This window comes from Microbulbifer sp. THAF38, assembly GCF_009363535.1.
In the GTDB taxonomy this organism is placed as follows: Bacteria; Pseudomonadota; Gammaproteobacteria; order Pseudomonadales; family Cellvibrionaceae; genus Microbulbifer.
The window spans coordinates 4,254,098-4,311,768 of record NZ_CP045369.1; the positions used below are offsets into that span (position 1 = coordinate 4,254,098).

The 57,671-nt window shown below is 52.6% G+C and carries 46 protein-coding genes and 1 other RNA gene (1 of these 47 cut by a window edge); 28 read left to right on the forward strand and 19 right to left on the reverse strand.

The window, feature by feature from the left end; all coding sequences use genetic code 11:
• Window positions 1-261: 261 nt before the first annotated feature.
• The 4 genes from FIU95_RS18420 (at window position 262) to FIU95_RS18435 (ending at window position 5,703) form a co-directional block, all read left to right on the forward strand.
• Window positions 262-2,244 carry a murein L,D-transpeptidase gene (locus FIU95_RS18420; RefSeq protein ID WP_152455334.1) on the forward strand — a complete coding sequence of 661 codons (1,983 nt, stop codon included), beginning with the start codon at window positions 262-264 and terminating at the stop codon, window positions 2,242-2,244.
• 183 nt (window positions 2,245-2,427) lie between these two features.
• The gene (locus FIU95_RS18425) at window positions 2,428-3,666 is read left to right on the forward strand and encodes a murein L,D-transpeptidase (protein ID WP_152455336.1); all 1,239 of its coding nucleotides are present in this window, start codon (window positions 2,428-2,430) and stop codon (window positions 3,664-3,666) included.
• A 27-nt stretch (window positions 3,667-3,693) separates the two neighbouring features.
• A complete protein-coding gene (locus tag FIU95_RS18430) occupies window positions 3,694-4,854 on the forward strand; it encodes a L,D-transpeptidase family protein (RefSeq protein WP_152455338.1) in 1,161 nt (386 codons plus the stop codon).
• Between the two features lie 315 nt (window positions 4,855-5,169).
• Window positions 5,170-5,703 (forward strand): DUF882 domain-containing protein, encoded by a 534-nt coding sequence (locus FIU95_RS18435; protein WP_152455340.1) that lies wholly within the window; start codon window positions 5,170-5,172, stop codon window positions 5,701-5,703.
• Window positions 5,704-5,757: 54 nt separating this feature from the next.
• Here the strand turns inward: FIU95_RS18435 and FIU95_RS18440 are convergent, their stop codons facing one another.
• Both FIU95_RS18440 and FIU95_RS18445 read right to left on the reverse strand, forming a co-directional pair.
• Window positions 5,758-6,915 (reverse strand): imelysin family protein, encoded by a 1,158-nt coding sequence (locus FIU95_RS18440; protein ID WP_152455342.1) that lies wholly within the window; start codon window positions 6,913-6,915, stop codon window positions 5,758-5,760.
• Between the two features lie 82 nt (window positions 6,916-6,997).
• Window positions 6,998-7,663, reverse strand: a complete 666-nt coding sequence (locus FIU95_RS18445) for an HAD family phosphatase (protein WP_152455344.1) — start codon at window positions 7,661-7,663, stop codon at window positions 6,998-7,000.
• Between the two features lie 339 nt (window positions 7,664-8,002).
• On the opposite strand from FIU95_RS18445, the gene FIU95_RS18450 reads away from it, so the two are divergent.
• Complete coding sequence (locus FIU95_RS18450) at window positions 8,003-8,509, forward strand: RNA pyrophosphohydrolase (RefSeq protein WP_172975506.1); 507 nt, start codon at window positions 8,003-8,005, stop codon at window positions 8,507-8,509.
• 89 nt (window positions 8,510-8,598) lie between these two features.
• Window positions 8,599-10,863, forward strand: a complete 2,265-nt coding sequence (ptsP, locus tag FIU95_RS18455; protein ID WP_152455348.1) for a phosphoenolpyruvate--protein phosphotransferase — start codon at window positions 8,599-8,601, stop codon at window positions 10,861-10,863.
• A 66-nt stretch (window positions 10,864-10,929) separates the two neighbouring features.
• Here ptsP and gcvH read toward each other — a convergent pair whose 3' ends face one another.
• From gcvH to FIU95_RS18500, 9 genes are all read right to left on the reverse strand, one after another.
• Complete coding sequence (gene gcvH / locus FIU95_RS18460) at window positions 10,930-11,316, reverse strand: glycine cleavage system protein GcvH (RefSeq protein ID WP_152455352.1); 387 nt, start codon at window positions 11,314-11,316, stop codon at window positions 10,930-10,932.
• Between the two features lie 67 nt (window positions 11,317-11,383).
• Window positions 11,384-12,472: a glycine cleavage system aminomethyltransferase GcvT gene (gene gcvT, locus FIU95_RS18465; protein ID WP_152455354.1), complete on the reverse strand. Its 1,089-nt coding sequence runs from the start codon at window positions 12,470-12,472 to the stop codon at window positions 11,384-11,386.
• 204 nt (window positions 12,473-12,676) lie between these two features.
• The gene (locus tag FIU95_RS18470; protein ID WP_253868733.1) at window positions 12,677-13,810 is read right to left on the reverse strand and encodes a CNNM domain-containing protein; all 1,134 of its coding nucleotides are present in this window, start codon (window positions 13,808-13,810) and stop codon (window positions 12,677-12,679) included.
• Between the two features lie 169 nt (window positions 13,811-13,979).
• A complete protein-coding gene (locus tag FIU95_RS18475) occupies window positions 13,980-14,708 on the reverse strand; it encodes an MBL fold metallo-hydrolase (protein WP_152455356.1) in 729 nt (242 codons plus the stop codon).
• A 63-nt stretch (window positions 14,709-14,771) separates the two neighbouring features.
• On the reverse strand, window positions 14,772-15,737 hold the full coding sequence (locus tag FIU95_RS18480; protein WP_152455358.1) for a rhomboid family intramembrane serine protease: 966 nt from the start codon (window positions 15,735-15,737) through the stop codon (window positions 14,772-14,774).
• A 119-nt stretch (window positions 15,738-15,856) separates the two neighbouring features.
• Window positions 15,857-17,092, reverse strand: coding sequence for a UbiH/UbiF/VisC/COQ6 family ubiquinone biosynthesis hydroxylase (locus FIU95_RS18485; protein ID WP_152455359.1), 1,236 nt, complete (start codon window positions 17,090-17,092; stop codon window positions 15,857-15,859).
• A 101-nt stretch (window positions 17,093-17,193) separates the two neighbouring features.
• On the reverse strand, window positions 17,194-18,435 hold the full coding sequence (gene ubiH, locus FIU95_RS18490; protein WP_152455360.1) for a 2-octaprenyl-6-methoxyphenyl hydroxylase: 1,242 nt from the start codon (window positions 18,433-18,435) through the stop codon (window positions 17,194-17,196).
• Window positions 18,436-18,501: 66 nt separating this feature from the next.
• Complete coding sequence (locus FIU95_RS18495; protein ID WP_152455361.1) at window positions 18,502-19,857, reverse strand: aminopeptidase P N-terminal domain-containing protein; 1,356 nt, start codon at window positions 19,855-19,857, stop codon at window positions 18,502-18,504.
• The gene (locus tag FIU95_RS18500; RefSeq protein ID WP_216646280.1) at window positions 19,857-20,495 is read right to left on the reverse strand and encodes a UPF0149 family protein; all 639 of its coding nucleotides are present in this window, start codon (window positions 20,493-20,495) and stop codon (window positions 19,857-19,859) included. The genes FIU95_RS18495 and FIU95_RS18500 overlap by 1 nt, the downstream gene beginning before the upstream one ends.
• A 122-nt stretch (window positions 20,496-20,617) precedes the next feature.
• Here FIU95_RS18500 and FIU95_RS18505 point away from each other — a divergent pair, with 122 nt between their 5' ends.
• The 4 genes from FIU95_RS18505 (at window position 20,618) to FIU95_RS18520 (ending at window position 22,011) form a co-directional block, all read left to right on the forward strand.
• Window positions 20,618-20,821, forward strand: a complete 204-nt coding sequence (locus tag FIU95_RS18505) for a TIGR02449 family protein (protein WP_152455364.1) — start codon at window positions 20,618-20,620, stop codon at window positions 20,819-20,821.
• On the forward strand, window positions 20,821-21,150 hold the full coding sequence (locus tag FIU95_RS18510; protein ID WP_152455365.1) for a cell division protein ZapA: 330 nt from the start codon (window positions 20,821-20,823) through the stop codon (window positions 21,148-21,150). The genes FIU95_RS18505 and FIU95_RS18510 overlap by 1 nt, the downstream gene beginning before the upstream one ends.
• Window positions 21,151-21,224: 74 nt before the next feature.
• Window positions 21,225-21,405: non-coding RNA, 6S RNA (ssrS, locus tag FIU95_RS18515), on the forward strand.
• Between the two features lie 27 nt (window positions 21,406-21,432).
• Window positions 21,433-22,011 carry a 5-formyltetrahydrofolate cyclo-ligase gene (locus tag FIU95_RS18520; RefSeq protein ID WP_152455366.1) on the forward strand — a complete coding sequence of 193 codons (579 nt, stop codon included), beginning with the start codon at window positions 21,433-21,435 and terminating at the stop codon, window positions 22,009-22,011.
• 145 nt (window positions 22,012-22,156) lie between these two features.
• On the opposite strand, the gene FIU95_RS21250 is transcribed toward FIU95_RS18520, so the two are convergent.
• The gene (locus FIU95_RS21250; RefSeq protein WP_172975284.1) at window positions 22,157-22,294 is read right to left on the reverse strand and encodes a hypothetical protein; all 138 of its coding nucleotides are present in this window, start codon (window positions 22,292-22,294) and stop codon (window positions 22,157-22,159) included.
• A gap of 245 nt (window positions 22,295-22,539) precedes the next feature.
• On the reverse strand, window positions 22,540-24,099 hold the full coding sequence (gene ilvA, locus FIU95_RS18525) for a threonine ammonia-lyase, biosynthetic (protein ID WP_256366429.1): 1,560 nt from the start codon (window positions 24,097-24,099) through the stop codon (window positions 22,540-22,542).
• Window positions 24,100-24,269: 170 nt separating this feature from the next.
• Here ilvA and rpiA point away from each other — a divergent pair, with 170 nt between their 5' ends.
• The 3 genes from rpiA (at window position 24,270) to FIU95_RS18540 (ending at window position 26,176) form a co-directional block, all read left to right on the forward strand.
• Window positions 24,270-24,944 carry a ribose-5-phosphate isomerase RpiA gene (rpiA, locus tag FIU95_RS18530; RefSeq protein ID WP_152455369.1) on the forward strand — a complete coding sequence of 225 codons (675 nt, stop codon included), beginning with the start codon at window positions 24,270-24,272 and terminating at the stop codon, window positions 24,942-24,944.
• A gap of 12 nt (window positions 24,945-24,956) precedes the next feature.
• A complete protein-coding gene (locus tag FIU95_RS18535) occupies window positions 24,957-25,580 on the forward strand; it encodes a hypothetical protein (protein WP_152455370.1) in 624 nt (207 codons plus the stop codon).
• Between the two features lie 215 nt (window positions 25,581-25,795).
• Window positions 25,796-26,176, forward strand: coding sequence for a DUF4168 domain-containing protein (locus tag FIU95_RS18540; RefSeq protein ID WP_152455372.1), 381 nt, complete (start codon window positions 25,796-25,798; stop codon window positions 26,174-26,176).
• 215 nt (window positions 26,177-26,391) lie between these two features.
• Here the strand turns inward: FIU95_RS18540 and FIU95_RS18545 are convergent, their stop codons facing one another.
• Entirely contained in the window at window positions 26,392-26,706 is a 315-nt protein-coding gene (locus tag FIU95_RS18545; protein WP_152455374.1) for a helix-turn-helix domain-containing protein, read from the reverse strand.
• A 437-nt stretch (window positions 26,707-27,143) separates the two neighbouring features.
• Between FIU95_RS18545 and FIU95_RS18550 the strand changes: the two genes are divergently transcribed.
• A complete protein-coding gene (locus FIU95_RS18550) occupies window positions 27,144-28,181 on the forward strand; it encodes an AraC family transcriptional regulator (RefSeq protein WP_253868735.1) in 1,038 nt (345 codons plus the stop codon).
• Between the two features lie 124 nt (window positions 28,182-28,305).
• On the opposite strand, the gene FIU95_RS18555 is transcribed toward FIU95_RS18550, so the two are convergent.
• Window positions 28,306-29,547, reverse strand: coding sequence for an OmpA family protein (locus FIU95_RS18555; protein WP_152455379.1), 1,242 nt, complete (start codon window positions 29,545-29,547; stop codon window positions 28,306-28,308).
• Window positions 29,548-29,924: 377 nt separating this feature from the next.
• Between FIU95_RS18555 and FIU95_RS18560 the strand changes: the two genes are divergently transcribed.
• The 4 genes from FIU95_RS18560 to FIU95_RS18575 all read left to right on the forward strand — a co-directional run bounded on the left by FIU95_RS18560 (window position 29,925) and on the right by FIU95_RS18575 (window position 35,957).
• Window positions 29,925-31,133 carry an acetyl-CoA C-acetyltransferase gene (locus FIU95_RS18560; RefSeq protein ID WP_152455381.1) on the forward strand — a complete coding sequence of 403 codons (1,209 nt, stop codon included), beginning with the start codon at window positions 29,925-29,927 and terminating at the stop codon, window positions 31,131-31,133.
• Window positions 31,134-31,141: 8 nt separating this feature from the next.
• Window positions 31,142-33,298 (forward strand): 3-hydroxyacyl-CoA dehydrogenase NAD-binding domain-containing protein, encoded by a 2,157-nt coding sequence (locus FIU95_RS18565; RefSeq protein WP_152455383.1) that lies wholly within the window; start codon window positions 31,142-31,144, stop codon window positions 33,296-33,298.
• A gap of 141 nt (window positions 33,299-33,439) precedes the next feature.
• On the forward strand, window positions 33,440-34,588 hold the full coding sequence (locus FIU95_RS18570) for an acyl-CoA dehydrogenase family protein (RefSeq protein ID WP_152455385.1): 1,149 nt from the start codon (window positions 33,440-33,442) through the stop codon (window positions 34,586-34,588).
• Between the two features lie 175 nt (window positions 34,589-34,763).
• Entirely contained in the window at window positions 34,764-35,957 is a 1,194-nt protein-coding gene (locus FIU95_RS18575) for a CaiB/BaiF CoA-transferase family protein (protein WP_152455387.1), read from the forward strand.
• A gap of 39 nt (window positions 35,958-35,996) precedes the next feature.
• Here FIU95_RS18575 and FIU95_RS18580 read toward each other — a convergent pair whose 3' ends face one another.
• On the reverse strand, window positions 35,997-36,713 hold the full coding sequence (locus FIU95_RS18580; protein ID WP_172975456.1) for a hypothetical protein: 717 nt from the start codon (window positions 36,711-36,713) through the stop codon (window positions 35,997-35,999).
• Between the two features lie 429 nt (window positions 36,714-37,142).
• Here FIU95_RS18580 and FIU95_RS18585 point away from each other — a divergent pair, with 429 nt between their 5' ends.
• A complete protein-coding gene (locus tag FIU95_RS18585) occupies window positions 37,143-38,678 on the forward strand; it encodes a cryptochrome/photolyase family protein (protein ID WP_152455391.1) in 1,536 nt (511 codons plus the stop codon).
• A gap of 142 nt (window positions 38,679-38,820) precedes the next feature.
• On the opposite strand, the gene FIU95_RS18590 is transcribed toward FIU95_RS18585, so the two are convergent.
• A complete protein-coding gene (locus FIU95_RS18590) occupies window positions 38,821-39,237 on the reverse strand; it encodes a VOC family protein (protein ID WP_152455394.1) in 417 nt (138 codons plus the stop codon).
• A gap of 1,001 nt (window positions 39,238-40,238) precedes the next feature.
• On the opposite strand from FIU95_RS18590, the gene FIU95_RS18595 reads away from it, so the two are divergent.
• The 7 genes from FIU95_RS18595 to FIU95_RS18625 all read left to right on the forward strand — a co-directional run bounded on the left by FIU95_RS18595 (window position 40,239) and on the right by FIU95_RS18625 (window position 49,366).
• Window positions 40,239-41,024 carry an outer membrane protein OmpK gene (locus FIU95_RS18595; RefSeq protein WP_152455396.1) on the forward strand — a complete coding sequence of 262 codons (786 nt, stop codon included), beginning with the start codon at window positions 40,239-40,241 and terminating at the stop codon, window positions 41,022-41,024.
• 1 nt (window position 41,025) lies between these two features.
• On the forward strand, window positions 41,026-42,387 hold the full coding sequence (locus tag FIU95_RS18600; RefSeq protein WP_216646281.1) for an NCS2 family permease: 1,362 nt from the start codon (window positions 41,026-41,028) through the stop codon (window positions 42,385-42,387).
• Between the two features lie 11 nt (window positions 42,388-42,398).
• The gene (locus tag FIU95_RS18605) at window positions 42,399-42,962 is read left to right on the forward strand and encodes a phosphoribosyltransferase (RefSeq protein ID WP_152455399.1); all 564 of its coding nucleotides are present in this window, start codon (window positions 42,399-42,401) and stop codon (window positions 42,960-42,962) included.
• Between the two features lie 389 nt (window positions 42,963-43,351).
• Window positions 43,352-44,692, forward strand: a complete 1,341-nt coding sequence (locus FIU95_RS18610) for an aspartate aminotransferase family protein (RefSeq protein WP_152455402.1) — start codon at window positions 43,352-43,354, stop codon at window positions 44,690-44,692.
• 215 nt (window positions 44,693-44,907) lie between these two features.
• Window positions 44,908-47,598, forward strand: coding sequence for an aminopeptidase N (gene pepN, locus FIU95_RS18615; protein WP_152455405.1), 2,691 nt, complete (start codon window positions 44,908-44,910; stop codon window positions 47,596-47,598).
• A gap of 204 nt (window positions 47,599-47,802) precedes the next feature.
• Window positions 47,803-48,264: a GNAT family N-acetyltransferase gene (locus FIU95_RS18620; RefSeq protein ID WP_172975457.1), complete on the forward strand. Its 462-nt coding sequence runs from the start codon at window positions 47,803-47,805 to the stop codon at window positions 48,262-48,264.
• 31 nt (window positions 48,265-48,295) lie between these two features.
• On the forward strand, window positions 48,296-49,366 hold the full coding sequence (locus FIU95_RS18625) for a kelch repeat-containing protein (protein ID WP_152455407.1): 1,071 nt from the start codon (window positions 48,296-48,298) through the stop codon (window positions 49,364-49,366).
• A 213-nt stretch (window positions 49,367-49,579) separates the two neighbouring features.
• Here FIU95_RS18625 and FIU95_RS18630 read toward each other — a convergent pair whose 3' ends face one another.
• Both FIU95_RS18630 and FIU95_RS18635 read right to left on the reverse strand, forming a co-directional pair.
• On the reverse strand, window positions 49,580-51,724 hold the full coding sequence (locus FIU95_RS18630) for a transporter substrate-binding domain-containing protein (RefSeq protein WP_216646282.1): 2,145 nt from the start codon (window positions 51,722-51,724) through the stop codon (window positions 49,580-49,582).
• 384 nt (window positions 51,725-52,108) lie between these two features.
• Window positions 52,109-53,611, reverse strand: coding sequence for a hypothetical protein (locus FIU95_RS18635; protein ID WP_152455409.1), 1,503 nt, complete (start codon window positions 53,609-53,611; stop codon window positions 52,109-52,111).
• 329 nt (window positions 53,612-53,940) lie between these two features.
• Here FIU95_RS18635 and FIU95_RS18640 point away from each other — a divergent pair, with 329 nt between their 5' ends.
• Window positions 53,941-55,491: an alpha/beta fold hydrolase gene (locus tag FIU95_RS18640; protein ID WP_152455411.1), complete on the forward strand. Its 1,551-nt coding sequence runs from the start codon at window positions 53,941-53,943 to the stop codon at window positions 55,489-55,491.
• Between the two features lie 146 nt (window positions 55,492-55,637).
• Window positions 55,638-57,671: the 5' portion of a M1 family metallopeptidase gene (locus FIU95_RS18645; RefSeq protein WP_152455413.1), read on the forward strand. Its footprint extends 702 nt past the window's final position; only the first 2,034 of its 2,736 coding nucleotides appear in the window; it begins with the start codon at window positions 55,638-55,640; its stop codon lies beyond the right edge, outside the window.

A 57,671-nucleotide genomic window follows, 5' to 3' on the forward strand; every position in this document is an offset into this window, starting at 1 on the left:
GAAAGAAACGCCAAGCAAATTCCGCATTTATTGCCATACTTAGTTTCACAGGCTGAAATTGGTTGAGTTTCGCGCAAGTGTGACGCCAATTGCGGTCTTAAATAAGAGGAAGTCGCGCGGGACGCATGACAAGTGCGAGTCATCGCTAGACACCTAACAGTCTCTGGATGGGCTCGCCACAGGTTCGGAAGGTATGAACGATCTGGCGCCCGGCATTATCCACAAGACAACACCGGGCCCCTGCAGTATCGCTGAGGTACCATGTCTTATTTCAACCCAGAGCAGCGTAAACACAAACCCTTACTGCCCCTGCTGATGCTCGGCAGTCTCTGCGTCTCTATCCTTTATTACGCCTTTTCTGCCAACCAGAAAACGGTGCCGGTATTACCGGAGAGTGCGGTACGCCCACATTTGGTGCACTGGCTGGAGGAAAACCCAGACGCCTGGCCAGCCCAAGACCCCATCTTTAACCCCGCGGCAGTGCGCAGGATTTACCAGCGTACCAACTACCGCCTGCTCTGGTTTGATAACTACAACCTGAGTGACAGCGCCAATGATCTGCTCAAGCAGCTCACTGCCGCCAGCTCCGGCAATCCCAGCAGCATGGTGGATTACCGCTACCACCTGGGCTACTTTGACCGCACCTTACGAGACACCCCCCAGCGCTTAAAGATGGCCGCAGTGCTGGACATCCTGCTGACCGATGCTTTTGTCTCCTATGCACAGGATACCCAGCTCGACCGGATCACCCCTAAAAGTCGACCGCGCCGGGGAATTACGCCGGTGCTGCGCGAGCATCAGGGGTTTCGCATGGTCGCCTATAACAATGTCAGCAATGTGGCCTACGGCAATGCCTCACAGCAGGCATCCAGCGAGCCCAGTGGTCGCAAATACTTCCGCGGCTATGATCGGGCGCGCATGATCGGCGGCAAAGCACGCAACCGTTACTATTCCCGCGATTACAACACCGATAGTGAGCGCAATCTCTCCAGACCCGCGGACAGCCGCAGCCACCGCACTCGCTACAACTCTGCCAGCAACAATAGTGGCAATTCAGGTGCTAGCAGGGGTGGCAGCAGGGTTTACTACAACCAGGGCCGCAACAGCAATCCCCAAGAAAGGGCCACAGTTGCCCGCTCAGAAAATAGCGAGGGACCTTATTTCGAGGAAAATACCCCTTACGGCAGCGATGCCTATGCTCTGAGAAACGAGCTCGAGCGCCTGCGCAGGATCTCCGATAGCGGCCGTTGGCGCCCGATACCTCCAGGACCGGTGATGACGATGGGTGCCCGCCATCCCCATGTGTCCCGTCTGAGAGAACTACTGACTCTCTATGGGGACTATCAGAGTCGCTATAGCTACGGCGGAAGCGATCCCAATCGCTTCGATCGGGGCCTTCACGAAGCGGTGCTGCGCTTTCAAAAACGTCACGGCCTCAAACCCGATGGCATCGTGGGCCGCGGAACCCGTAAGCGGCTCAACCTCTCCCCTACAGCACGGGCAAAAATTATCGAGATGAACATCCAGCGCAGGGAAGAATTACCTGCCAATCTCGGCGATCGCTTTATCCAGGTCAACATCCCCGCGTACCGCCTCCAGTATGTGGAGAACAACCGGGTAAAACTGGCTATGAATGTGGTGGTGGGCAAGAAGAAGCACGCCACTCCAGAAATCACCACCCGTGTCAGCAGGGTGATTTTCAATCCCACCTGGACAGTGCCTCGCAGTATCCTGGTAAATGAGCTCTTGCCTAAGGCGCGCAAGGATCCCTCGGGCATGGAAAAAATGGGTTACCGGGTTGTCGGCGGCAGGGGGGAATACCTACCGCTGACCCCCAGCAATCTGTCAGCCGCCGGCGCGGGCTCTTACTTATTGCGCCAGATGGGCGGTGAGGATAATATTCTGGGGCGCGTGAAATTCGAGGTTCCCAACAAGCACGATGTCTACCTGCATGACACCCGCGCCCGCACCCTCTTTTCTCTGACCGACCGGGATTACAGCCACGGTTGTATCCGCCTGGAAAAACCCCGTCATCTGGCGGAAGCCCTTCTGCGCCCGCAGGGGGACTGGGACCAGTGGCGCATAGACCAGCTCACGGTTGGGGAAAAGACCACCGCGGTCGACTTGCTCCGCCTGGTCAAGGTCTATATCACCTACTGGACCGCCTGGGTGGACGGGCAGGGCCGGCTGAATTTTCGGCCGGATATCTACGGCAAGGATGGATTAAGCGACAATCAATTTTGAGTTCGCTGGGGCGGCCCTCAAGGCCGCCCTTAGTCTCCAATAACCACTCTCTATTAGTCTTTTTCTCTCTGCGCATAGCCGCAAACCATTCCTCGATATTATTAAGGGCCCACCAGTCACAAGTTACCAATGTGAGCAGTGCGATCAATCTCTTTGGTCCGACTTCGCTTACTGGGGTGACTTATGGGTGCTGGCAATCGTTCCTTCTCGCTGAATAAATCAATCCAGGGTGGCACCGTGGCTTTGATGCTGGCCCTAGCGCTGGGCATCGACAGCCCTCCAGTCTCGGCGAACACAAAGACCGACCTGGATCTACCGGTACCGGGAAGGGACCCTTTCTCCCCCTACGGCCGGCAGTACACGCTTCTCAGCGAGGAACTGGCTCGCTATCGGACATTGGCCCAGAACGATCAATGGCAACCGCTAGACGCCGGACAGCCGATTACTCCTGGGAGCCGGGGGCCGCGAGTAGCCCAGTTGCGCAGCCTGCTGATGCTCTACGGCGATTTCCGCCCCAGCGACTTCCCCAATAAAAACACGAAGGAAGCGCACAACGGTGATGTCTACGACAAACCTCTCCAAGAGGCGGTACGCCGCTTTCAGCGCCGCCACGGCCTGAAAGGTGACGCATTGGTGGACGAACGCACCCGCAGCCGGCTCAATACCAACCCGAACAAACTCGTCCGCATACTCTCCGCCAATATCGAACGCTGGGAGAGGCTCCCCAAGGATCTGGGGCCGCGCTATATCGTCGTGAATGTGCCCGAATTTAATCTGCGTCTGATTGAGGACGAGCGCGAGCAATTCCGGATGAAGGTAGTGGTGGGGAAACCCAAGCACAAGACTCCGCAGTTGACCACGCGCATGACACGCCTGGAATTCAACCCCGTGTGGCGGGTCCCCCCCAATATCGCATTGCGCGAGTTACTGCCCAAGGGCAGTTCGGCACTGAGCGCCAAGGGTTACCGTTTAATCAACCACCGCGGTCGGGCCGTCCCCTTTACTCGCGGCAATGTCGCCGCAGTGCGCCGGGGCCAGGTGTCTCTGCAGCAAAAAGGTGGACCTGGAAACGCTCTGGGGCGGGTCAAGTTTGTGATCCCCAACCGCCACGCCATATTCCTACACGACACCAACAGCAAGCACCTGTTCAAGAAGTCCCAGCGCGCCTTCAGCCACGGCTGCATTCGCCTGGAAAAACCCCTGAAATTCGCTCGTATGATGCTCGCTCAACAGAACCGCTGGAACAATGCTCGCATTGACCGCGCCCTCATGAGCGGTCGTACTCACGGTGTCGCGCTAAAAAATCCCCTGCCGGTATACATCGCCTATTGGACCGCCTGGGTGGATGAAAATGGCCAACTGCAGTTTCGCCCGGATATCTACAACCGCGACAACGCCAGCAATGGAGCAAACCGTGGCTGAATATGACCACTCCGCTGGGAGTTCACAATGGCTTGGTATCCTCGTCACCTAGGGCTAATCGCCCTGCTGACAGTGGCCATAACCTCTGCAGCCTCGATAAATAGTGGCCAGACCTCCAGGGAATCCACGGCCCTGAATATCGCCCTTATGGGAGAACAGCTGCGCAGCGAGGCCCTCCACTATCGAACCCTAGCGAAATATTGGCGCCCGGTTCCGCAAGGGGGGCCACTGCAAGCCGGAGATCGAGGCGAGCGAGTACTGCAGCTTCGTAAACTGCTTGAGCTCTACGGGGATTACCGCGGCCAACCCGGTCCGGTTTCCGCGCCGCAAAAGGACCCGATGCGCTTCGATAGCGCACTGCAGTCAGCGCTTGAGCGCTTCCAACGTCGTCACGGCCTCTTTCCGAGTGGTATTGCAGAGGGGGCGACTCTCGCAGCTCTGTCGGTTTCCCCCATCGAGAGAGCTGAGCAAATGGCGAGGAATGCACTGCGTTGGGACAAGCTCCCTCCTCTAGAGGAAGAGCGCTATGTATTGGTAAATGTGCCCGACTACCGCCTGCAGCTGGTGGAAGATGGACGTATCAAACTCGACATGAAAACCGTAGTGGGCAAAAACAGCAGTCGCACACCCAATTTACACACCCGCATCACCAGTGTGGTATTCAACCCCACCTGGACAGTGCCACGCAGTATTCTAATCACAGAGCTGCTCCCCAAAGCGCGACACAACCCGGCCGCCATGCACCGCCGCGGTTATCGGGTTATCCAGTATCGCGGTGGCAAAACCTCTCCTATCACCGATGAGAGCCTGGAGCGGGCTGCCGGTGGTCATGCGACCCTGCGCCAGGTCAGTGGGCCGGACAATACACTCGGCAAAGTGAAATTTGTTATTCCCAACAAGCAGGCCATATTCCTGCACGACACCCAGGCACAGAGCCTTTTTACCGAACACCACAGAGCCTTTAGCCACGGATGTGTGCGCCTACAGCAGCCCGAGGAATTAGCCTATAGCCTCCTTCAAGCCCAGGGCTGGGACAGGACCCGCATCGCCGAGGCCGCAACAGGCGCCGAACCCCTGAGAGTGTCGATTAAGCCCGCCCCAAAACTCTTTATCGTATACATGACAGCCTGGATCGACGCCGAAGGACGCCCCCAATTCCGCCGGGATATCTACCACAAGGATCAATAGCTTCCCCCCCAGGATCCCCCAAAAAGCACTTCAGACACCGTTAAAAACTATTCAGTCGCAAAAAAAATGTTTTTTTACGCTTTATCTATTAATGACAACGCTGTCTCTTGTTTTTAGTCCCCACTTCTCGTGACTAGCGACAGGCGTTTCGAAAGAGCTAGCCGCCAGGGAAAAATGTACCAGCCGAATTTTCAAATATTTCCTAATTAACAGGTCACGATTTGTAACAAATGGTTATTTTTTGTACATTTTCCGCCGTACCCGGATGCGCCCACTCAAGGGCACACCGAAAAGATTTAACGACGAGGCGGAATTATGAAGAATCCATCCAGACGTCGATTCCTGGCAGTGACCTGCGCAACTGCGGCGGCGGTCAGCGCCGGGCCGACTTTCGCGAAAGTAGGTAGCTCCCGCACCCTGAAGATGCGTAACCTGCACACAGGGGAGAAGCTGGAGGCCGCCTACTGGAGCAACGGGAATTACAGCAGTGGTGGCTTGAAAAAGTTCAACAAGCTACTGCGGGACCACCGCGCCAACGAAGTGACTCGTATGGACCCGAAGCTGTTTGATATCGTGTATAAGCTGAAGGAAAAGTTCAATTACAGCGGTACCATCGAGATTATCTCCGGGTACCGATCGCCCAAGACCAATGCGAAATTACGCGCTGCTGGTCGGGGTGTTGCCAAGCGTAGTTATCATACGCGCGGTATGGCCTTGGATATCCGGATGCCCGGTGTCCCTCTGTCAAAACTAAGACAGGCGGCATTGAACCTGAAGGCGGGCGGAGTCGGCTACTATCCGAAGAGCAACTTCGTCCACGTGGACACGGGCCCTGTACGCCGCTGGTAAGACTGCAGATATCTTACGAAAAACCCCGGCTTTTGCCGGGGTTTTTCGTATAAATCAGTCTTCCGTTGCCGGTAGAGAAACCGGCATCACATCCTTTTTCGATACCGGCACCTCTGTGGTACCGGTCATTAAACCCGCCATCCGCTCCAGCAATTTGCGCGCCTTCGCCAATTGCCCCAGCTCCGCCAGCTCGAATGGGTCTTCCATCTTCAAGAGCAGGGCTTCAAAGTCCGAAAAGGTCTCCTCCAGAGCAGTGACCTGATGTCGGTCGAGTAGCACTTCCGCCAAACCGCCACCCCCGGTTGGAATCCAGTTGGACTGCAGGGTTGCCATAATTGCCAGCAGGGCCTGCTTGGAATCCGCCGCGCGACCACTTTCCACGTCGCTCTCGGAACCTTCGGGGAGACGGCGCAAAAGCTGCTCATCGATAACCTGGGTATGCGCCGAGCGAATCTGTTGCAATCGAGCTACCGGTCCTAGGGCCAGGTACTCGCGGGACAGGTTGTTGGCCGAAGTGGGCCAGCGGCGCGCCAGTCCAGCCATATCCTCTTCAATACCCTTGGCGATCAGGCTAGTCAGCTCGCGGCGGCGGTTGGCTGCCAGGGCCTCGGGCTTCTCCCCTTCACTAACCGCGACAAAATCCTCCGCCAATCTCTCGCTGGTGGGCCCCCAGAGCATTACTTCGAGCGCATGAAAACCAGTGCTCGCCTCTTCATGTGCGGTGAGGCGGTGTTGTTTGCGCAGATTTGCCAGAGTCAGTTCAATCGCGGTGTCATTGACGATGCCGCTATCGGAATAACCGGGCACAGTGTCCAGATAACCGGGCTGGGCGGGCCAGCTATCCAGTGCCAGCAGCAGCTTGCGCCCCTGACCGCGCAGGTCTGAGGGAGAAAAAGCCAGCTGAATATAGGGCAGAGTTGCCGCGAACTCTCGGTGCGCATCCAGCCAGGCGAGCCTGGCCTCCTCCAATTGATCTTCATTGGGCTGTGCCAGCAGCGCTTCCACCGCCCGCTGTAGGGTTTCCACTGAAGCATGAGCATGTAACACCTGGGCCTGCCCCGCCTGCCAAATTGCCAGGGAGAGATCCGAGGCCGCCTTTTCATCAACCTGCTGAGTTGCCGGGGCCCGCTGCTCTTCCTTCAGCGGCTGGGGGGCTCTCTGTTCACAGCCATACATGAAAGCCAGTAAGCCCAGCAACAGGGCTGTGGTCATAGTCCGAAGGCAATATCCTTTCACTCAATTCCTCTTTTCATCTGTTACAAGGCCGCAGTTTTCATTTGGCCAAAACCTTCATTCAGCCATGATCGCGCAGGCTGATAATCGGCCAACCTCGCGCTTGGGCCTCGGCGCGTAAGCGGGCATCGGGGTCGACCGCTACCGGGTGTTCGACCTCGGTCAGCAGTGGCAAATCGTTAATGGAGTCGCTGTAAAACCATTTCTCTCTGCCCGCGAACTCGGAGTTTTGCCCCAGCCATTGGCGCAGACGCAACACCTTGCCGGCCTGGTAACAGGGCTCTCCCACAACGCGACCAGTAAAATGGCCCTCATATTCCTCAGGCTCAGTCGCCAGTAGGGTATCCACCCCCAGGCGTGCGGCAATCGGCTCCACCACAAAGCGATTGGTGGCGGTAATAATCATGATGTGGTGGCCCTTGCGGCGGTGTTCCCCAATAAGTTCGTGTGCCGCCGGCAGCCACAACTCGCTGATCACCTCCTGCATAAACTCACTTTGCAAGTTTTCCAGCTGACCACGGGAGATTTGTGACAGGGGCTCCAGGGCGAACTCCAGGTAGGCAAAGATATCCAACTCACCCTTCTGGTAATCCTGATAAAAGCGATCGTTGCTCAAGCGGTAATGTTCGCTATCCACATGCTCTCGCTCCACCAGGAATTCACCCCAGGCGTGATCGCTGTCGCCGCCAATAAGCGTGTTGTCGAGATCAAAAATTGCCAAGTGCATCGCCAACTCCCCCGTAAACTATAGATTCGCAAAGGCTATTTCACCGCCAGGGTAAAGGAACCACCGCTACAGTGGCGGTCGATTTTACCGCGCACTTGCCCACATCACACGGACTGCGTCACTGAATTGCTGTAAACCCACCTCTGTGGAACAATGCGGGACAAGTAAGTGCAGCGCACGGCAGCACACAACAGTATTGAGGACGGTATTTTGGGCGACGGCAAACCGGCACCTGCCGGGCGAAGAAACCGCCGTAGGCCTGCCAAGCAGTCAAATCGCACCGACACCCCCAGCGGCAGCAATCGCAACCGGGGACAGGGTGGCGACAACAGCAGCAATATAGACGCAGAGGGTTTCCGCCCCAATGTCGGTATCATTGTGCTGAATGCCCGCGGTCAGGCACTGTGGGCTAGGCGGGTAGGTGGCAAGGACGCCTGGCAATTTCCCCAGGGTGGTATTAATCCAGGCGAAACTCCTGAACAGGCACTATATAGGGAACTATACGAAGAAATCGGACTTACACGCGATCAGGTCAGCCTTATTGCCTGTACCCGTGGCTGGCTGCGCTACCGCCTGCCACAGCGCCTAATACGCCGGCGCTCTGAACCCCTGTGCATCGGCCAGAAACAAAAGTGGTTTTTACTAAAACTAGAGGCCGAAGAGTCCTGCATCAGCTTTGATAATGGCTATAAGCCCGAGTTTGACCACTGGCGCTGGGTGAGCTATTGGCACCCGCTCAGTAAGGTGGTGACTTTTAAACGCGAGGTTTACCGGCGCGCGTTGGCCGAGCTGGCCCAACAACAAATTCAGCTGGAGAGACGCTGGTTGCGCGATCGGGGCGAATAACCCCTAAGTGCCCGCTGCGCTCCGGTACCACCCGGCTTCAGGCTTTCCTGAGCCAGTAATATTCTCCGTTGACTGGCGAGGAAAGGCCATTGCTCGGATCTTTGCGCAGTATCGTTCAGGAAGTTAACTCCGCCAGGGACCTGCCTGCAGTGCTTGAGATCATTGTGCGGCGCGTGCGAGAAGTGATGCACACTCGCGTCTGCTCCGTATATCTGCGCGACAAGGAAACCGGCAATTACGTCCTGATGGCCACCGACGGCCTGCTTCCCAGCGCCGTGGGGCAAGTATCCCTGGCACCGGGAGAGGGCCTGGTAGGCAACGTAGTAACACGTGAAGAGCCTATCAACCTGGAAAAGGCCGAAGCGCACCCCGCCTTCCAATATTTTCCCTCCACTGGCGAAGAGCGCTTTAGCGCATTTCTCGGCACACCGATTATCCACCACCGCGCGGTGCTCGGTGTCTTGGTCGTCCAGCAGGAGGAGCAGCGCCGCTTTGACGAAGGGGAAGAGGCGTTTTTGGTTACCCTTTCGGCCCAGCTTGCCGGAGTCATTGCCCATGCCGAGGCCACCGGCATGCTGGCCACCATCCGCCGTCAGCGCCAGGAAACCCATTTTTCCGGTATCGCTGCGTCCCCCGGCGTTGCAATCGGCCGCGCCCATATCGTAACCCCTCAGGCCAATTTGGCCACTGTGCCCTACTCCCTGTGCCTCGATATCGAAGAGGAATTAATCCTTTTCCGGCAGGCACTCACTTCCGCCAGGGAAGAGATCCGCGAGGTGGGCGAACGTCTCAAGGACGAACTCAACCGCGAAGAACGCGCGCTCTTCGATGCCTATATCAGCATGCTCGACGACAACTCTCTCGCCGTAGAGGTTTGCGATCGAATCCAGCAGCAGCTGAGCGCACCCAGGGCCTGGGCCGAGGTCATGCTCGAACATGTGCGCCGCTTTGAGGCCATGTCCGATTCCTATTTCCGCGACCGCGCCGCCGATGTGCGCGACTTAGGTGCGCGAGTCCTTATGCACCTACACCAGCAACAAAACAGCGAGCGCGACTACCCGGATAACACCATTTTGGTGGGAGAGGAACTCACTGCCGCGGTGTTGGCCGAGGTGCCGCGAGAGAAACTGATCGGGGCTGTTTCTGTAAAGGGTTCCTCCAACAGCCATATGGCCATCATCGCCCGCGCCATGGGGCTGCCGGCAATCATGGGTGTGCAGGAACTGCCCTATGAGACTATCGACGGCGTCGATATGGTGGTTGACGGCTACCGCGGTGACCTGCATATCCATCCCGGTACTGAACTTAAGCGCCGTTACGATGAGATAGTCGCAGAGGAGGAACAGCTCGCCCACAGTCTGGACCATCTGGCCGAACTGCCTGCTGAGACCGCCGATGGGCACCGTGTGCGGCTGCTGGTCAATACCGGACTGATGGCCGATGTCACTCGCTCTCTCGAGCGCGGTGCCGAAGGCGTCGGCCTATTCCGCACCGAAGTCCCCTTTCTCTTGCGCGACCGTTTTCCCTCCGAAGAGGAACAGCGGGAAATCTACCGGGAACAACTGGAAGCCTTCGCCCCCATGCCAGTCACCATGCGCACCCTCGATGTGGGCGGCGACAAGGCACTGGCGTACTTTCCCATTGAGGAGACCAACCCTTTCCTGGGCTGGCGCGGAATTCGCGTAACCCTGGACCACCCGGAAATCTTCCTGGCACAGGTGCGCGCCATGATGAAGGCCAGCCAGGGGCTCGACAACTTGCGCATCATGCTGCCCATGATCAGCGGACTCAATGAACTCGAAGCCGCACGCAAACTGATTGAGCGGGCCTACCGGGAACTCCTGGAGGAAGATTATGAAATTGAGATGCCACCGCTCGGGGTCATGGTGGAGGTACCCTCGGCCATCTACCAAATTCGCGAACTGGCCGAGCGGGCCGACTTTATCTCGGTGGGCAGCAACGACCTGACCCAGTACCTGCTGGCCGTTGACCGCAACAACAGCCGCGTCGCCAATATCTATCACGCTTTGCATCCTGCAGTGTTGCGCGCCCTACAGGAGATTGTCAGCACCGCGCATGCGGAAGGCACCAGAGTCGGCATCTGTGGAGAACTGGCCGGAGAACCAGGCGGCGCCCTACTGTTGGTGGCCATGGGCTATGACGCACTATCGATGAACGCCACCAATCTACCGCGGGTAAAGGCAACCTTGCGTGCGGTACGCCAGGCGGACACCAAGTTACTTCTGCAACAGGTGATCCAGATGGAGTGTGCAGAAGAAATCGAAAACACAGTAGGCGCGTTTCTGCATAAGATCGGCCTGAAAGGCATTCTTCACCCAGCGAGCGCCGAATAACTTCCCACCAAAAACAAAAAACCGCTGCGAATGACAGCGGTTTTTTTACTCATCGAGCTTGAGAACTTAGTCCTCAGACTCCGAGCGATAGGTATCGGCATCCAGCATATTGTCCAGCTCGCTCACATCGCTGGGCTTAATGCGGAAGAACCAGCCGTCGTCGTAAGGAGAGGAGTTTACGGTTTCTGGAGACTCTTCCAGAGTTTCATTCACCTCTACGACCTCACCGGATACCGGGGAGTAGATATCGCTGGCAGCCTTTACAGACTCAACCACACCGGCTTCGTCGCCGGCAGCCAGGGTGCTGCCTACTTCAGGCGTTTCAACATAGACCACGTCACCCAATGCGTCCTGGGCATGGTCACTGATGCCGATAGTAACAGTGCCGTCCTCTTCCAATCGCGCCCACTCGTGGCTGGAGAGGTATTTCAATTCGTTGCGGATTTCGCTCATGCTGTGATCCCTTGATTAAGCATCTGAATATATTGTCTTAATGGCGCCTACACCTTTGGTGCGACGCTTAAATAACCGATTTGCCGTTGCGCACAAAGCAGGGCTTAACCACCTTGACCGGCTGCAGTTTCTTGCGGATTTCCACTTCGGCGGTATCGCCGACACTGGCCGGTACCCGCGCCAGGGCGATGGAGTAACCCAGGGTTGGCGAGAAGGTTCCGCTGGTGATGATACCGCGCTCGTCGCTACCGTCTACCATCACATACTGCCCGCCGCGCAGGACGCCGCGCTCCTCCAGAACCAGGCCGACCAGCTTATGTTCGATGCCCTTGGCCTTCTCTTCTTCCAGTACCGCACGGCCGATAAAGTTGCGGCTCTCCGGCGCCCAAGCGACAGTCCAGGCCATATTGGCGATGAGAGGAGAGGTCTCCTCGTCCATTTCATGACCGTAGAGATTCATACCCGCCTCGAGGCGCAGAGTATCGCGCGCGCCCAGGCCGCAAGGTGCAACACCGGCCTCGTCCAAAGCGCGCCAGAAACCGCTGGCGTCTTCGCCGGGCAGCATAATTTCCAGGCCGTCCTCGCCGGTGTAACCAGTGCGCGCCACAAACCATTCGCCGCGGGCCACGCTCTGGAACACTTTCAACGCATCGATCGCTGCAGTCCAGTCGATGCCAAGAACTTCTTTGGTCTTGCTGAGGGCATTGGGGCCTTGAATGGCAATCATCGCCAACTGGGGGCGCTCGGTGAGCGTCACCTCAAAAGATTCCGCCTGCTTATTCATCCAGGCCAGATCTTTCTCACGGGTTGCGCAGTTCACTACTACTCGGTAACCGGGATCGCGCAGATACACGATCAGGTCGTCGATGACACCGCCCTTTTCATTCAGCATGCCGGTGTAAAGTGCCTTGCCGGGATTGCCGTCGAGCTTGGCCACATCGTTGGCCAGCAGGTAACGCAGGTAGTCGCGGGCACCCGCGCCATCGACATCGACCACGGTCATGTGGGAGACATCAAACATCCCCGCATCGGTGCGCACCTTATTGTGCTCATCCAGCTGCGAACCATAGTGCAGCGGCATATCCCATCCACCGAAATCCACCATTTTGCCGCCCATAGCGACATGTGTGTCATACAGAGGCGTTCTGTTTCCCATTTTAAATTCTCAGTCCGTCAGGTTCCGAAGCGGCGTATTCTAGCGGCTTGGGTACAGGCCTTGCCAGCGGGCTATGCACTGCGACATATCTGCACAGAAGCCTAGCAGCCACCGGAATCAAAACCTGTGCAGCATGCCGGTGACCGTCAAAGATTCCGCCGGGGCTAGCAGCGGTATAAAAGTGCGATCCAGGAAGCGCTGAATTCATTCCTCGCGCCCCTGTCGACCTTCGCGGCCTTCCTCCCCTTCTCCAGCTTCCTCTGTATCCTGCTCCTGCTGGGCCGACTCATCCACCTTGAGCCCATGCCTCTTTGAGCGCCAGCGCCACAGGCGTTTGGCCAACTCCTGGCGATCGGGGGTTTTATCCGCTTCATCGACAATCTCCTCGCCGAGCAATGTCTCGAGAAGATCTTCCAGGGTGAGTACCCCCTCCAAGCCGCCATATTCATCCAACACCGCGCTGATCTGTACCCGACGCGACAGCATTTTCTGGAACGCCTGATAGATGGTTGCCGTCTCCGGCAACATCAGCATTTCGCGGCGAAACTCGGAAAGTTTGCGATCGCCCTCCCCTTTTGCGTAGGCGAGTAGAAGTTCCTGCTTGAGCACAAAACCCACCACGCAGTCCTGATCGCGGTTTTCATATACCGGGATACGGGAAAAGCGCCCCCTCTCTGCCTCTTCGTAAACCTCGGCCAGGGTGGCATCTTCAGGCAGGGAGAAAACCACGGTGCGCGGCGTCATCACCTCGCGCACCGAGTGATCGCGCAAGGTAAAAAACAGGTTGCGCAGAATGCTGGACTCGCGCTGCTCCAGCTGACCCTCGGCCTCCCCGATCTCCGCCATAATCGCAAACTCATCGCGGCTGAAGCCCGTAAGGGTGGGACCGTGCGATAAGCCCCGTGTCAGCCACTCGGACATCTTCACGAAGGGATAGAGGAACCACACCAGTCCGCGCAGCGCATAAGCGGTAAATGGAGCCAGCTGGCGCCAGTAAACCGCCCCCAGGGTCTTAGGAATAATTTCGGAGAAAACCAAAATCAACAACGTGAGGATTGCGGAGGCAATGCCCAGATACTGATTGCCGAAAACCGCTGCGGCCTGGGCACCGGCGCCAGCGGCACCGGCGGTGTGGGCAATGGTATTCAGGGTAAGAATCGCGGCCAGGGGCGCATTGATGTCCCCCTTTAGCCTGCGCAGCAGAGGTCCCGCCTTATGTCCTTCCCGCTCAAGCAGCCTCACATAGGGCGTGGTGACACTGAGAATGACCGACTCGGCAATCGAACACAAAAAGGAAAAGCCGAGAGCGATAAAAATATAGGTAATTAAGAGAAACATATGTCCCTGGTTACAGCAGAATTAGAGCTGAATTCTTGCGCACTGTCGGTGAGACAACAAGTCTAAAATCAGGTAATAATCCCAAACACAAATCTATCTGGATGCGTGAAATCTGAGCGGACACCAGTTTTATTAAGTTGCGGGAAGAGTAGGCTTTATAAGAAAAGGGTTATCTCACTTTCCCTTCACCCAATATCCGCTCTGCATAGCGTCTCACCTCCCGTGCTGGCAGAGGCCCTCCATGCCCCAGGTAAAAGGTCTCTTGCCCCTTATCGAGCAAATGTAGTAACTGCCTGGCGACTTCCACAGGGTTTTCCTCAAAAGGAGGCTGGCGCGCCTTGCCGGTCAGCATAATGCCACCGAGGAAAATTCCCGAAGCCACCAGGTCGCCAACCAGTGCGCGCTTGTCGCTGAGGGTGATAGATATAGAGCCTTGGGTATGACCCGGTGTTGAAAAAACAACACCGCTTATTCCGAATTCAGAAAGGTCAAAAACCTCCTGGTCTTTAAGCAGAATATCCGGAGTAAATTGATCGTAGGGGCGCAGCGGCATTCCCGATTTCAGCAGCAACCGGCCAAACCAGCCGGTAGCACAATAGGTCATCGCCTTTTCCTGCTGAAAATAGGCCAGGTCTCCCCGATGGGCAAGGATTGGAGCGGCACATAATTGCTGCAGTTTTCCGGCACTGCCAGCGTGATCTGCATGAGCATGGGTAACAACAATCAGATCAATATCTTTAAAGGAGAGCCCCAGCCGCGACAGAGATCGTCCTATTTTTTCCTCGGAGCCAGGCACCCCGGAGTCCACCAATATTTTGCTGTCTGAGCCTAAAATCAGGTGGGCATTAATCATCCCCAGGGGAAATATTGGTATTCGTACAATATCCAACTGTTCCATTGGCGCTCACCATCCTCGCAAGATCCAAGCTATCCCAGGAATATCTGAAACATTTCGAAATGCCTAGGTTGGGGCAAATCTCCGAGCGCCTCCCAGGGCACAGTACACAAGGGCAATCACCAGGCCACTGAGTAGCCCACCAATATGAGCGGCATTGGCAACCCCCACCCCAGTTAACAGCGTCACAATGCCCAGGGCACACAATAGCAGCCACACCAGGGCTACAGCGGGAATTCCCGCCGGTATATCCCGCCACAGAGGCTGAAAACGCTGTAAAACCAAAGCGAAACCCACCAAGGCATAAACGACGCCGGACATACCTCCAAACTTTACTCCAGATTGCCAAAAATACTGGGCCAGGTTGGAGGCGAGGGCACAGAGTAATACCAGCAGAATAAATACAACGCTCCCACTGCGAGCCTCGATGGGCCTGCCTAGAATCCAGATACCCAGGGCATTAAACAGCGCGTGGGGCAGGGAAAAATGCACAATCGCCGGAGTAAATAGTCTCCACCACTGCCCCTGCTCTAAATGCCAGGCCAGTGAGGACTGTGAAAATGGGTGCGCACCGCTCTGATCGGGATAAATCAGCAGGCCACTGCTTAAATTATTTACCTGCAGAAACCAGCCAAAAAAACACAGGGCTATCAACAAAAGACTGATGGGAGTCTTATCCAGGGGAAAGCTCGGCAAGACAGATACTGCATCGCTATTTTTTTTATCGGGATTATCTTCAGTAGCACCTGCCTGGGAGTCAGTTGTTGCCGCAGAGACCTGTGTTGCTTCGCTAACGGGCACCCCGTCTTCAATCCGCTGCATTTGCACTTGATCGAGATCCAGCTCTCCAGAATCCCAGCGTTGCAATAGAGGCTTAAGCATTTCCGCCAAACCTGCATCAGGACAGAGTAACAGCTGCTGATTTTTTTCCTCGGTGATACGTAGAGGTAATTGGTAGCGCTGAATAAACCGCGCAAGTGCACCGAGATCCTTGGATAGAGGGAAGCTATAAATAGAAATCCACTGACTCAATTCGGGAAACCTTTATTGGCAACTATTTCCGGCTATTTCAGATATGTGTTGCGGGCTTTATTTTTATGGCCATCGGTCAATTTCAAGCTGAGCGATGGGCAATTTAAGGTAAGTCCACACTAAACCGCCATAGCGCGCATGATGATACGCTTCTTTAACATGGGGCTGGCGTCCACCATGCTCAAGCCGGTATTGCGCAACCAGCGCCAATGCAGCTCGCCGGCACCGAACAAGGATTTGAAGGTGCTCATGGCCTTCAATGTAGCGGCATTGTCGCCACGGCGGCGGCGCTCGTAACGCGCCAAGACCGAGGCGTGTGCCGGTTCCAAACCGCGGGACAGTGCGCGGTCTATTTCATCGGTGAGGACACGCACATCCTGGAAGCCCAGGTTTACACCCTGCCCCGCCAGTGGGTGAATGCTGTGGGCAGCATCTCCAACCAGCACCGCGCCGGGCCCGCGATAGCGCTCTGCATGTCGCGCGCGCAAGGGGAAGGAGAAGCGTTCACTGACGGACTCCACTTTGCCAAGGCGACCCTCAATAGCCTTTTCAAGATTGAGGGCAAATGCCTGGTCGTCCAACATGAGCAGTTCGCTTGCGAGAGCATTATCCGCCGACCAGACCACGGCGCAGTGGTTGTCATCGCCGAGGCCCGCCAGGGGCAAGAAGGCCAGGGGGCCGCTTTGCATGAACCGCTGCCAGGCAGTGTGTCGATGGGACTTCTCACAGCGGGCCACACAGACCAAGGCGGTCTGGTGATAATCGGTTTCCTGGCAACGGATACGCAATAAATCGCGGACCTTGGAGCGGGCGCCATCTGCACCGATCAGTAGGCGAGTTTGCACGATTTCTGCCTGCTCCCGCAGACCTTCGACCCCGTCGGACTGCTCACCGCGCGGCTGTAAGTGCCAGAGCCCACAATCGCGCCACCAGCTTTCCAGGCGAAAGCCATTAACCAGCTCTACATTGGGCAGCGCCTCAAGCCGCGCGCGCAGAGCGGCGACGATAATATTATTCTCGACGATGTGTCCTAAATTGGGTAACTGCACATCGCGGCTATTGAAGCGCACCGAGCCCGTACCATCGGCATCCCAAACCCGCATTTCCACATAGGGGCAGGCCCGTTGCGCGGAGATTTCTTCCCAGGCTCCAACCTCTTCGAGTAGTTCACGAGACGCCTGAGTAAGTGCCACAACCCGCGGCTCATAATTATCGGACAGCTGCACTGTATTCTCGGGAGAGGCCTCCAACAGCGCCAGGCGCATCTTCGGGTGGCGCACAGCGAGCAGTGCAGCCTGAGCCATACCCACCATTCCCGCACCGACGATGGCAAAATCCAAACGGTGTCTATTCATATCTAACCATTTCCACTGTTATGCCCAACTTAGTGCCGATCCCGGTAATGAAGACCATGAAGGCTGTGAAAACAAAGCACCCAACCATTTCAGGCCCAGGACTAAAGCCCAAACCCTGCGGCCTGTCCGGCAAACTGCTGTCGCAGAGGCGGTACCAGTGTAAGACCAAGCATCCCCATTTGACGCACCACTTGTTGAAAAGGGTTGGCCGAGGAAAACAATGCCGGAATCCGGTCACTGAACCCCACTGTTAACTGCTGGTCGAGCCTGCGGTTTTCCCCATAGGCTGCCAAGCACTCCAACTGCCCCACGGTGCCGGACTCTACCTGCGGTCGCGCCAGTGCCTGGGCCAGGGCATAGCAATCGCGCAGGGTCAGATTGAATCCCTGACCCGCCACCGGGTGCAGGAAGTGAGCGCAATTACCCAACAACACTAGATTGCGCCGCCACTGCTCACGGGCCAGAGCCAGGCTGAGCGGGTAGCCCTGTAAGGCACCCGCCCTGACAAATCGACCGGCGCGCCATCCAAATTGCTGCTGCAGTCGTTTTAAGCGCTCCTGTTCCGGCAGTGCACAGATCGCATCCGCCTCCTCTTCCGCACAGGCCCAAACCAAAGCGGCGCGGTGTACCCCCTCACGCCGGGGCAGCGGCAACAGCGCCATCGGACCTGATGGGGTGAAACGCTCATAGGCAACGCCATCGTGGTCCCGCTGTAGAGCAACAGTAGTGACCAATGCCCGCTGCTGGTAATTTACTGTGTCAATTTCCATTCCCAGCTGCTTGCACAGAGGTGAATCCACGCCATCGGCGACGACCAGAAGTCCACAGCTCAGTAACTGTTCGGAGCCGTCATCCGCGCCTGTCCAGCACAAGTTAGCGCCTTCACTATTCATGCGCACCGAAGTTACCCGGGCTGGGGAGAGAAGCCTGACCGTGGTGTCATTCAAAGCATTGTGCAGGATGGGCCCCAGAGCCGCATTTTCGATGACAGCCCCTAGCATCCCAGCAAAACTGGCCTGCTTCTGAGTGCCAGCCGAAAGAGCGGTGCCAAAGGCATGGCCCCGGTCACTCACCTGGATACGTCTGATAGGCGCGCTGTACTCCTGCAGGGCAGGCCATAGACCCAGCTGCTGGAAAAGCTGCAAACTACCGGCAGCAATCGCGGTGGCACGGGTATCAAAGCTGGGCAATTGCACGCTGGCAGAGGCATCGGGCAGAGATCTCTGTTCCAGCAACCGGACACTGAGGTGAGGGCAATAATGTGCCAGCATCAGTGCCAGGCTGGCCCCAGCCATGCCGCCACCGACAATAGCCACATCCACCCGCTCTAGCCGCTCACTCATAAAATTCTCCCCCTGCTCAGTGCCCGCAATAGCTTTGCGCACTGAAAAATAAAATCTCGAAATACATTAACGGGTCAGTAAATCCCGCCCGTGGCGCATGGTGTATTCAATATCGGCCACGGTTTTTGGTGCGGCCTCAGAAAGCACTCTCACCCCATCGGCAGTAAGCGCGACATCATCCTCGATGCGAATCCCCATACCGCGAAATTCGGAAGGAATCCGCTCATCGTTTGCCGGAATATAAATACCAGGCTCTATGGTCATCACCATGCCCGCTTCCAGGTGCCGCCAGGCCCCTTGCACCCGGTAATCGCCCACATCGTGCACATCCATTCCCAGCCAGTGCCCGACGCGGTGCATATAAAAGCGTTGGTAAGCGCCTGAATCTATCAGTTCGCGTAAGTTCCCTTGCAACAACCCCAAGTCCAGCAAGCCGCGTGCGATCACTTCAACACTGGCCGCATGTGGCTGATCCCAATGGTTGCCCACACGTACCTGCTCCATCGCCGCGGCCTGTGCCGCCAGGACGATTTCATATACGGCCTTTTGCGCGCCGCTAAAGCGGCCATTGACGGGGTAGGTTCGGGTGATATCGGCGACATAGCCCTGGTATTCACAACCCGCATCCACCAACACCAGGTCGCCATCACGCATCCGCGCCTTGTTACTGCAGTAGTGCATGATAAGCGCATTGTGACCACTGCCGACTATTGTCGGGTAGGCCGTTTCCCGCGCACCAGCGTCCATAAAGCTGTGTAAGAGAGCCGCCTCCAACTGGTATTCATAGAGTCCCGACTGGCAGCGCGCCATGGCGCAGCGATGTGCCGCAGCACTAATCTCACCGGCGCGGGCCAGCAAATCCAACTCCCGCTCGCTCTTTATCAGGCGCAGCTCGCGCAGCTGATAATCCAGGTCCACCATTTCCGGCGCGCCATTGCTGGAAGGCGCCTCCTCAATCGCTTGTAGGTAGCCCCGCAAACGTCGATCCAGATGGGCATAGCGCCCCATGGGAAAGTAAATACGCTCTCGCCCTTCCAGCAATCCAGGCAGGATATCGTCGAGATCGCCGATGGGAAAAGCATCCGAAAGACCAAATTGAGCCACGGCGCGCTCGGGCCCCAAGCGCGGCCCCTCCCAAAGCTCTTTTTCCGCATCGCGCTCGCGACAAAACAGCAGAGTGTCCCCCTGACTGCGGCCGGGTAAAAGCACCAGTAAGGATTCCGGCTCATCAAAGCCGGTTAAATAGAGAAAATCGCTATCCTGCCGAAACGGGAAGAAGGTATCGCGGGAGCGCAGCTGCTCCCCGGCCGAGGAGATAATCGCCAGACTATTCGGCACCAGCTCAGCCATTAAGTGGGCGCGGCGACGGGCATACTCCACCATGCTAATCACTGGATCTTTTACGCGTTCGCTGTGACTCATCAGTGAACGGTGGGGCCACTGCCGGAGTGGCTTCCACGCACTTCGGTAAAAATATTGAGCACCGCAACCCGTACATATTCCTGCAGTTCAATTAATTGCTGTTCGGTTTCCTCACTCTCTTCAACATGATCGGCATCCACCTGTGAGATGGCACCGATATCTTTGAGCGCTTCCTCACTGGTGGGCTGCAGCTTCACCTTGGCACTGCCAACGCCAAACCCGTGCAGAAAACCCTCACACCAATGCCCCAAAGCCAGGGCTCGGCTGACAATATCTTCGTCATCACAGAGGACCAGCTGGAAAGAAAAATCCGAACCGCCCAGTTGCTTGCGGCTTTCCTCTGCCAATTGCAACAAATCCCGATCCAGATCCGCCGGCACCGCCTCCAAATCGAGTAACTCCGCCAGTTCTTTCTGCCAGCGCTTTTTATCCGGTTCGGCCCCGGCAGCCAATACACCACAGGTAAAGCCGTGTAACTCGCTGGGGTCCACCTGGCCACCAGCGGAGAGGATGGCGTTTGCGAGCTGCTCAAATCGGTTGTTTTCTGAAGTCATGTTTACCGCACAGTTTTTCTTAATCGGAATGGATTCGATGCGCTGCGGTGGCAGCAACAGGCCTGAGAACTGGGTCCTCGGCACAATTTTGTGATTGTTCGCGCAAGTGGAGCGATTGACCCACCATTTCGCCGGCAATATAGTAGCGGAATCCCTCGCAGTCTGTCGTGTTGCGAACCCAGACGTAGACCTCAAACGCAGGAAATATGGATAAGCTGCAAGCGTTAGAAAGCACCGTAGATTCACTGATCGCCCGCTGCCAACAGCTGGCCAATGACAATCGTGAACTGCGCCGGCAGGAAGCCGATTGGCTACGCGAACGCCAGCGCTTAATTAAAAATAATGAGGCCGCCCGCTCGCGGGTCGAAGCCATGATTAATCGTCTCAAAGGGCTAACGCAAGAATCCTAATGGCTGACACTGCATTAACTTCTGAAACCGTCACTGTTTCTATTCTCGGCAAAGAGTACCGTGTTGCCTGTGCCGACAGTGAGCGCGCTGGACTGTTGGCTTCCGCACAATTACTTAATGAGCGCATGTCTCGAATCCGCAGCACTGGCAGCGTCATCGGCGCAGAGCGTATCGCGGTAATGGCCGCACTCAATATTGCCCACGAGCTGATTCAGGCGAAAGCGGAACTGAGCAGTATCCCGCTACAGAAAGAAATTTTAGAGCGGTTGCAGAACAAGGTACAAGGCGCCTTGAGTGATACCGACCCAGAGAGTAAGGGACAGTCATAACTCTTTTAGGGTAGCGAGACAAAACATCAGAATTTGCGGTTAACAGCCCCCCTTTCAACAAGTTATAATTGGTACATACCCTGGGGTGTTGGCCAGCAGACTATGTCCTTGAGCCGATAATCTTACCCTGGTGGTTTCCAGCGGGTGCTGGTGCGCAGGTCCGCCATGCAGCGGAAAGCCTTATGTACTCCGGAGACCGCCACCTTGAACCTTACGGTTCAAGGCTCCGTCTACAGCCGCATACTCGGGGTTCCCATTTCTTTTCCAGTACTCCCCCAATTGATGAGCGAAAATAAAACGCAACTGCGCCGGCGAATGCGTGCAGGGCGAAGGCAGCTCAGCGCCTATCAGCAACGCTTGCACGGACGCGCGGCAATCACACTCTTGAGCCGGATCCCACAGATGAAGCGCGCCCGCCATATTGGTATCTACTGGCCAATGGATGGTGAGCTGGATATACGCCCGTTGTTGCAACGCTTTCCCGAGAAATACTTTTACTTACCAGTATTACCTGTGGAACCGCATCCGCATCTAGGTTTTAAGCAGTGGAATGGCGGCCCACTACCTTTTCGCAACCGGTTCGATATTCCCGAGCCAGTGCGAAGCCCCAGTCGTGCCGCGGGGCTATTGGATCTGGTGCTTGTGCCCTTGGTAGCTTTCGACCCCAATGGCGCTCGCCTGGGCATGGGGGCAGGTTTTTACGATCGCACTTTTGAGCATAAACAGCTGTTGCCCGGAAGCGGTCCACAGCTAATTGGCGCCGCCCACCAATTGCAGTGTGTGCAACAACTGCCGACAGATAACTGGGATATTCCCCTCGATATGGTGGTGACAGAGCAGCGTATCTATCGCTGCCGGTAGAGGATACAACGGAAATACTCTGGCGCACCTCGCCCAGCCTTCACCCGGATAACTCAATTACGACACAGAGAACAAAAAAAGGCCGGACACCAAAGGTATCCGGCCTTTTTTGTTGTGCTCGGGCAGAGCGCCCCCCGGCATCAGCCTAACGGGTAACCACTCCCTGTTGCAGAGCCGCTGGCGGTTCCTTTTCCGAGGCAAACACCTCGGTCAAACCACTAGTGCTCAGCAGAACGCCCGCGACAAAGACAACCACAGCGATTGTCAGCGCATCGGCTTTCATTGGGACCATCCTGTACGATCAATTTTTTTGTTATATGCGTTTCACTTCGCTTAAGACCAAAGCTATAGCAAAAGTTCCACGACAAAAGAAGATACTCAACAATCGTCGGAATAGTAACCGTTTGTTGAATATTTTCTGCGTTTTTTGTCGCATTTTTGCACAAGGAAGTTCGACAAAACTAATGGGCTGGTCTACGGGAGGAAAACTTGCTGAGAAATCTTACTCAACAAGCTCCCTGGTCGGGTTCAGTTACCCAGAAAAAAGCGGTAAGCGGGGTTTTCAGTTTCATCCCAAAAAGGAAACTGTAATTGCTCCAGCAGATCCAACAACTGCTCACGTTCGGAGGGCTCTACCTGCAGACCCGCAAGCACCCTGCCATAAGCGGCACCGTGATTCCGATAGTGAAACAGGGTGATATTCCAGCGGCCCGCTAATTGCTCGAGAAACTTGCGCAGCGCACCGGGGCGCTCCGGAAACTCAAAGCGGTAGACAACCTCGTGACGCAGACCTGGAACCCGCCCACCGACCAAATGGCGGATATGTAATTTCGCCATTTCATTATCGGTGAGATCTGTCACGCTATAACCTTTGCTTTCCAGCCGTTCAACCAATTGGCTGCGATCACTGCCGGCGGACACCTGCAGGCCAACAAAAATATGCGCCTCGCCATCCCCGGCATAACGGTAATTAAACTCGGTAATCGCGCGGTCCCCGAGGTCGCGACAGAAGCGCAGGTAGCTACCCGGTCGTTCTTCGATACGCACTGCCAATACCGCCTCGCGCTTCTCGCCAATTTCTGTGCGCTCACTGATGTAGCGCAACCGGTCGAAATTGATATTGGCCCCGCTACACACGGTTGCCAGTGCCGCATTGCGGCCGCCACTCTCTTCTGCGTATTTTTTTAAACCGGCCAGGCCAACGGCCCCGGCGGGTTCGGCAATTGAGCGGGTGTCCTCAAAAATATCCTTGATCGCCGCACAGATTTCATCGGTGCTTACCGTGATCACACCATCTACCGTTTCGCGTAAAACACGAAAGGTCTCCTCACCAATTTGCGCCACGGCAACCCCATCGGCAAACAACCCCACTTGTGGCAAGCGTACGCGCTCACCGCTGTCCAGGGCCGCTTTGAGGCAGGCGGCCTCTTCGGGTTCCACGGCATAGACCCGGGTTTCCGGCCTCACATACTTAATATAAGCGGCCATACCTGCGGCGAGCCCGCCGCCGCCGACGGGAATAAAAACCGCCTCGAGATTACCGGAATGCTGGCGCAATAGCTCCATGGCCACAGTACCCTGGCCCGCGATCACGTCCGGATCATCATAGGGATGTACAAATACCAGATCGCGTTCCTGCACCAGCTGCTGGGCGCGACTGGCAGCCTCGTCAAAGGTATCCCCGTGCAACACCACTTCGGCACCGCGCATGCGAACGGCGTTGACCTTAATTTGGGGAGTGGTCTTCGGCATCACAATCGTCGCGCGCACCCCCAGTTGCGCGGCTCCCATTGCCAGGCCCTGGGCGTGATTGCCCGCGGAAGCGGCTATCACGCCGCGCGCGCGCTGCTCCTGGGGCAATTGCAGCAGCTTGTTATAGGCGCCGCGAATCTTGAAGGAAAATACCGGCTGCAGGTCTTCCCGCTTGAGCAGAATCCGGTTTCCCAGGCGGTGTGACAACTGACGCATCGGCTCCAAGGGCGTCTCGGTGGCGACATCGTAAATGCGCGCGTCTAAAATGCGCTTGATATAGGACTTGGGCATGGCTGTATCAACTGCCGTTGCGGTTAATTTCTGTGCGCGACTCAGGCAAGCGTAGTAGCAGGAGCGGGCGGTAAGGCAACCGCCGCATGCGCAACACCGGCAGGCCAGTCTAATCCTTGATCAGCATTATTGCCATTTTTTTAGATATATTGCGCTTTTTTTTATCGAAAGAAACAAATAAAGCAGAAATAATTGCACAGGAAACTATCCAGCCTATGACCCAGGATGAACTGAAACAGGCCACCGCCCGCGCCGCCATCGACTATATTTCCCCGCGCCTGGAGCCCGACTCCATCGTCGGCATCGGCACTGGCTCCACGGCCAATTTCTTTATTGACTACCTGGCTGAGATCAAAGGCCAATTTGACGGCGCCGTAGCCAGCTCCGAAGCTTCCGCACAAAGGCTCAAGGCCCACGGTATTCCAGTGTATGAACTGAATAGCGTGGATGGCATGCAGTTTTATGTGGATGGTGCCGATGAGACAAACCCCGCTCTGGAGCTGATCAAAGGCGGTGGTGCAGCGCTCACCCGCGAAAAAATTGTCGCTGCCTGCGCTGACGAATTCATCTGCATTGCCGATGAAAGCAAGTGGGTGGAGACTCTGGGCAACTTTCCCCTGCCAGTGGAAGTGATTCCCATGGCCCGATCGCTGGTGGCCCGCGAGTTGGTCAAACTGGGAGGAGATCCGGTCTACCGCCAGGGCGTGATTACCGATAATGGCAACGCCATCTTGGATGTGTATAACCTGAAGATCGAACAGCCGAAAGACCTGGAAGATGCCATCAACAATATCACCGGTGTGGTCACTAATGGGATCTTTGCCATGCGCCCAGCCGATGTGCTACTGCTCGGCACCAGTACCGGAGTGAAAACTGTCACCGCTCAGTAATGCTAAGAAACTATGGGAAAGAATAATAAGAAACTGCTAGCCGCACTGCTTGGCGCCTTAACCCTGATCGCGGGCTGCACCACCAGCCCGCCCAGTAACCCGGATAATGTCTGCTCTATTTTTCGTGAGAAGAAGAGCTGGTACCGGGAGGCCAAGGCCGCAGAGGAGAAATGGGGGTCACCTGTGGCTGTGATGATGGCCATACTGCACCAGGAGTCGCGCTATGTGCACGATGCGCGCCCCCCGCGCACCAAAATTCTCGGCTTTATCCCCGGCCCAAGGCCCTCAGACGCCTATGGCTACGCCCAGGCCCTGGGTAGCACCTGGCGTGGATACCAGCGCTCCAGCTTCAACTATGGGGCGGACAGAGATGATTTTGGCGACGCCATCGATTTTGTTGGCTGGTACAACAACACCAGCGCGCGCCGATGCCAAATCCGTGCAAACGACGCCTACCACCTTTACCTGGCCTACCACGAAGGGCACGGGGGCTTTAACCGGCGCAGTTTTAAAAACAAAGCCTGGCTTAAAAGAGTTTCCCACAAGGTTTCTGCGAAAGCACAGCGTTACCAACAACAACTCAGTCGCTGTGAGCAGTCACTGCCGAAGCGCCGAAAATTCCTCGGCCTGTTTTAACCCCAAGCCACCGCCGATAAAATTTGCCGCGGTGGCGGGGATTGGCGCCACAGCCTCTCTGAAACTGACTACCCTGAAACTAATGTCTCAGAGTTGATTGCACCAGTGCCATCAACTGCCAATGGATTCCGTAGCAACACCTGGTCACTTGAGCAGTGTGGCTGGGTGTTTTCTTTAGAGAAGCAAAAGCGCCCCCCAACTTTCAGGAGTGCCCGATGAAATTCCCTTTTAAGTATCTCGCTCTTTTCGCTCTGTTATTCACAGTGCCCTTTGCATCCGCACAGACACCATCCTCCCAGGCCGAAGCTCCAAAAGCATCCTTCAGTGAGCCCCAACTTAAGCAGTTTGCCGACGCTTACCGCTCGATTGTGATGCTGAGCCGGGAATATGCGCCCAAGCTTAAGGCCGCTGCTGATATCAAAGAGGCTGAAGCTCTCAATAAAGAGGCCCAGGGCAAAATGGTCGCGGCTATTGAAAAGGCAGGGCTGTCAAAGAGTAAGTACCAGGAAATTGCCAGCAGTATTAAATCCAACCCGGCTCTGCTGGAAAAGGTCAATAAAATACTGCAGCAGAGTCACAATCAAAAACCGCAGTAATCCCTGTAAAAAATTTCACTGCAATCGCTATTCTGCTCAATTAACCAATAATTAGATTTCGTCGCCGGCCCCTGGTCGGCGCGACTTCTACAAATATGCGTTTGTCTGCCCTGATTTCGGTGAGATGGGAATCAGTATGCCTTATGTGCCTTAGTAGTAGTGCCCAGCCGCACTTTATAAACACTAGGCACTAAACACTGAGCACCAAGCAGGTCCTAGTCGATGTTGACCCCCAGCACCTGGCAAATCGCCGATAAGTTGCTTTTTACCCAGTTGCGATCGAAGGAGCCCCAATCGCGGAGCAGGTAATAGCCATCATTGTGACGAACACCCTCCTGAATAAATTCCACTTGAGTGCCGTGGCCCGGCAACCCCTTAGCAATAATGTCCTGTACCGTGCGTCGCGGCCACCCGGTGGCCTCTTCAAGGACCGGGTTGTTGGGGCGGGGAATCTGCTCAATTAAATAGGCAATCAACATCCGCCTACATATGGTCGGATTCAGCTGGCTTTCGACAGACGCTGAGGGCATTGGGCCACTCCTTCATTGGCATTTAACTTATTCTTATCTTACCTGACCTGCCGGTCAATTTGATGGCTACCCGACTTGATACCCTATCCAAGCGATAACGGTAAGGTTTGCCTGCCTATTTATACCCCCTGTGCCAAGAGAAAACATAGCCACATAAGCTCCTTATTTCCCAAATAATGAAATTAAAGCAGTTCAGGTCACTTGTGCTCTTGTCAATAAAAATGGCGATTAATCGGCACATCTGCAGCTAAATTCGATGAAAACCCCCAAAACTGCACAGCTTCAGCCGGCAACGCTTAGCCGTGCGGCTCGCCAGGGTTGCCCTTTTCTTACACTCGCCGGGGATAAACCTGACTTTCACGCTCGCTTTGCGCATAATCCCTGCTTGCATCTAAAAATTACACGCAGCAAACAAGATCATGTTGAGGGCTGAGACAGTGGAAAGCGAGACTCCCAAACTCCGCGAAGCGGACCCAGGTATCCTCGCCGCGGTAGTTCGCGCCCAACTGGTGGGCGCCGAGGCAGCGGGGCTGGACTGCCAACAGCTGCTGCGGGATAGCGGGATAGATCCTGGCCACCTCGACGATTCCGACAGCCGTATCGGCCGCGAGCAGATGGCCAGCCTACTGCGCCTGGAGTGGGACTTGCTGAATGATGAGTCCGGTGGCTTTCTGGCCCGCCCCTGGCTGCCCGGCACCTTTGCCATGATGGGGCACGCCTGCATCAGCTGTCCCAACCTGCGCCGAGCCCTACTGCGCTCAGCGCGTTTTATCAGCATGGTCAGCGACGACCTTCACATCAAACTGGTAGAAGATGGCGAAGAAGCCAGACTAATTATTCACCACAGCAACGATAAAAAGTTACCCAACCAGATTTTTGTAGAGTCCATCGCGGTCATCTGGCTGCGCTTTTTTAGCTGGCTGATTGATCGCACCATTTTACTCGAGCGGGTGTTATTGGCTTTCCCGCCACCGGATTACAATGAGGACTACAGCGATATGTTCCCATGCCGGCACTACTTCAACCAGGCCGAAACCTGCCTGGTATTTAACACCCGTTATTTGCAAATGCCGCTGGTGCGGGACGAGCAGCAACTGGCAGATTTCCTCTCCCGAGCACCGGAATGTCTGCTCACCCAATATAAATCTGACCACAGCTTTACCGGCCGCATACGTCGTATGCTGCAACAACAGAACAGCATTGAGAATCTCTCCCTAGACGATGTGGCTGCTCGTCTGTTTACCTCCCCGCAAACACTGCGCCGGCGCCTTAAAGACGAAGGCAACAGCTGGCAGGACATCAAAGATTCGGTGCGCCGAGATATGGCCGTGTATCAACTAAAACAGCAGGAAACCGCTGTAGCGGAAATTGCCGAGCGACTCGGCTTTTCTGAACCCAGTGCTTTCAACCGTGCATTTAAGAAATGGACAGGCCTCGCTCCCGGCGCCTATCGGGAGAAATTTCGCAGCTGTTAACGGTTATTAGTTCATGCATAAGTGAAAGAAAAACTGAATTCAGTCTCATCAAATAGCCCCGCAAAAATGCGGGGCTATTTATTTCGGGGACCAGGTTATTTCGGGAACCACGGTCTTAAAAATTCTACTCAGTGGTTACCACCCGTACACTAATACGCTCATTTTTCTTCTGCTGATCTGAGGTTTGTCCAGCCGCACTTTGCGGCAGAGGCTTGGCAGAGCCCATACCAGTCGCAGTTATACGATTGGCCGCAATGCCCTTTTGCAATAGCAATTCCCGCACAACATCCGCCCTCTCCTGAGAAATCTCCTGCTCTTTAATTTCATTGCCCTCACCTTTCACATGCCCTTCAATGGCGACAGTGAGATTTGGGTTTTCCTGCATAATTTGCGCGAGCGCATCAATATCCGGCGCTTTAGGATTTAGGAGTTTTGCGGTGCCCGGTTCAAATTTCACCTGCAGGATAAATTCCTGGTTGGGATCCCGGTCAAAGCTCTTTAAATAGTCGCGAAGATTGCTGGAGAATTTATCCGGCCCCAGCTGTGCCTGGGCATTACTCTCATTGGGAGGCGTGTCTCCCGCCGGCTCCGAAGGAGATTCCATAAAGGCTTGCTCCTGCGGGGTTTCGGAAGGCTGATCGGCAGCCCGCTCTTGTCTGCCCTTATTCATACACATATTTAGCGCATAGAGGGCAATCAGCACTAATAATAATGGAAAAAACCAGCTACTAAAGCTCACGGGCTTTTTCTTTTCCCCATGCCCATGCAGTGCCTGCTCCCGCGGTTCCTGGGGCTTCGCATGTCCATGGGTGACCAAAGCCGCCCCAAGATTGTCAAACCCTTTTACATCCAGAGCGTCCAGGAGCGCATCGGGGACCTTGTCACGCAGGAACTCCCGCTGGCCTATTAAAAAAGAAGCCAGATCGGAAACATCCATTTTATGTGCTTTCACCTGAGCCCCTAAGAGAGCCGTCACCAATGGCAGTACCATTTTAAGCAGGTGTCCGCCTTCATTGCCGGGCACTTCCGTGGTGGCAACCTTGGTCACTTCACCGACCCGGGTACCAAATACTTTTTGCAAGGTCGCATCATCGCCCGGGAGGGATGCCGCCAACTTTTCCTTGTCTGAGAACTGCGCCAATACATCGGATAGCTCAGGAGCTTCACTACCAGTGACCATATTGAACAGATAAGCCATACCGGTTTTACTGCTGGCTTTATTCAGCATGCCCGCCAGAACGAATGCAATACCGGTATCCAGTGCTGACTGGCCTTTCTCTGCCGGAAGATTGAGTGCGGCTGCCAGGGTACCAATACCTGAAGCGCCCAGTTGGCTCGCCGCCAGTTCCAGTAGATTCTCTGCCATAGTCAATCCTCACTGCCAGATTACCGCAAATTTTGGGTCGCCCCTTGAATAGCGCTGCTGAATACTCAACCTAGATAAAGGCTTTTCCTGCTAGCATGAACCCACAATAAAATATTTCGGCAGGGCTATTGCGGCCTATATGCGACGTTATCGACCATCATTTATTGGCCGAAAATAAAAAATAAAGCGCCTTATTTGAGTGTACGGCAGACCACTCATCGAGTTAGTTTGATTTGGAATAAACAAGGCTAGAAACTTCTCTGCATTATTTAATTGGGCTGACATCCACGTCACCGCCCCTGGCGTCTTTCATCATTGCGCCAAAACCCCACACGACTATGGTTGAACCCACAAACAAAAATAAAGAGGCTATTACCGTGTCCACAGAAGCCTATATTTACGATGCGATCCGCACGCCGCGAGGTAAAGGGAAACCCAGCGGCGCTCTACATGAAGTCAAACCCATCACCCTACTCTCCAACCTTTTGCGCGAGTTACAGCAGCGCGGTCAACTGGATACCGCCAAAGTCGATGACGTAGTAATGGGGTGTGTCACCCCTATCGGTGACCAGGGTGCAGACATCGCCAAGGTCGCCACCCTCAGTGCCGGATGGGACTGGGATATCGGCGGCGTCACCCTCAACCGGTTTTGCGCTTCCGGTGCCGAGGCAGTGAATTTAGCCGCCGCCAAGGTGCGCTCTGGCTGGGAACAGCTCGTGGTGGCCGGTGGTGTGGAGTCTATGTCGCGGGTGCCCATGGGCAGTGACGGCGGCGCCTGGGCCATGGACCCACAAACGGCCATAGAAACGGGCTTTGCCCCCCAGGGCATAGGTGCCGACCTGATCGCCACCCTCGGGGGCTTCTCCAGGGAAGATGTGGATAATTTTGCCTTGCACTCCCAACGTAAAGCCGCTGAAGCCTGGCAGCGAGGCGCCTTCGCCAAATCTGTTATCCCGGTGCGGGATCAGAACGGCCTGCTACTGCTCGATCACGATCAACTGGTGCGACCGGAGACCTCCCTGGAGGGACTCGCCAACCTCTCCCCATCATTTGCCGCCATGGGTGACCTCTGCTTCGACAGCATAGCGACCTCCCGCTATCCCCAGGTGGAAGCCATCGACCATGTACATACCGCGGGCAACTCCTCGGGCATAGTGGATGGTGCCGCCGCCATTCTTGTCGGCAGCGAGCAAGCCGGGCGGGATCTGGGCCTAACACCCCGCGCGCGCATCGTCTCCGCCGCCGTAGTCGGCACCGAACCCACCATCATGTTGACCGGACCGGCTCCCTCCGCACGCAAAGCCCTCAAAGCGGCAGGCCTGAATGCCCATGACATCGACCTCTACGAAGTCAACGAAGCCTTCGCCGCAGTGGTGCTGCGCTTCCAGCATGAACTGGATATCGACCCGCAGAAAATCAATGTAAACGGCGGCGCTATCGCTATGGGCCACCCACTCGGTGCCACAGGCGCCATGTTGATCAGCACCGTTCTCGATGAATTAGAACAGCGGCAGTTGCGCTACGGCCTGGTCACCCTTTGTGTGGGTGGCGGTATGGGCGTAGCAACCATTATCGAAAGGGTCTAGGGGGAACTATGAAATCTATACGCTTGGAAAAAGACGGTGACAACATTGTCCACCTGATTATGGATAACCCCAATGCCTCGGCCAATGTTATGGACCGAGATTTTACAGACGCCCTGCAGGCTGTGGTGAAGGAATTAAAGCAACAGGAATACGCAGGAATTATCGTTCGCTCGGCAAAGAAAACATTTTTTGCCGGCGGAGATCTTAAGTCACTCTACGCCGCTAAAAAAAGTGAGGCCCAAGAATTCTTTGCTTCCTGTGAGGCCCTCAAGGCTAATTTGCGTTGGCTGGAAACCCAGGGCAAACCGGTGGTTGCGGCAATCAACGGTGCCGCGCTCGGTGGTGGCTGGGAGATTGCCCTCAGCTGTCACCACAGAATTGCTTTGGAGGACAACTCAGTAAAAATTGGTTTACCGGAGGTCACCCTCGGCCTGCTGCCCGGAGGTGGGGGCTGTGTACGTATGCCACACTTATTGGGTATTCAAAATGCCCTGCCCTTCCTACTGGAAGGCAAACAAGTGAAAGCCAAGCAGGCCTTGGAAAGCGGTTTGATCCAGCAGACAGCAAAAGATACTGAAGACTTACTCAACAAAGCCCGCGACTTTATTCGCGCCAACAGTGACCAGCCTAGCCTACAACCCTGGGATCAACCCGGCTACCGTATGCCCGGTGGGGATGCCAAAAATCCGAAAAATGCCCAGCTGTTAATGATTGCTCCCGCCATGCTCGAGAAAAAAACCCACGGCTGCCTACCAGCCCCCGAAGCAATACTGGCGACAGTGATCGAAGGCTCCCAGGTAGACTTCGAAACAGCCACTCGCATTGAATCGCGCTATTTCGTCGATCTCGCTTGCGGTCAAGTGGCAAAAAATATGATTGGCACCTTCTGGTTTGGCCTCAATGCATTGAAGGGCGGTGCCTCCCTTCCCCAAGCCGCGCGTGAATCCAAAACCACGCCTATTAAAAAGGTCGGCATACTCGGGGCTGGCATGATGGGCTCGGGTATCGCCTATGCCTGTGCCAGTAAAGGCGTTGATGTTGTGCTCAAGGATATTTCCATTGAGGCAGCGCAAAAAGGTAAGGCCTATGCAGAGAAGGCTCTACAAAAACGCCTGGAGCGCGGTCGCACCGATGAAACGCGTGTAGAAACCATCCTATCCAACATTCAGCCTACGGATAATGCTGCCAACTTAAGTGGGTGTGAACTGGTTATTGAAGCAGTATTCGAGGACCGCGAGCTAAAAGCCGAGGTCACCCGCGAGGCCGAGGCCCAACTGGGCAACAGCGCCATCTTCGCCTCCAACACCTCTACACTCCCCATCACCGGCCTAGCTCAAGCCTCCAAACGCCCCAATAATTTTATTGGCCTACATTTTTTCTCTCCAGCAGACAAAATGCCGCTGGTGGAAATCATCTGTGGTAAGGAGACCGATGAAGAGACCCTGGCTCAGGCATTTGCCTTTGTTTTACAAATCGGCAAAACGCCTATTGTCGTTAACGACAGTCGCGGCTTCTTCACCTCCCGAGTATTTGGTTGCTTTACCAACGAAGGGATTGGCATGCTCGGTGAAGGAGTAAACCCCGCCACTATAGAAAATGCCGCATCTCTGGCCGGATTTCCGGTGGGGCCACTGGCAGTGAGTGATGAAGTCTCACTCACGTTGATGGGCAGGATTCGCCAACAGACTATTAACGACCTGCGGAAAGAGGGTAAAAGTATTCCCACACACCCAGCAGAGTCTGTAATCGACCATATGCTGGAACTGGGGCGTGCCGGCAAGCTGGCTGGTGGCGGATTTTACTCTTACCCGGAAGGAGGTAAAAAACATCTTTGGCAGGGCCTACAGCAGGAATTCCCTCCGTCAAAGCAACCACCTGTTGAGGATATCAAGGAGCGCCTGTTATTTATTATGGCGATCGAGACACTGCGTTGTTACGAAGAAAAAGTCCTGCGCAGTGTTCGCGAGGCCAATATAGGCTCTATTTTTGGTATTGGTTTCCCCCCTTGGACCGGTGGCGCCCTGCAATATATTAACCAATATGGCATCGCTTCTTTTGTACAGCGCGCGCACAAACTCGCAGAAACCTACGGCGACAGATTTTCACCGCCAGAAATATTGCTGACCCTTGCAGAATCCCAGGGTGAATTGAAAGATACCGAATAGTCACGCAGAGACTGAAAAGTCACTCGGCAATGTAGAAACTTGTCGTGAATCACAGGGCTGCTTCACCCGAACAGCCCTTGAGTAGCCCAAGTTTGAAGGGTCTACAATTCCAGATAATAAAAACGAATGTTGGAGTTCAGAATGATACCGAGAACCGTTTACAACGAGGACCACGAGCATTTTCGCGATACCGTGCGGAAATTCCTGGAAAACGAGGCCGTCCCTTTCCACAGCCAGTGGGAAAAAGATGGACAGGTTGATCGTGCCCTTTGGAATAAAGCCGGGGAAATGGGTTTTCTCTGCCCCCAGATTTCCGAATCTTACGGTGGTTTGGGCCTGGACTACGGTTACAACTCGATTATCGATGAGGAAATCGCCCGAGCGGGCCTTTCTGGCGTCGGCTGGGGTCTGCACTCCAATATTGCCGTGCCCTACATTATTAATTACGGCAGCGAAGAGCAAAAAAAGAAATACCTTCCCAAATGTATCAGTGGTGAAATTGTTACAGCCATCGCCATGACGGAACCCGGCGCCGGTTCAGATCTACAGGGGGTCAAGACAACGGCAATCAAGAAGGGAGATCACTATCTCCTCAACGGCTCTAAGACATTTATTACCAATGGACAACATGCCGATTTAGTTATTGTCGTTGCAAAAACAGACCCTAGTGAAGGCGCATCGGGGGTGAGCCTTCTCTTGGTCGAGGCCGAGCTGGCAGGATTCAAAAAAGGGAATAACCTGGAAAAGATCGGCATGAAAGCCCAGGACACCTCCGAACTTTTCTTTGATGACGTTAAGGTTCCGGTGGAAAATTTATTGGGAGCCGAAGGTCAGGGCTTTGTCTACCTAATGCAGGAATTGCCACAGGAAAGACTCAGCGTTGCTATCTTTGCCATATCCAACGCAGAAGCAGCATTAAGTTGGACAGTTGACTACGTTCGTGATCGTAAAGCCTTTGGTAAACCCATCGCAGCATTTCAGAACACCCAATTCAAGCTGGCAGAGTTGGACAGTGAACTCTCTGCTCTCAGGGTGTTTGTGGATCGCTGCCTAGAGCTGCATTATGAGAAAAAGCTTGATGTTACTACGGCTGCTAAAGCCAAATTACTAGCGACAGATTTCCAATGTAAATTGCTAGATGAGTGTGTTCAGCTTCACGGTGGTTTTGGCTATATGTGGGAATACCCAATTGCCCGCGCCTGGGCGGATGCCAGAGTTCAGCGTATTTACGCTGGAACGAATGAAATTATGAAACTCATTATTTCCCGCGACATCCTCCGTGATGGTTAACCCCCTAACCCGGTGATCGTGTAGGTTACCGGGTTTACCTCGTTATTTGATTAACCAAAGAGCTGCAAATAAATAAACTCAGCACAGAGGTTAATACCACTGAATTTTCTCGGTGACCACCAAAGAAAACGGCCCACGAGATACTCTAAAAATAATTTTTATTGATTTTAATAAAATGGATAATTTTACTGCTCCACTGCAAGGCCTAAGAATACTCGATTTCACCACTCTACTACCCGGCCCCTACGCCACCATGCTGTTAGCAGACATGGGCGCAGAGGTTCTACGCATAGAGTCTCCCGATCGTCCAGATATGCTAAGAGGCCTTCCTCCAATGGTCGGCAGCGCAGAGCCCGTTTCAGCAGCTCATGCAACGATAAACCGTAATAAAAAATCTCTGGCTCTGGATTTGAAAAGCCAAGAGGCAAAAGAGATTATCGAGAGGTTACTCAGCGAATACGATATTGTTATCGAACAATTTCGCCCAGGAGTAATGGAAAAACTTGGCTTTGGTTATCAAACCCTTAGTGAGATGCGCACAGATATTATCTATTGTTCAATCACCGGATACGGACAAGATGGGCCCCTGAAAATGCGCGCTGGGCATGATATCAATTACTTGGCACTCTCCGGACTGGCCAGCTATTCCGGTCGACTGGATAGTGGACCCAGCCTGAACGGTATGCAAATTGCCGATATTGCTGGAGGCTCCCACCACGCAGCAATGGCTATTCTTGCCGCAGTGTATCACCGCCAACAAACAGGCCACGGCGGGCATATTGATATCAGTATGACTGACTGTGCCTATGCCTTAAATGCCATTTGCGGTGCCAACGCCCTCGCCAATGGCCAAGATCCAGAGATGGAAATGGAGCTGCTCAACGGTGGTAGTTATTATGATTACTACTGTACTGCCGATGACCGCTACTTATCCGTTGGCAGTCTTGAACCCCAATTTGCCGAAGCTTTTTTTCTGGGAATCGGCCATCCCGAATGGATGGAGCGTGTACTCGAAAGCGATCAACAAGAGAGCTTGAAACAAGATATTGCCGCTATAATAAAGAAAAAGAAGCTCAGCGAATGGAATAGTATTTTCTCTGATATCGACGCCTGTGTAGAACCGGTTCTTCATTTCAGTGAAGCCACAGAAAGTGAATTAATTCAAAATCGTCAAATGATTGCAAATGCAGTCACAGAAAGTGGCGACACTCTCCTACAAATCAACACGCCGTTTAAATTCAATGGAAAGAAAAATAAAAAACACCAGACAGGAGCTTCACTAGGGGCAGATAGCCGATCGACCCTGGAGTCACTTGGATATAGCTCCCAAGATATTGACCGACTATTTGCCAATAAGGTTATTGCTTAGAATATTTTATAAAAATATCGAGAAGAGTATTGAGAAAAATCAATCTCCACCGCCACCGCAACCTCCACTACAGCCACTGGAGTCACTACTAAAACTATCAAAAAATCCGCCAGAGGAAGAATTTAATTCAGAGTCTCCCGAATCCCCTGAACATCCTGAACATCCTGAAGCGCAGGAAATATGAGAAGCACAGTAATCGGAAGTAGCCCCGGAAGAACTACTACGCCTACAGTTTAGGGAGTATTGAAAGCCATCCTTTATATTTAATTTCCGATCAATGGCAAATAATAGCGGCAGATGTCCAGGGCTCTTTGGGTTAGCCCCCTCCCTGAAGCAGGAGATACGCCATGCCCTCTTGATACCCTCCTGAGCAGAGTTAGGGGTTGGCATTGCCTCTGCCGGTGTGTGATGTAAGAAATACCCAAAAGCTTTTTTACAGAATTTCTGATAAGAGCGTGTATACAAAATAAATTCATGCCAAGCGACATCTACAACTTGAGAAGGCATAGATACCATTTTCTTTCCAGCAACTTGACAAACGCAGAAATACTCCCGAAGAGCCTTCAATACTATATCCAACTCTTGACTGGATAGATGTGGATAAACTGTTTTTATTTTGTCTTTAATCTTCGAATGAAAGATATAAGTCTCCAGGTACTTAACCCTAGACCTTTTCCTTATCTTATATACTAAGAAAACGAGAAACATTAAAAATACAAACAAGCCAATCCATTTAAACAGCAAAACTCTTTCCATAAAACAATATTTCTACTACTTACTTAACACAAAAAAAGAAAACCATGATTAAGAAAAAATTTTTCAACCCCAAGCTCTACACCAAAAAATCTATCTCAGCAAATCATGGTCAAATATTTAAGAACACCCTTTTTCGAAAGATCACAATGATATAACTTCTAACAATTAAGTAAAATTTTATTTCTAATAATTGCCTACTCTTACCTTAAGTGGTGCAGGCGTATCAATTTGAGCATCGTTCAATTCAATTACATCCTAAAAACAACTCAGCGCAAACCCTCGGCCAGAATAAAAATTGGCACTTAAACCCAACTTATACAACTTTTCAAATGCTAATATTCCCAAAACCAATCTCCTAAGCACATCAACAACATCCTGTATGTTTATGGATAAAGTTTATATAGGCATCAATTCAAAAAGGGACCCCCTTTGAAGACACTGAGACTTATACTGGGCGACCAACTTAACCATAAGCATTCTTGGTTTAGAGAAAACCATCAAAATATTTATTACTTCATTGCTGAGATGCGACAGGAGACAGACTACGTTGCTCATCATATTCAAAAAGTGGTTGCTTTTTTTGAGTCAATGCAAAACTTTGCCAGATGGCTTGAATCAAAAGGCCAGCAAGTAATTTACTACCAAATAGACAACAAGAAAAACCAGCAAAACCTCGAAGCAAATATTCAAATATTAGTCGATCAGTTGAATATTCAGAAATTTGAATACCAGCTCCCCGATGAATATCGCCTTGATGCTCAACTAAAGACAATCGTTAAAAAGCTATCAATTGAGTCTGAAGTCTATGACACCGAACACTACCTAACCAAAAGGAACTATCTGGAAAGTTTCTTCTTGGAAAAGAAATCTTATTTAATGGAAAGCTTCTATCGCCATATGCGCAAGGAGCACAATATTCTTATTGACAAAAAAGGCGAGCCTATTGGCAATCAATGGAACTTTGATAAAGGTAATCGAAAAAAGTGGAATGAAGATAGAGAACCCCCTCAACAATATCTATTCCGAAAGAATGTTGAAAAAACGCTTAAGCGCATCCAGAAAGAAAAAATAAAAACCATTGGTACTATCAATCCAAAACATTTTACCTGGCCAACGAGTCGTGCAGACAGTCTCAAACTGCTCAATCACTTTTGCAAGCAATTGTTGCCGCACTTTGGTGATTATCAGGATGCCATGGACCCTAATGAGGCGTATCTATTCCATAGCCGATTAAGCTTTTCTCTCAATTGCAAATTGCTATCCCCCAGCGAAGTTATTAACCATGCAATTGATCACTGGGAATCCAATAAAAAGAGTATTCACATTAATCAAATAGAGGGTTTCATCCGGCAAATTCTCGGCTGGCGAGAATATATGCGCGGCATTTATTGGCAGGAGATGCCAAGCTATAGTAAGCTAAACAAACTACGCAATTACAACCCTCTTCCCAACTTCTACTGGACAGGCGAAACCGATATGTACTGCCTAAAAAGTGCTATCAACAACAGCCTGAAACACGCCTATGCCCACCATATTCAGCGCTTAATGATTACCGGTAACTTTGCCTTACTAACACAAACGGACCCGGATCAGGTAGATGCATGGTATTTGGGGATATATATCGATGCCATACAGTGGGTAGAATTACCTAATACCCGAGGTATGAGCCAGTATGCCGATGGTGGACTGGTTGCAACAAAACCTTATATTAGTAGCGGCTCATATATAAATAAAATGAGCAACTACTGCCAAAACTGCAGATACGACGTCAAGAAAAGAACTGGAAGCGATGCATGTCCCTTTAATAGCCTTTACTGGAATTTTCTCTTGCAGAAGAGGGACCATTTTAAGAAAAATCCGCGAATGTCTATGATGCTCAGTCTTGTGGACAAACTAACCAGTAAAGAAAAAAAAGATATCCAAGTTCAAGCTGAAAACTTCATTAAATCTATACATAGAAACTAGAGGCCAGCTTTTACTGAAAATTAAATAGAAGAATAAAAGCGCACGGAGAGAGTGTTGATAGGATTGATCTTTCTAATGAGCCCGCCAGACAATAAATAGTATCTTGCGAGCTCAATTCATAGATTTAACTATGGCCCGAACTTCACTTAAACATCAGTTCCGGATTAACCATAGTCTTCATCTCCAACACGTTACCGTTGGGGTCCTCAATAAAGAAAGTTTCTTGTTCGTATTCACTGCCAACGAAGCGGCGGTAAGGCTTATCCAGGTACTCCAGACCAGCAGCTTCGATACGGGCTTTCAGCGCCTGGAATTCATCCTCCGGTAGGTGAATACCGAAATGGGGAACAGCAACTGCTCCCATATCTACCTTGTGGCGTACGTTGGGTAGCTTTTCTTCACTCTGGTGCAGAGTCAGTTCGTTACCCCAGAAATCGATATCTACCCAACGCCCCTCTTCACTGTTTCCGGTTTTACAACCGAATACGCCACAATAAAATTTTTTAGCTACCTCAAGGTCCCCCGCGGGGATTGCAAGGTGTAAACAATTAGATTTCATAAAGCCTCCCACTCCCGATTGCTCTTCACCGTCCCTCTAGTTAGCCTGCAATCGCAAGCCAACCCCCTTGGACTCGGTTCATCAAACAACCAAATTTGTATATGCGGGATCAACCGACCCCGATTTATTATTTCTGTCACCTGGTCGCAGAGCATTAAGCTCTCCAGATGGCAAGAGGACAACAAGGCACGTCAGCTAAGCCTCTTTCTAAGCCCCATATAGAAGTACTGCTTCTATTTATAGGGCAGTGTATAAACCTTCCCCACCGAGTGCTCAAATAATCAGCAGATGGCAGAGTCAGGTCACTACTAACCGGCAAGCCTTGAAATATCCTCCTAATTGAGAGCCGCACTTTAACACATGTGTTTCTGAGAATAACTGACCTCCTTTAATAGAGGAGCTACTCACAAGTCAGAGTCTCAATAGGACTCTCCATTTTATAGGTGTCTCTATCACACCTTTACTGTGCACCTTAATGGTGCACTCAAAATGCGAGTAGCAGTGGACCAAAAGCGACCGATCCCTATAAAGGCAGATCTATTCACAAGCCCTATCACCCCTACTAAGCCCTATCTCGCCAACTAATAGCAACTATCTCTCTTTTAACCTCTTGAATCCTTCTTGCACCCTTATAGTCTTGCACCCTTATAGTGCTCCTCATAGTGACTCCCGCCCTATTTGGAAGCCTGAGGTGTTGGCGCACAAAACTATCTATATAAACACCTCCTCAACGGGGCCAAAAATAAGGCTACCTCTTCAATAGGCCTTTTTTCCGATTACAGGCTTAGCCAACAGCAGATCGGTATTTATTTTTTCATTTTAAATATTTGTTAGTACTTCATTGCTTTAAGGCTGCTCCCGGAGAGGCGATTGCTGAAAAAAAATACTGGAAAACAGTCGGTAAACTCGGGTATATTCCGCGACTATTTTTTAACCAACTGCCGACCCAATTGTCGGCCGCCAGTGCGATTTCCGCCTGTCGTTGTAACAGAGGTAATAGAATGAAACCAACCAAGCCCCTGCTACTACTGGCCTCCGGCCTGTTGTCCGTAGCTGCTCAAGCTGAAATGACTTGGAGCGACAACAGCCTCAGCCTGCTGTATGGCCGCGACTATGAAATGAACTACAGCTTGACCACCGATGATTCCGAGCGCTCTGTAGTGACCTTTGAGCACGCCAGTGGTCACAGCTGGGGCGACCTGTTTATCTTTGCCGACTACCTGCACTCAGAGGATGGCTCCAAAGAACTCTATTCAGAAATTTCTCCGCGTCTGAGCCTGGGGAAGCTCAGCGATCGTGAACTGGCTTGGGGGCCGGTAACCGATGTGTTGGTAGCAACTGCCGTAGAGCTGGGCAATATGGATGACCCCGATCACCTCACTGCAACAGGCCCGCATTTCACCAATGTTCTGGCAGGTCTTGGTTTCGACCTTGCAGTTCCAGGTTTCTCCTTTGTTCAAGTGAACGCCTACCGCCGCGATAACGATGACAAGGCCAGCAACGAGCAGCTGACCCTGGTTTGGGCTATGCCGTTTACCCTGGGTGACTCCAGCTTCGTATACGACGGTTTTATCGATTGGACCAGCGCCTCCGAAGATGCACACCCAAGCATGAACTTTACCTCCCAGCTCAAGTGGGACTTAGGCGCAAATTGGGGCGAGCCAAAAGCCCTGTATGCCGGTATCGAATACGTACATTGGAATGACAAATTTGGGTTCAAAGATGGAACCTTTAATACCGACTCCAATGAGCGCAATGTTAACCTGCTAGTAAAGTACCACTTCTGATATGAAACCCTCTGATATCCAAACATCAGCGACCCCAGGGTCTGGTATTCCCCAGGCAGGCGGCGACGCCTCTTTACTGGAAAAGCTGTTCAAGCTGTCTGAGCGTCAGACGAATGTTCGCCGGGAAGTGATTGCCGGTGTGACCACCTTCCTGACCATGGCTTACATCATTTTTGTAAACCCGAACATCCTGGCTGCTGCCGGCATGGATAAGGGCGCCGTATTTATGGCGACCTGTCTTGCTGCGGCGATTGGCTGTTTGATCATGGGGCTTTACGCCAACTACCCCATCGCCCTGGCGCCGGGAATGGGTCTGAACGCCTTCTTCGCCTATGTAGTGGTGGGCGAGATGGGCTACAGCTGGCAAGTGGCCCTGGGAGCGGTGTTTATATCGGGGGTAGTGTTCCTGCTGCTCAGTATCTTTAAGCTGCGGGAGTGGATAATCGACAGTATTCCCACTTCCCTGCGGCAATCCCTGGCAGCCGGTATCGGCCTGTTCCTGGCGATCATTGCTCTGAAGAGCTCGGGAATTGTTGTCGCCAGCCCGGCCACCCTAGTGACACTGGGTGACCTCAAATCCGTTGAAGCTCTGCTGGCGGCCCTGGGCTTCTTTATTATTGTGGCTCTGTCCTATCGCCGTATGCTCGGCTCTGTAATGATCGGCATTCTCGCGGTCACCGTTATTGCCCTGGCGATCGGAAAAGTAGAGTTCACCGGCCTGATTTCCGCACCGCCGAGCCTGGCTCCCACTTACCTCGAGTTGGATATTGCCGGCGCCTTCGAAGTCGGCATGATCAGCGTGATCTTCGCTTTCCTGTTCGTAGACCTGTTTGATACTGCCGGCACCCTATTGAGTGTCTCCGACCGCGCCAAGCTTTTGGACAAGGACGGTAAGCTGCCGGGCATGGGCAAGGCTCTGATGGCAGACAGCTCGGCTTCTGTTGTGGGTTCCGTACTGGGCTCCTCCACCACCACTTGTTATGTTGAGAGCACCGCGGGGATTACCGCGGGCGGACGCACCGGTCTCACCGCAGTTGTCTGTGCCGGTCTGTTCTTGCTGGCGACCTTCTTCTCTCCGTTGATCGGCATGATCCCCGCCTATGCGACTGCCGGTGCCCTGCTGTATGTCGGCGTTCTGATGACTTCCGGTCTGTCTTCCATCGACTGGGATGACATCACCGAAGCCGCTCCAGCGGTAATTGCGGCAGTGATGATGCCACTGTCATTCTCCATCGCTCACGGTATTGCACTGGGCTTTATTGCCTACGCAGTCATCAAAACACTGAGCGGGCGCAGCAAAGACGTCAGTATCAGTGTCTACGTGTTGTCAGCTCTCTTTATTGCCAAGTTCGCCTTTTTCTGAGGGGTACACAGATGAAAAAGCACTTTATCAGCGCACAGCAACTTCTGATTGATTCCTACGCGCTTGCGGAGCAAATCTATCAGAGCGGCTTCCGCCCCAATTACATCGTTGGTGTATGGCGTGGCGGCGCTCCGGTAGGTATTGCAGTACAGGAATTGCTGCACGTGATGGGTGTGGATGCGGACCATATCGCGATCCGAACTTCCTCCTACCTCGGCATCGGCGAACGCGGCAAGAAAGTTCGTGTGCATGGCCTGAACTACCTGATCAAGCGCCTTGAGTCCCACGACTCTCTACTGATCGTTGACGATGTACACGACTCCGGCCTAAGTATTGAGCAAACTATCGAAGACCTGCGTGCGGCCTGCAAAAAGAACACGCCGGAAATTCGTATCGCAACGCCTTACTACAAGCCGAAAAACAACAAGGCCAAGCGCGAGCCGGATTACTTTATCCACAAGACCGAAGAGTGGCTGGTATTCCCTCACGAAATCGACGGCCTATCACGGGAGGAGATCCTGGAGAACAAGCCTGAACTGGCCCCTTTCATTGACCGGATTGCTACCGCAGTCTGACCCTCTCCCGTATCGGGGGCCAGTGCCCCCGATACCGCCTCTTCATACCCTTGATCGGGGCAAATCGATTAACCCCCCATTGCCTTGCCCTTTGCCGTAATAATCCTCGGCGATTACCAGCACAAGACCTCCCTGCCTGAATCACTCACGCCTCAACTACCTCATTTAAAGTTACACATATTCAATACCGCTCTCATACTCCAAACCTTTCTCAAAAGCCCCCACTTATGCAACTAAAGTTAGTTTTGAGCGATTTATTAAATGGAAAAGTTGGTCCAGAATTGAGAAGACCCTAAATAATTTCACCGGCCTCGTTAAGGCTTCAAGAAGTAACAAGGAATTATTCAGGGGTTGCTTAAGATAAATGTCCCAATTGTCGGAAAATAAAAATGAACGACAAACTCGCAGGGCTCACCCAGAAACAACTCGATGCCCACTGGATGCCTTACACCGGCAACCGTCAGTTTAAACGAGACCCTCGTATCATTACTGCTGCCGAAGGCTGCTACTATACCAGCGCTGATGGTCGCCCAATCTTCGATGGCCTCTCCGGGCTGTGGACTTGTGGTGCTGGGCATAATCGAAAAGAAATCACCAAAGCCATCAGCCAGCAATTGGAAACTCTCGACTACGCCCCCTCCTTTCAGTTTGGCCACCCTACGTCCTTTGAACTGGCTGAACGCATCACACAATTTATGCCCGCGGGTCTCAATCGTATCTTTTTTACCAATTCTGGATCTGAAGCCACAGAAACCTCTCTGAAAATTGCCCGTGCTTATTGGCGTAAAAGAGGCCTTTCAGCAAAGACCAAACTTATCGGCCGCATAAAGGGTTATCACGGGGTAAATTTCGGAGGAATCAGCGTTGGCGGTATCGGTGCGAACCGGGCAATGTTTGGCCCGGCACTCGATACCGAGCACTTGTCACACACGCTGTTGCCTGAAAACCGCTTTTGTATGGGACAGCCCCAACTGGGTGCCTATCTAGCCGATGAACTACTCGAATTAATTACACTGCATGATGCCAGCAATATTGCTGCAGTAATAATTGAACCCATGGCCGGCTCAGCGGGTGTACTTCCACCACCGGAAGGCTATCTCCAACGGCTTCGTGAAATCTGCAATGAACACCAGATACTATTGATTTTTGATGAGGTCATTACTGCTTTTGGCAGAATGGGCACGGCTACCGCAGCGGAATTTTTTGGAGTGGTACCGGATATCCTCAATACCGCCAAGCAGATTACCAACGGCGCTTTTCCTATGGGCGCCGTCGCAGTGCACCAGAGTATCTACGATACCTTTATGGAGTGCGCTGGACCAGACTACCAACTTGAGCTGGCCCATGGCTATACCTACTCAGCCCACCCAGGGGCCTGCGCTGCTGCGCTGGCTACCTTGGAAATCCTTGAGCGGGATAACCTGTTCAAGTGCGCTGCAGAACTGGCCTATGTACTAGAGGAGTACATTCACCAACTCAGAAATCTACCTCTGATCAATGATATTCGCAATTGTGGCCTAGCCACGGGCCTAACGATTGAATCCGCTCCAGGGGAACCACTGCAACACCCCTTTCGAATTGCCATGAAAATGTGGAGTAAAGGTTTTTATATTCGCTATGGTGGCGATACTATCCAGTTGGGAGTGCCATTTATTTCCACTAATGAGGAAATCGACGGTCTGGTCAATGCCCTAGCAGAATCTATTCTAGAAGTAGCCAATGGGAAATAGTTGCCCTCACAGATAATCTTAGAAAGATCCAGCCTTTTACCGCAGACGAGCGACACCTCAGCGCGCAACTCTGACTACTATACCTGTATCAATTAAGTCCCTAATACAATTACATTTTTTCCCCTATCGACAAAACTTTTAGGTCGGACAACAGAATTAATGTTAAAAATGCAAAATAGTTACACCGAAAAAAGCAACAAAAATTTGAGAATGCAATGATTAAAATCAGTAAACGAACTACTCCAAACCTTGCCGTCGCACTACTATGCACGGCCATGCTAACCGCCTGCCTCCAAGAGCCCAGCTCTGTTCAGTCTCAAGGCGATACTATTGCAACTCCACAAAGAGCCGAAACATCGGGGCTCTCCGAAGAATATTCCTGGCTGCGAAAACAACAAATCGCACAAGTTGATTATCGCCTGAGTGTCAACCTGGATAGCACCAGTGAGAGTTTTACTGGCACCGTACACGCCGACATCCAGTTCGAAAAAATTCTGCAACAACCTCTTACCATAGATTTTGCCGGCGGCACCGTTAAATCATTAAAAGTGGACGGTAAGGAAACACCTTTCAAATATAATGGCTACTTTATCGCTGTTGCCTCACAACACCTGCCAAACCGGCAGCACGTGATTACTATTAACTACCAACACCCCTATTCCAATAATGGCTCTGGACTACACCGCTTCGAAGATCCGAGGGATGGTAAAGTCTATATGTATACCGACTTTCAGCCCTATGATGCCAACCGCCTTTTTCCACATTTTGATCAACCAAACTTAAAAGCTCGCTATACCCTGGATGTTACGGCCCCCAAAGATTGGGTAGTCATCAGTGCAGAACGGGAAGGCAGGGTGGAGAAACAGGGAGAAAAGAAACACTGGTTCTTTCCGCAATCGCAAAAATTTTCCTCCTATATATTCTCCCTACATGCAGGCCCCTTCCATATCTGGGAAGATAATGCAGATGGTGTTCCTCTAAGGCTGATGGCCCGCCAGAGTCTGGCCGAGTATGTAAAAACCGAAGATTGGTTTACATTTACAAAACAGTCTTTTGAGTTTTTCCAGCCATATTTTGAAATAGACTACCCCTTCAAAAAATACGATCAAATTTTGGTGCCTGACTACAATGCAGGTGCCATGGAAAATGTGGGGTCAGTCACTTTTAATGACTCCTACGTATCCCGAGGGGAAAAAACCCAGGCTCAGCGAATGCGCTTGGCCAATGTCATTGCTCACGAGCTGGCACACCAGTGGTTTGGTAACTTGGTTACCATGGACTGGTGGGATGGTCTTTGGCTGAATGAAAGTTTCGCTACTTATATGGCCAACTTATCTTTGGCTGAAAATAGTGAGTTTACCAACACCTGGGAAAATTTTTATCTCGGCACTAAACAATGGGCCTACTACTCCGATCAAAGGCCCACCACACACGCTATTCAGCTACCAGTGGAAAATACTGACGAAGCTTTTACCAATTTTGATGGTATCACCTACGGTAAAGGTGGCTCGGTGCTGAAACAGTTACCCTACTATCTGGGTAAAGAGGAATTTCGTAAGGGCGTTAGCCGTTACCTGAAAGAACTCTCTTTCCAAAACTCAACACTCGATGATTTTATAAGCCACTTGGGTAAAGCCGCCGGCGTTAATCTTGAGACCTGGCAACAACAATGGCTTTATCGAGCTGGCCTTAACACCATTGAGGCAAGCTTCCAGTGTGACGACGATCGAATTACCAACCTCACCCTCACACAGACTGCATCAGAAGAATACCCTACCCTACGGGAACAACGCACTCAGCTTGGTTTCTACCGTATGGATGGGGAAGGTATGAAGCGCTACGCCACCCTACCGGTACTCTATAGAGGCGCAACCACTAAAGTAGAGGACGCCCAAGGCCTACCCTGCCCACAAATCCTCTATCCTAACGAGAGTGACTGGGCCTTTGTAAAAGTGAATCTGGATTCGGTGACACTAAAGAATATGGCTCTGCATATTAATGCGATTGAACAGCCTTTTGCCCGATTAATGTTGTGGCAGAGCCTGTTTGACAGCGCCTACGATGCAAAGTTACCACTGGATGAATATATTAGTTTTGTAATTAGTAACGGCGCTGCCGAGCAGGATATCAATGCTATCCGTCTCAATAGCCGCTATTTAAGCTATGTTTATAGTTATCTCAATCAGATACCTATTGATGACCAACGCCGTGAAAAACTGCTAAAAGCCATAGAAGAATTTTCTTGGCAGCAGTTACAACAAGCTTCAACTGCTAGTGATCAGCAAAAGACCTGGTTCGAACTCTTTGCCGAAGTGGCCCACTCAAAGGTAGCTCTGAATAACGCAAAACAATTATTAGTGGGCGAACACGAGATTGATGGCTTGAAACTCGATCCCGATATGCGCTGGGAATTAATCCGCCTGCAGAATCGCTACCTCTTTGCCGATTATGAACAAGCGATTACTCAAGAGTTGAGAAAAGATCACTCAGATAGAGCCAAACTCAATGCCATAGCGGCAGAGGCGATCAGGCCCCTACCCGAAGTTAAGGAAAAGTGGCTTCAAAACCTTATCCACAATAGGGACGAATTCAAATTAAGTGAACTTCGCAAGGCCACTTCAAACCTATTTACCGATGAACAACTTCCGCTATTTTATAGTAATAGCGAGCGCATTTTTTCCGAATTGGATAAAATTAATAATGAGGATTCTCCCGAACTGATTAGCACCTACACTCGTATATTCCCCCTAATGTGCTCAAAAGAGGGCGCCCAACAAATTAGCGATGCACTTGAAAAAAAACAACAGCTCAAACCCATGCTGGTGAAAGCATTAAAGAACCATCGCTATACAAGCGAGCGCTGTACAAAAATGGGGCAAGCTATGCTCGATCAGAAAAAGGGGTGAGCTCACACTCGACAAATCAAACATAGCCTAATCACCTAAGTGTTTATGTAGATATGAAGAGCATCAACAGCTAAGACTGACCAAAGGGGCCCAACGGCCCCTTTTCTTGTATCAATACACTCCCCAAGAAAAAAACCTATAAATTGCCAGCAATAATTAGTTAATATATCTATTATTAATGCTTGCAATAAAAGAATTTCCTCCATGAGCATAGTGGTTCAAAAAGATAATCTTTCAGATGGCGCTATTATTGAGCTACTGAAATCCCACTTAGAACAAATGTATCTGCATTCCCCTCCAGAAAGCGTACACGCCTTAAAACCAGACAAATTAATTGACCCCACAATCACTTTCTGGAGCGCGCGGGTCAATGGCGTTCTAGCAGGCTGTGGGGCTCTCAAGGAAGTCTCCCCTGTTCTGGGAGAGATAAAATCCATGAAAACTAGCCAGGGCTTCCTGCGCATGGGAATCGCTAGAGCCGTGCTAAAAGCGATACTAGGTGAAGCCCAAAAAAGGAAGTATCGAGAAGTAAAATTAGAAACCGGCAGCAGTAAACATTTTGCTCCAGCAATTGCACTTTACCAGCAATATGGCTTTGAACCATGCAGGCCATTTGCCAATTATAGTGAAGATCCACATAGCCTATTCTTTACAAAGAAACTCTAAATTACTGTCAATACACAATATTATCTAAGCAATGAAAACCTACAAAAAAATATGCTACTCAAGAAGAAGTTTCTTAAAGCTTACTGGTTTGTCACCGCTGCTACTGGGTGGAACTGGCAGCAGAGCTGAGACACAAAGAAATAAACAGAATATAATTTTCACAGACCTGCCGAGTCTTGAAATACCGATACAGGAAATATACCCCTCAGTTTTTGCCGGAGAGATTTACATCTCCGGAGGCTTTATTCCATCCTCTACGCCTACTTTTTATGGTCTCGCACCTACAGACAGCACCCATATATTTTCACCAAAAACTCATACCTGGAGAAGCGGCCCAGCCCTTCCGAAAGCTACACACCATCTGGGGATGGCAGCGAACTCTAAATACCTGTATGGTATTGGTGGCTTTCATGGACAAAAAAGTAATGCCTGGCAAGCTAAGTCTACCGTTTATAAGCTCAGTAAAAATGATAACGCCTGGACTTCTGCCCCCTCTCTCCCTATCCCGATTGCCGAGGGTATCTATAGCAATTCATCAAAAGGTATCCATGTTATCGGCGGGAAAACACCCAATAGCCACCAGAGAAACATTGACTCAAATAATCATTATATTTTAACTAACAATACTGATTGGGAAGCCGCCGCCCCAGCAACGATCAACAGAAATTCTGCATCCGGAACAACAATGGGCAACAGGATTTATGTCATTGGTGGACGCCAGGCTGGTAATACAACTAAAAGGGCAAGAAACTTAACCTATGGGGAGGTTTATGATCCTAGCCTAAATAAATGGGAAAAAATACGACCATTACCACAAGCACTCGCTGGGCTTTCAGCTGCACCGCTAAATGGAAAGATTATAGTAACCGGTGGTGAAGCCTTTGGTCCCAACGGTTATTGGAAAACAGGAACTGCATTTAACGCAGTCTGGGTATACAACCCCATTAGTGATCAATGGAACAAAGAGAGCGATCTTCCAACGGCCCGCCATGGGCATGGTGCTGTGACTATTGAAGATACAATTTATATTATGGGAGGCGCAGCCAAAGTCGGCCCACAAGAGACCCTCGCATCATTTATAAAATTGAACTGGAAGCCATAACTCCTAAGCTGCCAAAATGAGTTTAGGGCATGGTCAAAAGAGAGCCCTCTCTTTTGACCGACAGTTAAAGCCCTATAGACGCTAGTGTAATCAAATTTCACGGCTTATCTCAGCCTGTTCACCGGAATAATTTATAATCTTATTCATTGAGGTTTCGAAATTGGCAATTAAGGCGATAGCAGCTGGAGTCTAAACGTTCGAAAACGGTCAATATCATTCTACATTCTGAAGATATCCATTACGCTCAACACCAAGATAACCAATATATCGATCCCGAATCTCCCGCACATACTTAACCGGTTCACGTCCTCGTACGTAGCCAAAACGGCTTTTTCGGTAGTATTCCGGCTTGGATAACAGCAGCATGGCCTGTTCCACATGGCCAAACCACTGATTGGGGTTCAGCTCCAGCTGTTGAGCAAGGGCCCTGGCGTCTTGAACATGGCCGTGTCCTGCATTATAGGCAGCCAGGGTAAAGTATATTTTTTGTTCCAGGGAAATATTCTGGGGGAATCGTTGGTCCAGCCAACCGAGATAGGCTACCCCCGCACGAATGCTGTTTTCAGGTTCATAGAGATTTTCTACCCCCAGTTGGCCGGCTGTGCGTGGCAGCACCTGCATCAGGCCTTGGGCTCCAGAGAAGGAACGAGCGCGGGGATTGAACCGGCTCTCCTGATACATCTGCGCAACTACCATACGCCAGTCTCGATCGGTTTTATCCGTGTATTTATGCACTATAGGATCATAGGGAGAAAGGGCATCACTGTTGCGCAGGCGGTTTTCCTGATGACGTAGAATATGTTTCTTTTCCTTGAAGTATTTGTTGTAAGTGACATTAAAAAAAAGGTCGCGATCGTGTTTGTTCAAGAAATTATTTAATTGTTCCAGTAGGCGGCTTTGGTCAGCACGCACAGCCCAAGCTATCTCTCTAGTATTGGGCAACTCTGCCACGACTCTAAAGTCGTCACGATAAGTGCTTTCGATCGCCACCAGGTGGGAATCTGCAACGGTATAGGGAAATATTCCCTGGGCAACGGCGTCAATTAAATACTCTGTGGTAGCGCCTGGCTGTTCGGATATCTGAATGGGAGCAACTCCCCGCTCCCGCTGTAGCAACATCATTTCTGCAAGGCTTTCGTGGTAGCTGGTCTGTGGATTAACAGCCACCATTTTGCCCGACAGCATTTGCTCTAAGGGGACATCCCCCTGCAGGGAAATATCTGTACTCGGGGCAATCACCTGTTCAGTCACCTGGAGATAGGGCCGTGTAAAAACCAACCCCTGTTGCCGACGTGTTTCGGTGACGGTAAGGGATGCAGCGATCATATCGCCCATACCTGCCTGCAGGGCATCAGTCAAATCCATATCCGCATCGGGCACTACCATACTGAGGCGAAGCTTATGATCCCGGGCGAATTTTTTTAGCAGGTCATAGTCGAAGCCCATCAACTCCCCACGCCAGATAAAATAGGAGGCTGGATGGTTGCGAGTGAGCACACGCAGTGTGCCACCCTCTAAAATGTTTTCCCAACCTCTGACGGGCTTACTGGAGTTTTGACCGGCTAATACCAATTCAGCCGTCAGGAATTCGTTGAGCTCCCGCCTCAACTCGGTGGCATTAAGGCGCACTGCCCAGGCGATATCTCTACTGGACTCCAACTGATCGCTGGCTGTGAGCTGTGGGTAATTGGGTAGGAGCGCATCGGCCAAATTACTATCCATGACGGTAGCCTGATACTCCCCTGCGGCAACAGCAGCTAAAAGCGTACTGTTTGCTACTGCCCCATCCAGCAGCGTCACTTTATAGGGCTGCCCGGTATCCTCTTGGAGGGTTTCGGCATAGGCACTACCGCGGCGCACCGCCACTTCTTGTAGTGGCTTATCCATATCCCGCAGAGTGATGAGTAATTCGTTCACGGCTTGCAGTGGACGTGTGAACGCCACTTGGCTGCGGCGATTGGGCGTGCGGGAAAAGTTAGTCGCAATGACATCGCCACGACCTTCTCTCAAGGCGGGAATCAGAGCCGCAAAGTTATCCACATACACCCACTGAGGCCTCAGGTTGCGGCTGAAGGCAAACTTCTCGGCGAGCTGCCGCCACTCCCCCTGCGGCAAGCCGCCACGCGGCAGGGCATCCTCTTCAGGGCCTCTCGGCGCGAGTAAGCGCAATATGCCGCGCTCTTGTAATGCGGGGAAGTCTCCGCGCTCTAGGTAGTTTACGAAAGCGCTTTTAGTCTCTTCAGTATTTTCTGAGAGTGCCTCCACGGGTTCCCCCTGCTGCGAGGCGTGCTTTTCACAACTGACCGAAAAAATAAGAGAAACGAATAGAAAAGCTACCGTAATTAATATTTTTTGCACAATTCAACCTTTTTCAGCGAATTTTTATTGTTATCAACCTGCATAATAATTATGGATCAGGTTAATGCGGCATAAAGAATTACCGCCGCCGGTCTTAATCGGTATGCACAAGCCGTGCAGCACTAGTCTATGAGACTTTTAATACTCTTTTCCTCGAATGACGAACATTTACCAGGTTTCAATACTAGCGATAGCGAGTCATCTTTTTCATTGTCAGTGATTAACAGGCCCTAGATCGCAGTATAAATAAATCGTACCAGTTTCCACGCCACCAATAAAAAAGCCCGGCAAGGAAATTGCCGGGCAAATATACGTTGGCGACTATGGGTTGTCTCTTACAGCAAGTGACAACCCCTCTATTATTTTGCGAGCGTCTTATGGTTATTAGCTGGATTTAGGTTTGCCCTGTAGCTCCGCCAATCTCATTTTTATTTCTCGGTTCTGCTCCTCATCCGGGAGTTCGAACATCAGCGGCTTTGCCACCCGTGCAAAGTATTCCGCATTTTTCTGCTGGTACAACTCTTCTGCCAGCCACTGGGCAATATGCAGCTCTCGAGGTGCGCGGTTATAGGCCTCCTCCAGCTTGGCTAGATATTCTTCTCGGGGGTAACCCAGCATTTCCATGGCCATGGCCAATCCAAACCAGTGGGAGGCATTCTTCGGTTCCCTCTTCACCAGGTAGTCGAATTCCTCACGGGCCCTTTTCAGACTGCGTAAATCGCGGGCGTCGTTAGGTACCGTGGCCTGTTGATTAACCGTTAGCCAGGCGTGGGCATTCAGATACCAGGGTTGTTGGCGATCCTTTTTCGGCACACTGGCGAGCAAGTGACTGGCCTGGGGGAAATTCCCTACACGCAAATCCGCACTCGCCTTAATGGCAGCCAGTTCAGTGCTGTATATCCCTGTGTGGTAGGAATAGGTAATCAGATCGTCGAGCGCCTGCAGGTTATAACCGGACTGGGCAATAAAGTTCGCCAGTACATTAACGGCCTCACGCTTGTGCAGGCGCTTCACCTGGGGAGTTACTTCCTTAAACTCAGGGGGAATGACGCCACTGACCACCTCATACTCTCCCGAGTCGAATGCGGCGACATACGCTTTTTCCAGTTCCTTCACCGACATGCCCAGAGCTTTTTCCAGTGATTTCACCGGATCGGCACCATCGTTGTAGTCTTTAACAAACAGCTTAAATTCCTCTGCCTTGTCGCCCTCCATCATCAGCCAGTGGGACAGCAGCCAACCGCTGGCATACACATCCGCTTTCTCTTCGGGGTCGGTGTCGTACACCGTTGCACGAAGCAACCGGTCGAGAGGCATCAGCCCTGCGTACATCAATGTCTGGGCGCGTTCCTGGGGTATTTCACCTAACTCATAGCGACCCTTTTTAGGAAAGGACATGGTCGCCATAAATTCGGCAAAGCCCTCGCTGTACCAATAGGGAAAATGCGTGGTATTGCCGTTATAGCTGAGGAAGTGGGTGTATTCGTGAAAGAGAAATTCACGGGCCTTAAGCTGCTTTTTAACAATGCGGCCATCCAGGTTCACCAGGGCGTAGCTACCCTCGGCTGAAGTATCAAACAGGCCGTTCGTCATATCGGCCAGTTCGGCCCCAACCAGGCCCGCATAGGTATCGCGGTCTCCGGCTGCATAAATCGTGAGCTTGGGAACATTGGGATCAACTTCCAACAGCTCTATGGCTACGGCGCGATAGCGCTCCAGGTCGGCCACTAGGGTTTTTACCGCACTGGGATCACCATCGGTAATAACCTGGAAGTTCTTGCTGTCTACCTGATACCAGATCTCCTCGCCGAGATAGCGGGGGGCGGCATTGGCAGAAAGTAAAAAACCGAAAAAAAGTACTAAGAAAACAGCTGAGCGAGAAACCATAGTTCAGGCCACCGAGTCATTGTTGCCGAAGCCCTCCGTGGCCAAATCGTAGAGGCCACACACTAACGGTTTTTATTGATCAAAAAAAGAGCAACATGAATAAGAAATGAACTTTTTAGGCGATTTTTATGTGACCAGCTGGACAAAGGGATTTTAAAAAAGTCGACATAAAAACCTAATGGGGACAGCGACAGGCAACGAGACAAACGTCTCATTTTTTACCGAAACAGCATACAAATAAGCGGCCGGCTTCTATATATTGCGCAGTTGACCAATGTGTTACACAGGGTCAAAAAAATAAAAATAATTTACTTTGATGAGAGAAAAAAATGAAAACTGCACCACTACTGGCGCTGCTTGGCGGCGCCATGATGTCGGCCTATGCCTGGTCGGCACCAGAATATATCGCCGATGTAGATATCCCCTCTTTTGATGGTACCCAGTTAGATGCCAACCTGTTCGTACCTGAGACTCCTCCCCCCGAAGGCGGCTATCCCACGGTTATTTTCACTAACAGCTGGGGTTTGGAAAAACACCAGTACCACTTCCAGGCCAAGGAACTCGCGGAGAATGGCTACCTGGTCCTGAGTTACTCCACGCGGGGCTTTGGTTTTTCCGGCGGTCTGGTGGATGTGGCCGGGGCCAATAGTATTGCCGATGTGGGTGTACTCATCGATTGGCTCGAAGCCAACTATCCCGTGGGCAAGCTGGGCATGGCCGGAATTTCTTACGGCGCTGGTATTTCGCTGTTAAGTGCCGCCCAACATCCCCGTGTCGATGCCGTGGCCGCTATGTCCGGTTGGGCGGATGTGGTTGAGGCGCTCTACCCCAATGAAACGGTCAACCTGGTTTGGGGCGGTCTGCTGGTGGGCACCGCCTTCCGCAAGGAGGCAGAGCTTACGCATCTGTGGAGCGACCTGCGCAACGGCCAAAATATGGAGTCGGTGATCGAGTTTGCCGCCAAGCGCTCCGCCGTCAGTTATGTGGACGAGCTGAATGCGAATGGCACTGCTGTGTTGCTGTCGAATAATTTTGCCGACTACCTCTTCAAACCCAACAGCATGACCGACTTCTACTCCCTGCTGGAAGGGCCCAAGAAGTTGCTGCTGAACCCCGGCACTCACGCCATTACCGAAACACTCACCGGTAATTACGGGCATATTTGGACCACCACTTTCCGCTGGTTCGATCACCACCTGAAAGGGGCAGATAACGGCATCGACCGTGAACCCAAAGTGGATATGACCGTGCGTATCAGCAACAAGCTGGAGCACTTTGAGGATTATCCGGTAACTCAGGAAAGCACCACCTGGTACCTGCGCCCACGCTTCACCATGTTCGATAACGGCAGCATGAAAGGCAGCAAGTACAGTGGCTGGAGCTGGCGCAACGAATTCCATGGCGGCGCGGACACCTTTGCCGGCACCGGTATCCCATTGATATCCGACGCTTTGGAGGGCTTCGGTATCCCGGTGTACACCCCCATGCTGGCCATCAACGGCTACTTCGCCATCGAATACAAATCACCCGTTCAGTGGGAAACCCTGAAGATTCGCGGCGAGCCGCAACTCGAGATGTGGGTGAAACCGAGTAAAAAGGAAGTGCAACTGAATGCGCACCTCTACGATGTGGGCCCACTGGGGCTCGGCCGCTTGATCACCCATGCCCCCATCACCCTGCACAGCGACCAATCCGGGCAGATGCAGAAGTTTGACTTGGAGCTGTTCACCACCAGCTACGATGTCCCCCCAGGACACCGGGTGGTTCTGGCTATCGATACCCAGGGCCTGATTTATCAGAAACCCGATAACACCAACTACACCATTGAAGTGCCCTACAGCAGCAGCAAGGTTTCCAGCTTGACCGTGCCGCACCTGTAAATTTTCCCAGCAACTCCACGCCCGGCCCTGGTGCCGGGCGTGGCCTTCCCATCGAGCTCATCTCCCCCCTTCCGCTGGCCTGACCCGCGTATTTTTCCGTCAAAGCGTTACAATGGCCTTTTTTTGGCCAAGTACCCCATCGCTCTATGAACATGAAGATACCGCTCGCCCTGCTGAGCGCGGCGCTGTTATCAGTAGCAGTCGCCGGGTGTAACCCGGCGGAAAAGGCCCCGCAGAAGATCGACCAGGAATCCAGCACGCAAATGGCGGTCCTGGATATCAGGGAAGCCCCAGAGGGCAAACTCCCCCAGGGTGTAGAGCCCAGCGCCTATCGTCTGGATCTGACCCTCGATCCTCGCAAAGATACTTTCAATGGCCGTGTCGCTATCGACATTCAGATGACCCAGGCCAGCAACCATATCTGGTTGCACGGTAAGAACCTGTCGGTAACCAAAGCCACTGCGCAACTGGCAGACGGGCGTGAGGTGCAAGCCAGCTACCGCGAGGTCCTCGACAGCGGCGTCGCCATAGTCGAGTTCGACGAGACGCTGCCGGCCGGCAGCTTCACCCTGCAGCTGGATTACGCCGCCGATTTCGATCGCAACCTAGCCGGTCTGTTCAAAGTGGAAGAGCAGGGCAATGCCTATGCCCTGGCCAAATCTGAGTCCATCCAAGCGCGTAAATACCTGCCGGGCTTCGACGAGCCCGGCCTCAAGGCGCCATTCTCCATCAGCCTCACCGTGCCCGAAGGCTACACCGCCATCAGCAATGGGCCGGAACTAAAACGCGAGGTTGTGCCGGGCGGCATGGAGAAAGTGACTTTTGCCACCACTCCGCCCATGTCCACTTATCTGCTGTCTTTATCGGTGGGCCCCTTCGATGTGGTTGAGCGCGCAGCTATTCCACCGAGCAAGTATCGCAGTGAGCCGATCCCTTTACGCGGTTTTGCGCGTCAGGGCCGCGGCGGCGATATGAATTACATTCTCGATATCACCCCCAAAATGGTGGAGACCTTCGAGAATCAATTACAGCGCCCCTACCCCTTCAAGAAACTGGATATTATCGCCGCCCCCCAGTGGCCCAGTGGTGCCACCGAGCTGTCTGCAGCCATTACCTATCGCGAGCAACGCATCCTGGTGGGCGATAACCCCGCACCCGGCGCGCGTCTGGCTTTGGTGGAAGTACACGCCCATGAAATCGCCCATATGTGGTTTGGCAACCAGGTAACGCCACCCTGGTGGGACGACCTTTGGCTCAAAGAGGGCTTCGCCACCTGGGGTGAGCCGTTGGCGCTGCGTATCATGGAGCCCGAAGGCGGCCACGACCTGAACGCCGCCACTTACGCCATCGGCGCCATGCAACTGGACTCCCTCGCCAGCACCCGCGCCATTCGCGAGCCGGTGAGCGACAACAACAATATCCGCAACGCCTACGACTCCATCACCTATTCCAAGAGTCTGGGCGTCATCAATATGGTGGATAACTACTTCGGTGCCGAGCGCTTCCGCCCAGCCCTGGGGCGCTACCTGGAAGCCTTCAGCGGCGGCGAGGCGGACTCCCCCTCTTTCTACAAAGTGATCGGCGAGGAAACCAATACCCCGGAATTAACGGAAACTTTCCGCAGCTTTGTCGAGCAAAAAGGTGTGCCGCAACTGGAGCTGGCCCTGGACTGCAGCGATCCGGCCAAGACCAAACTGCATATCACCCAGAGCCGCTATAAGCCCCTCGGCTCCCCTATTGCCGCAACTGGCCAGCAGTGGAGCATCCCCTTTTGCTTTAGCAGCGATAGCGGTACACAGCAGTGCCAGATCCTGACCGGTAAAGAGGAAACCCTGGAGATTGCTTCGAGCAGTTGCCCCAGCTGGGTAATGCCCAATGCCCAGGGCAGCGGCTACTACCGCTGGAACCTGCCGGAGCCCCAATGGCAGGCCCTTACCGAACGCTTTACCCAGTTGACCCCTACGGAGCAACTCTCGATTATCGACAGCGCCTTCGCCGCCTTCGAAGCCGGTAAGCTATCCGCTCCTCGGTTACTCGATGTCGTGCGCCAATCTGCCAAGGCAGACAAGCGCCAGGTAATTGCCATGCCCCTGAGTTACCTGCGCAAGTACCGCGATAATTATCTGAACGGTGCCCAGCGCTTGGCCTTCCTAAACTTTGCCCAGAACCTGTACCTGCCG

What these genes read in the sequence shown, in the direction of transcription:
- FIU95_RS18420 (WP_152455334.1), top strand. Translation starts at nt 262, where the DNA reads ATGTCTTATTTCAACCCAGAGCAGCGTAAACACAAACCCTTACTGCCC.
- FIU95_RS18425 (WP_152455336.1), top strand. Translation starts at nt 2,428, where the DNA reads ATGGGTGCTGGCAATCGTTCCTTCTCGCTGAATAAATCAATCCAGGGT.
- FIU95_RS18430 (WP_152455338.1), top strand. Translation starts at nt 3,694, where the DNA reads ATGGCTTGGTATCCTCGTCACCTAGGGCTAATCGCCCTGCTGACAGTG.
- FIU95_RS18435 (WP_152455340.1), top strand. Translation starts at nt 5,170, where the DNA reads ATGAAGAATCCATCCAGACGTCGATTCCTGGCAGTGACCTGCGCAACT.
- FIU95_RS18440 (WP_152455342.1), bottom strand. Translation starts at nt 6,915, where the DNA reads ATGACCACAGCCCTGTTGCTGGGCTTACTGGCTTTCATGTATGGCTGT.
- FIU95_RS18445 (WP_152455344.1), bottom strand. Translation starts at nt 7,663, where the DNA reads ATGCACTTGGCAATTTTTGATCTCGACAACACGCTTATTGGCGGCGAC.
- gcvH (WP_152455352.1), bottom strand. Translation starts at nt 11,316, where the DNA reads ATGAGCGAAATCCGCAACGAATTGAAATACCTCTCCAGCCACGAGTGG.
- gcvT (WP_152455354.1), bottom strand. Translation starts at nt 12,472, where the DNA reads ATGGGAAACAGAACGCCTCTGTATGACACACATGTCGCTATGGGCGGC.
- FIU95_RS18470 (WP_253868733.1), bottom strand. Translation starts at nt 13,810, where the DNA reads ATGTTTCTCTTAATTACCTATATTTTTATCGCTCTCGGCTTTTCCTTT.
- FIU95_RS18475 (WP_152455356.1), bottom strand. Translation starts at nt 14,708, where the DNA reads ATGGAACAGTTGGATATTGTACGAATACCAATATTTCCCCTGGGGATG.
- FIU95_RS18485 (WP_152455359.1), bottom strand. Translation starts at nt 17,092, where the DNA reads ATGAATAGACACCGTTTGGATTTTGCCATCGTCGGTGCGGGAATGGTG.
- ubiH (WP_152455360.1), bottom strand. Translation starts at nt 18,435, where the DNA reads ATGAGTGAGCGGCTAGAGCGGGTGGATGTGGCTATTGTCGGTGGCGGC.
- FIU95_RS18495 (WP_152455361.1), bottom strand. Translation starts at nt 19,857, where the DNA reads ATGAGTCACAGCGAACGCGTAAAAGATCCAGTGATTAGCATGGTGGAG.
- FIU95_RS18505 (WP_152455364.1), top strand. Translation starts at nt 20,618, where the DNA reads ATGGATAAGCTGCAAGCGTTAGAAAGCACCGTAGATTCACTGATCGCC.
- FIU95_RS18510 (WP_152455365.1), top strand. Translation starts at nt 20,821, where the DNA reads ATGGCTGACACTGCATTAACTTCTGAAACCGTCACTGTTTCTATTCTC.
- FIU95_RS18520 (WP_152455366.1), top strand. Translation starts at nt 21,433, where the DNA reads ATGAGCGAAAATAAAACGCAACTGCGCCGGCGAATGCGTGCAGGGCGA.
- FIU95_RS21250 (WP_172975284.1), bottom strand. Translation starts at nt 22,294, where the DNA reads ATGAAAGCCGATGCGCTGACAATCGCTGTGGTTGTCTTTGTCGCGGGC.
- rpiA (WP_152455369.1), top strand. Translation starts at nt 24,270, where the DNA reads ATGACCCAGGATGAACTGAAACAGGCCACCGCCCGCGCCGCCATCGAC.
- FIU95_RS18535 (WP_152455370.1), top strand. Translation starts at nt 24,957, where the DNA reads ATGGGAAAGAATAATAAGAAACTGCTAGCCGCACTGCTTGGCGCCTTA.
- FIU95_RS18540 (WP_152455372.1), top strand. Translation starts at nt 25,796, where the DNA reads ATGAAATTCCCTTTTAAGTATCTCGCTCTTTTCGCTCTGTTATTCACA.
- FIU95_RS18545 (WP_152455374.1), bottom strand. Translation starts at nt 26,706, where the DNA reads ATGCCCTCAGCGTCTGTCGAAAGCCAGCTGAATCCGACCATATGTAGG.
- FIU95_RS18555 (WP_152455379.1), bottom strand. Translation starts at nt 29,547, where the DNA reads ATGGCAGAGAATCTACTGGAACTGGCGGCGAGCCAACTGGGCGCTTCA.
- FIU95_RS18565 (WP_152455383.1), top strand. Translation starts at nt 31,142, where the DNA reads ATGAAATCTATACGCTTGGAAAAAGACGGTGACAACATTGTCCACCTG.
- FIU95_RS18570 (WP_152455385.1), top strand. Translation starts at nt 33,440, where the DNA reads ATGATACCGAGAACCGTTTACAACGAGGACCACGAGCATTTTCGCGAT.
- FIU95_RS18575 (WP_152455387.1), top strand. Translation starts at nt 34,764, where the DNA reads ATGGATAATTTTACTGCTCCACTGCAAGGCCTAAGAATACTCGATTTC.
- FIU95_RS18580 (WP_172975456.1), bottom strand. Translation starts at nt 36,713, where the DNA reads ATGGAAAGAGTTTTGCTGTTTAAATGGATTGGCTTGTTTGTATTTTTA.
- FIU95_RS18590 (WP_152455394.1), bottom strand. Translation starts at nt 39,237, where the DNA reads ATGAAATCTAATTGTTTACACCTTGCAATCCCCGCGGGGGACCTTGAG.
- FIU95_RS18595 (WP_152455396.1), top strand. Translation starts at nt 40,239, where the DNA reads ATGAAACCAACCAAGCCCCTGCTACTACTGGCCTCCGGCCTGTTGTCC.
- FIU95_RS18600 (WP_216646281.1), top strand. Translation starts at nt 41,026, where the DNA reads ATGAAACCCTCTGATATCCAAACATCAGCGACCCCAGGGTCTGGTATT.
- FIU95_RS18605 (WP_152455399.1), top strand. Translation starts at nt 42,399, where the DNA reads ATGAAAAAGCACTTTATCAGCGCACAGCAACTTCTGATTGATTCCTAC.
- FIU95_RS18610 (WP_152455402.1), top strand. Translation starts at nt 43,352, where the DNA reads ATGAACGACAAACTCGCAGGGCTCACCCAGAAACAACTCGATGCCCAC.
- pepN (WP_152455405.1), top strand. Translation starts at nt 44,908, where the DNA reads ATGATTAAAATCAGTAAACGAACTACTCCAAACCTTGCCGTCGCACTA.
- FIU95_RS18620 (WP_172975457.1), top strand. Translation starts at nt 47,803, where the DNA reads ATGAGCATAGTGGTTCAAAAAGATAATCTTTCAGATGGCGCTATTATT.
- FIU95_RS18625 (WP_152455407.1), top strand. Translation starts at nt 48,296, where the DNA reads ATGAAAACCTACAAAAAAATATGCTACTCAAGAAGAAGTTTCTTAAAG.
- FIU95_RS18635 (WP_152455409.1), bottom strand. Translation starts at nt 53,611, where the DNA reads ATGGTTTCTCGCTCAGCTGTTTTCTTAGTACTTTTTTTCGGTTTTTTA.
- FIU95_RS18640 (WP_152455411.1), top strand. Translation starts at nt 53,941, where the DNA reads ATGAAAACTGCACCACTACTGGCGCTGCTTGGCGGCGCCATGATGTCG.